The 42,867-nt window shown below is 73.8% G+C and carries 38 protein-coding genes and 1 tRNA gene; 27 read left to right on the top strand and 12 right to left on the bottom strand.

Features of this window, described 5'->3' with window-relative positions:
- Window positions 1-96: 96 nt before the first annotated feature.
- Window positions 97-1,761 (bottom strand): zinc-ribbon domain-containing protein, encoded by a 1,665-nt coding sequence (locus MNZ39_RS12215; RefSeq protein ID WP_242338795.1) that lies wholly within the window; start codon window positions 1,759-1,761, stop codon window positions 97-99.
- A gap of 109 nt (window positions 1,762-1,870) precedes the next feature.
- Between MNZ39_RS12215 and MNZ39_RS12210 the strand changes: the two genes are divergently transcribed.
- Window positions 1,871-2,470, top strand: coding sequence for a polyhydroxyalkanoate synthesis regulator DNA-binding domain-containing protein (locus MNZ39_RS12210; RefSeq protein ID WP_242338792.1), 600 nt, complete (start codon window positions 1,871-1,873; stop codon window positions 2,468-2,470).
- A 3-nt stretch (window positions 2,471-2,473) separates the two neighbouring features.
- Here the strand turns inward: MNZ39_RS12210 and MNZ39_RS12205 are convergent, their stop codons facing one another.
- Together MNZ39_RS12205 and MNZ39_RS12200 are read right to left on the bottom strand one after the other, a co-directional pair.
- The gene (locus MNZ39_RS12205) at window positions 2,474-3,241 is read right to left on the bottom strand and encodes a ParA family protein (protein ID WP_242338791.1); all 768 of its coding nucleotides are present in this window, start codon (window positions 3,239-3,241) and stop codon (window positions 2,474-2,476) included.
- A gap of 1 nt (window position 3,242) precedes the next feature.
- Window positions 3,243-3,557 carry a hypothetical protein gene (locus tag MNZ39_RS12200; protein WP_242338789.1) on the bottom strand — a complete coding sequence of 105 codons (315 nt, stop codon included), beginning with the start codon at window positions 3,555-3,557 and terminating at the stop codon, window positions 3,243-3,245.
- Window positions 3,558-3,598: 41 nt separating this feature from the next.
- On the opposite strand from MNZ39_RS12200, the gene MNZ39_RS12195 reads away from it, so the two are divergent.
- The 4 genes from MNZ39_RS12195 to MNZ39_RS12180 all read left to right on the top strand — a co-directional run bounded on the left by MNZ39_RS12195 (window position 3,599) and on the right by MNZ39_RS12180 (window position 7,314).
- Window positions 3,599-4,540, top strand: a complete 942-nt coding sequence (locus MNZ39_RS12195; protein ID WP_242338787.1) for an ArsA-related P-loop ATPase — start codon at window positions 3,599-3,601, stop codon at window positions 4,538-4,540.
- On the top strand, window positions 4,537-5,664 hold the full coding sequence (locus tag MNZ39_RS12190; protein WP_242338785.1) for an ArsA-related P-loop ATPase: 1,128 nt from the start codon (window positions 4,537-4,539) through the stop codon (window positions 5,662-5,664). The genes MNZ39_RS12195 and MNZ39_RS12190 overlap by 4 nt, the downstream gene beginning before the upstream one ends.
- A gap of 162 nt (window positions 5,665-5,826) precedes the next feature.
- Window positions 5,827-6,237 carry a secondary thiamine-phosphate synthase enzyme YjbQ gene (locus MNZ39_RS12185; RefSeq protein ID WP_242338783.1) on the top strand — a complete coding sequence of 137 codons (411 nt, stop codon included), beginning with the start codon at window positions 5,827-5,829 and terminating at the stop codon, window positions 6,235-6,237.
- A gap of 12 nt (window positions 6,238-6,249) precedes the next feature.
- The gene (locus tag MNZ39_RS12180) at window positions 6,250-7,314 is read left to right on the top strand and encodes a hypothetical protein (RefSeq protein WP_242338781.1); all 1,065 of its coding nucleotides are present in this window, start codon (window positions 6,250-6,252) and stop codon (window positions 7,312-7,314) included.
- Window positions 7,315-7,331: 17 nt separating this feature from the next.
- Here the strand turns inward: MNZ39_RS12180 and MNZ39_RS12175 are convergent, their stop codons facing one another.
- A complete protein-coding gene (locus MNZ39_RS12175) occupies window positions 7,332-9,152 on the bottom strand; it encodes a long-chain fatty acid--CoA ligase (protein WP_242338779.1) in 1,821 nt (606 codons plus the stop codon).
- 161 nt (window positions 9,153-9,313) lie between these two features.
- Here MNZ39_RS12175 and MNZ39_RS12170 point away from each other — a divergent pair, with 161 nt between their 5' ends.
- The 4 genes from MNZ39_RS12170 to MNZ39_RS12155 all read left to right on the top strand — a co-directional run bounded on the left by MNZ39_RS12170 (window position 9,314) and on the right by MNZ39_RS12155 (window position 15,573).
- Window positions 9,314-10,630, top strand: a complete 1,317-nt coding sequence (locus tag MNZ39_RS12170) for an O-acetylhomoserine aminocarboxypropyltransferase/cysteine synthase family protein (protein ID WP_242338777.1) — start codon at window positions 9,314-9,316, stop codon at window positions 10,628-10,630.
- Window positions 10,631-10,774: 144 nt separating this feature from the next.
- Complete coding sequence (locus MNZ39_RS12165) at window positions 10,775-12,499, top strand: nitrogen regulation protein NR(II) (protein ID WP_242338775.1); 1,725 nt, start codon at window positions 10,775-10,777, stop codon at window positions 12,497-12,499.
- Complete coding sequence (locus tag MNZ39_RS24940; protein WP_242338773.1) at window positions 12,496-13,893, top strand: sigma-54 dependent transcriptional regulator; 1,398 nt, start codon at window positions 12,496-12,498, stop codon at window positions 13,891-13,893. Before MNZ39_RS12165 ends, MNZ39_RS24940 begins: the two co-directional genes overlap by 4 nt.
- A gap of 108 nt (window positions 13,894-14,001) precedes the next feature.
- Window positions 14,002-15,573, top strand: coding sequence for an ammonia-forming cytochrome c nitrite reductase subunit c552 (locus tag MNZ39_RS12155; RefSeq protein WP_242338771.1), 1,572 nt, complete (start codon window positions 14,002-14,004; stop codon window positions 15,571-15,573).
- Window positions 15,574-15,651: 78 nt separating this feature from the next.
- Here the strand turns inward: MNZ39_RS12155 and MNZ39_RS12150 are convergent, their stop codons facing one another.
- Window positions 15,652-18,117 carry an OmcA/MtrC family decaheme c-type cytochrome gene (locus MNZ39_RS12150; RefSeq protein ID WP_242338769.1) on the bottom strand — a complete coding sequence of 822 codons (2,466 nt, stop codon included), beginning with the start codon at window positions 18,115-18,117 and terminating at the stop codon, window positions 15,652-15,654.
- A 404-nt stretch (window positions 18,118-18,521) separates the two neighbouring features.
- Here MNZ39_RS12150 and MNZ39_RS12145 point away from each other — a divergent pair, with 404 nt between their 5' ends.
- The 12 genes from MNZ39_RS12145 to MNZ39_RS12090 all read left to right on the top strand — a co-directional run bounded on the left by MNZ39_RS12145 (window position 18,522) and on the right by MNZ39_RS12090 (window position 29,914).
- Window positions 18,522-18,962, top strand: a complete 441-nt coding sequence (locus tag MNZ39_RS12145) for a hypothetical protein (protein WP_242338767.1) — start codon at window positions 18,522-18,524, stop codon at window positions 18,960-18,962.
- A complete protein-coding gene (locus MNZ39_RS12140; RefSeq protein ID WP_242338765.1) occupies window positions 18,955-20,133 on the top strand; it encodes a hypothetical protein in 1,179 nt (392 codons plus the stop codon). The genes MNZ39_RS12145 and MNZ39_RS12140 overlap by 8 nt, the downstream gene beginning before the upstream one ends.
- The gene (locus MNZ39_RS12135) at window positions 20,133-20,465 is read left to right on the top strand and encodes a hypothetical protein (RefSeq protein WP_242338763.1); all 333 of its coding nucleotides are present in this window, start codon (window positions 20,133-20,135) and stop codon (window positions 20,463-20,465) included. The genes MNZ39_RS12140 and MNZ39_RS12135 overlap by 1 nt, the downstream gene beginning before the upstream one ends.
- A 12-nt stretch (window positions 20,466-20,477) precedes the next feature.
- Window positions 20,478-22,382: a PP2C family protein-serine/threonine phosphatase gene (locus tag MNZ39_RS12130; protein ID WP_242338761.1), complete on the top strand. Its 1,905-nt coding sequence runs from the start codon at window positions 20,478-20,480 to the stop codon at window positions 22,380-22,382.
- On the top strand, window positions 22,375-22,899 hold the full coding sequence (locus tag MNZ39_RS12125) for an ATP-binding protein (protein WP_242338759.1): 525 nt from the start codon (window positions 22,375-22,377) through the stop codon (window positions 22,897-22,899). Before MNZ39_RS12130 ends, MNZ39_RS12125 begins: the two co-directional genes overlap by 8 nt.
- On the top strand, window positions 22,892-23,284 hold the full coding sequence (locus MNZ39_RS12120; RefSeq protein WP_242338757.1) for a hypothetical protein: 393 nt from the start codon (window positions 22,892-22,894) through the stop codon (window positions 23,282-23,284). Before MNZ39_RS12125 ends, MNZ39_RS12120 begins: the two co-directional genes overlap by 8 nt.
- A 286-nt stretch (window positions 23,285-23,570) precedes the next feature.
- On the top strand, window positions 23,571-24,023 hold the full coding sequence (gene nrfH / locus MNZ39_RS12115; RefSeq protein WP_242338755.1) for a cytochrome c nitrite reductase small subunit: 453 nt from the start codon (window positions 23,571-23,573) through the stop codon (window positions 24,021-24,023).
- Between the two features lie 31 nt (window positions 24,024-24,054).
- Window positions 24,055-25,527: an ammonia-forming cytochrome c nitrite reductase subunit c552 gene (locus MNZ39_RS12110; RefSeq protein ID WP_242338753.1), complete on the top strand. Its 1,473-nt coding sequence runs from the start codon at window positions 24,055-24,057 to the stop codon at window positions 25,525-25,527.
- 68 nt (window positions 25,528-25,595) lie between these two features.
- A complete protein-coding gene (locus MNZ39_RS12105; RefSeq protein ID WP_242338751.1) occupies window positions 25,596-25,856 on the top strand; it encodes a hypothetical protein in 261 nt (86 codons plus the stop codon).
- Window positions 25,853-26,125 carry a hypothetical protein gene (locus MNZ39_RS12100; protein ID WP_242338749.1) on the top strand — a complete coding sequence of 91 codons (273 nt, stop codon included), beginning with the start codon at window positions 25,853-25,855 and terminating at the stop codon, window positions 26,123-26,125. The genes MNZ39_RS12105 and MNZ39_RS12100 overlap by 4 nt, the downstream gene beginning before the upstream one ends.
- Before the next feature lie 190 nt (window positions 26,126-26,315).
- Window positions 26,316-27,662, top strand: coding sequence for a multiheme c-type cytochrome (locus MNZ39_RS12095; RefSeq protein WP_277957014.1), 1,347 nt, complete (start codon window positions 26,316-26,318; stop codon window positions 27,660-27,662).
- A gap of 137 nt (window positions 27,663-27,799) precedes the next feature.
- Complete coding sequence (locus tag MNZ39_RS12090; RefSeq protein ID WP_242338747.1) at window positions 27,800-29,914, top strand: S9 family peptidase; 2,115 nt, start codon at window positions 27,800-27,802, stop codon at window positions 29,912-29,914.
- A 56-nt stretch (window positions 29,915-29,970) separates the two neighbouring features.
- Here the strand turns inward: MNZ39_RS12090 and MNZ39_RS12085 are convergent, their stop codons facing one another.
- Genes MNZ39_RS12085 through ttcA form a run of 4 tightly spaced genes read right to left on the bottom strand, consistent with a single transcriptional unit; the run spans window position 29,971 to window position 33,672 of the window.
- The gene (locus MNZ39_RS12085) at window positions 29,971-30,912 is read right to left on the bottom strand and encodes an EI24 domain-containing protein (RefSeq protein WP_242338745.1); all 942 of its coding nucleotides are present in this window, start codon (window positions 30,910-30,912) and stop codon (window positions 29,971-29,973) included.
- On the bottom strand, window positions 30,909-32,078 hold the full coding sequence (locus MNZ39_RS12080; RefSeq protein ID WP_242338743.1) for a phosphopentomutase: 1,170 nt from the start codon (window positions 32,076-32,078) through the stop codon (window positions 30,909-30,911). Before MNZ39_RS12080 ends, MNZ39_RS12085 begins: the two co-directional genes overlap by 4 nt.
- A gap of 35 nt (window positions 32,079-32,113) precedes the next feature.
- Window positions 32,114-32,794 (bottom strand): deoxyribose-phosphate aldolase, encoded by a 681-nt coding sequence (deoC, locus tag MNZ39_RS12075; protein WP_242338741.1) that lies wholly within the window; start codon window positions 32,792-32,794, stop codon window positions 32,114-32,116.
- A complete protein-coding gene (gene ttcA / locus MNZ39_RS12070) occupies window positions 32,791-33,672 on the bottom strand; it encodes a tRNA 2-thiocytidine(32) synthetase TtcA (protein WP_242338740.1) in 882 nt (293 codons plus the stop codon). Before ttcA ends, deoC begins: the two co-directional genes overlap by 4 nt.
- Window positions 33,673-33,797: 125 nt before the next feature.
- Here ttcA and MNZ39_RS12065 point away from each other — a divergent pair, with 125 nt between their 5' ends.
- Window positions 33,798-34,073 carry a TIGR02300 family protein gene (locus tag MNZ39_RS12065; RefSeq protein ID WP_242338738.1) on the top strand — a complete coding sequence of 92 codons (276 nt, stop codon included), beginning with the start codon at window positions 33,798-33,800 and terminating at the stop codon, window positions 34,071-34,073.
- Window positions 34,074-34,092: 19 nt separating this feature from the next.
- On the opposite strand, the gene MNZ39_RS12060 is transcribed toward MNZ39_RS12065, so the two are convergent.
- Complete coding sequence (locus MNZ39_RS12060) at window positions 34,093-34,779, bottom strand: carboxypeptidase regulatory-like domain-containing protein (RefSeq protein ID WP_242338736.1); 687 nt, start codon at window positions 34,777-34,779, stop codon at window positions 34,093-34,095.
- A gap of 190 nt (window positions 34,780-34,969) precedes the next feature.
- Here MNZ39_RS12060 and cyoE point away from each other — a divergent pair, with 190 nt between their 5' ends.
- From cyoE to MNZ39_RS12040, 4 genes are read left to right on the top strand one after another with little or no spacing between them, the layout of a single operon-like run.
- The gene (cyoE, locus tag MNZ39_RS12055) at window positions 34,970-35,860 is read left to right on the top strand and encodes a heme o synthase (protein ID WP_242338734.1); all 891 of its coding nucleotides are present in this window, start codon (window positions 34,970-34,972) and stop codon (window positions 35,858-35,860) included.
- Window positions 35,861-35,868: 8 nt separating this feature from the next.
- A complete protein-coding gene (locus tag MNZ39_RS12050; RefSeq protein WP_242338733.1) occupies window positions 35,869-37,764 on the top strand; it encodes an ABC transporter ATP-binding protein/permease in 1,896 nt (631 codons plus the stop codon).
- Window positions 37,761-38,192 carry a DUF420 domain-containing protein gene (locus tag MNZ39_RS12045; protein ID WP_242338731.1) on the top strand — a complete coding sequence of 144 codons (432 nt, stop codon included), beginning with the start codon at window positions 37,761-37,763 and terminating at the stop codon, window positions 38,190-38,192. The genes MNZ39_RS12050 and MNZ39_RS12045 overlap by 4 nt, the downstream gene beginning before the upstream one ends.
- A gap of 45 nt (window positions 38,193-38,237) precedes the next feature.
- Window positions 38,238-38,930: an Ig-like domain-containing protein gene (locus tag MNZ39_RS12040; RefSeq protein WP_242338729.1), complete on the top strand. Its 693-nt coding sequence runs from the start codon at window positions 38,238-38,240 to the stop codon at window positions 38,928-38,930.
- A gap of 227 nt (window positions 38,931-39,157) precedes the next feature.
- On the opposite strand, the gene MNZ39_RS12035 is transcribed toward MNZ39_RS12040, so the two are convergent.
- Window positions 39,158-41,425, bottom strand: coding sequence for a tetratricopeptide repeat protein (locus tag MNZ39_RS12035; RefSeq protein ID WP_242338727.1), 2,268 nt, complete (start codon window positions 41,423-41,425; stop codon window positions 39,158-39,160).
- 109 nt (window positions 41,426-41,534) lie between these two features.
- Here MNZ39_RS12035 and MNZ39_RS12030 point away from each other — a divergent pair.
- Window positions 41,535-41,610: transfer RNA gene (locus MNZ39_RS12030), tRNA-Ala, on the top strand.
- A 51-nt stretch (window positions 41,611-41,661) separates the two neighbouring features.
- Here the strand turns inward: MNZ39_RS12030 and MNZ39_RS12025 are convergent.
- Window positions 41,662-42,867, bottom strand: a 1,206-nt coding sequence (locus MNZ39_RS12025; protein WP_242338725.1) for a mechanosensitive ion channel family protein, incomplete at its 5' end; no start/stop codon positions are given.

The following is a 42,867-nucleotide window of genomic DNA, read 5'->3' as shown; positions in this document are numbered from 1 at the left end:
GGCCCGCGGCGCGGGCGCGGATCTCTCCCTCCTCGAGCGCCCCGAGCCGCCGCGCGAGCCGCCGCGCCGCCAGGACCTCCGGCGCGGTCGCGCCCGTCACCTCCGGCGCGCCTCCTCCGGCGCGGCGGAGATGCGCAGCGCCGCCCCGGCGAGCTGCGGCGGGTACTCGTCGATCGCGACGAGGAAGGGCACCTCGTCCCCGGGCCGGATCTCGTCGGGCGCACGCCGGGCGGCGGCGCGGGACGCCCGGGCGAGCGCCTCCGGAGTGGCCGCGCGCCAGAGATCCTCCGGGCCCGGGACCGCCCCCGCGAGCGCCTCCCCGCGCGCGATCACCGTCCCCTCGCGCACCACCTCCACCGCGACCCGGACCGAGCGGACCCGCGCCGGCGCGTGCGAGACGATGGAGCCGCGGACGAACAGGATGGGGGCGGCGCGCTCCCTATCGTAGAGGCCGCTGCGGACGTCGGACGCGACGAACGGGCCCGCGGGCGTGCCGTGGCGGAGGGCGGCGGCGATGGCCGCCGGCCGGAACGCCGCGGCCTCGATGCGCCCGCCGCGCCACACGACGAGCATCGCGAGCGCGATGGCGAGCACGGCCACGAGCGCGACGGCGTTCACGGCGAGCGCGGTCAGCCGCGCGCCGCGCGCCGAGGAGCCTCGCCGCGCCGAGGCGGGCGGGGCCGTGAACGGCGCCGCGCGCACCGGCGCGTGCGGCTCCGGCACCTCGGCGACGGGGATGAAGTCTAGCGTCGTGGGGACGTGCGCCGGGATCGGCAGGGGCGGCGGGCGGAGCGGGGCGCGCGGAGCGGGCGCAGGCGTCGGCTCCGTGGCGAGGGCGAGCGCGGCGGAGGCGTGGTGCGCGGGTGCGAAGGACGGCTCGGGGTGCGAGGAGAGCTCGGACAGCTCGAGGCCCGGCGCACCGAAGGCGAACGCGGGCTCGGAGTCGAGCGCGAGACCCGGCCCGCCGAACGCCGGCTCCGAGCCGCCGAACGCGCCGCGCGAGCGGTCGCGGCCGCCGCCGGACGCACGGAACGCCGCCGGCGTCTCGCGATCCTCGAGCGTCAGATCGGGCCCGGAGGGCGGGGCCGCCTCGCCGGCGGGCTCGGGCGGCGGCTCGGCGGGCGCCGGCGCGGCGCCGAGCAGGTCGGCGAGGTCCGTGAGCGGCAGCCCGCGCGCGCGGCCCGAGGACTCCGCGGGACCGTCCGCCACCTCCGCGAGCGCCGCGCTGCCGGTCGCGGCCCAGGGGTCGGCCCCGAAGGAGGAGGCCTCTTCCTCGGGCGCGCCGGCGGCGTCGCCGGCGCCGGCGGCGAACGGATCGTCGCTCGCCGTCGAGGAGGCGAACGGATCCGCCGCCTGGAAGGGATCGGCCTCGGTCGCGTGCGGCTCGCGCGCGGCGGGCGCCGGGATGGTCCACGCGAAGGGGTCGGCCTCCGGCCCGGCGGGCGCCGCGGGGGCGAACGGATCGAACGAAGGGGCAGCGGAGGTGTCCGGGCGAGCGAACGACGGCTCCGGCGGCGGGGGGAACGCGAAGGGATCGCCGGACGCCGGTGCGGAGGAGCGCGCGGGCGGCTCGAGCTCGACGTCGAGCGCCGGCGCGCGCGGCGCCGGGGCGGGCACCGCGGCGGGCGGCGTCCCGCCGTGCTCACGCTGCACGGCGAAGACCGTCTTGCACTGCGAGCAGCGCACCTTGGCGCCTCGCGGGCCGATCTTCTCGTCCGCGACGCGGAACCTCGCTTGACAGCTGGTGCAGAGGACGATCATGCGGCCCCACTCGGGATCCGCAGATTACACCGCTGCGGCGCTTGACACAAAGCGTCCGCCCCAGAACAATCCTTTGAGTTCGCGCACTTACTCACCTCGGACGGCCCCCATGAACGAAGAACGCCCCGCAGCCAGCGAGCCCTCCGCGGGTGGGCGCGAGCCCAAGGTCATCAAGCGCTACACCAACCGTAAGCTCTACGACACGGTCGAGTCGCGCTACGTGACCCTCGACGAGATCGCCCAGATGATCAAGGCGGGCGCCGAGGTGAAGATCATCGACAACCGGACGAAGGAGGATCTCACGTCCGTCACGCTCGCGCAGATCATCTTCGAGGAGGAGAAGAAGACCTCGAAGATGAGCCTCGACACGCTGCGCGATCTGATCCGCCACGGCGGCGAGGTGGCGCAGCGGCTCGTCGAGGGGACGCAGGCCGAGCTGCGCGGCCGCGTCGAGGCGGTCCGCGCCGCCGCCGAGCAGCGGGTGCAGACCCTGCTCGTGAAGGGTCAGCAGACGAGCGATCGCGCCCGGGAGATGGTGCAGTCGTCGCAGGAGACGATGACCGCGTTCCAGAAGCGGGTCGACGAGCGGGTGCGCACCGCGGTCGAGCAGATGTCCACCGTCTCGGACGCGCGGAAGCAGCTCGACGACATCTCGCGGCGGATCGAGGCGCTCGAGAAGCGGCTCGACGACCTCGCCCCGAAGCCGTAGCGCTCAGGCCGCGGGCGCGCGCGCCAGGATCTCGTCGGCGATCGCGGCGAGGGCCCGCGCGCCCGACGAGCGCGGCGCGTACTCGAAGATCGTGCGCCCGTGGCTCTGGGCCTCGTCGATCTTGACGGACCAGCCGAGCACGTGGGCGGACAGCTCCGCCGGGAAGCGCGCGCGGAGCCGCGCGAGGATCTCGTCCGCGAGCTGCGTCTTCCGGTAGAGCGTCGGGACGACCAGGGTGAGCGCGGGCGCCCTGCCGCGCGCCGCGCGCATCGCGTCGAGGCTCTGCACCATCTCCGCGCAGCCGTCGAGCGCCAGGTACGTGAGCGCGACCGGGATGACGATCTCGCTCGCCGCGACGAGCACGTTCTCGGTGACGAGCGACACCGAGGGCGGCGCGTCGATGAGCACCGCGTCGTAGCGGCCCGCCGGGATCGCGTCGAGGCGCCGGGCGAGCCGCTCGGCCCGATCGGGCGACGACGCCACCGCGACCGGGAACGCGGCGAGCTCCTTGTTCGCGGGCAGGAGCTCGAGCCCCTGGATGGGCGTCCGGACGGCGATCGCGTCCATGGGCCGATCGCCCGCGAGGAGGTCGTGGATGGTGGGGGAGAGCCCGCGCACGTCGACGCCCAGCGACTTGCCGGCGTGGCCCTGCGTGTCGAGGTCCGCGACCAGGACGCGCAGCCCGCGCGCGGCGAGGTGCGCCGCCACGTTCACGCAGAGCGTGGTCTTGCAGGTGCCGCCCTTCTCGTTGACGAAGGCGATCCGCCGCATGCTACTCGCGGCCGTCGTCGTCCGCGCCGCGCTCCACCTTGGCGGCGAGGCCGTCGATCATCGACTCGAGCTCGGACAGCTTCTGCTTGAGCGAGGCGACCTCGTCCTTGGAGGGCAGGTTCGCCGCGTGCAGCGCCTGGCGCACGCCCTTGTCGAAGGTCTCCTTGGCCTGCACCGCGGAGGAGAAGAGGGTCTGCAGCCCGGTGGTCACGCGCTCGCTCGCGAGGAGCTTGCCGACGAAACGCCCCATCCTTTCCTCGCTCGCCTCCAGGGCGCGCTTCAGCATGGGGTTCCTGAGCATCTCGTCGAACGGCATGTTGGACTTGTCACCCTCCCCTCGCTAGCTTGTCAAGCCTCGTGCCCACCCCGACCCTTCTCGATCGGAGGCTCGTCGTGGTGACGGGCAAGGGCGGCGTGGGGAAGTCGACCGTGTCGGCCGCCCTCGCCGTGCTCGCCGCGCGCGCCGGGAAGCGCGTGCTCGTCTGCGAGGTGAACGCGCGCGAGCGCATCGCGCCGCTCCTCGGCGCGCCGCCGGCCGGGGCGCAGATCCGCGAGGCGCGCCCGGGCCTCTTCACCTTGAACGTCACCCCGCCCGACGCGATGCGCGAGTACGGGATAATGGTCCTCAAGTTCCGGACCATCTACGACGCCGTCTTCGAGAACCGGCTGGTGCGGCACTTCCTCCGGGTGATCCCCTCGCTCGCCGAGCTGGTCATGCTCGGCAAGATCCTCTTCGAGGCGAAGTCCGAGGAGCGCGGCCGGCCGCGCTGGGACGTCGTCATCGTGGACGCGCCCGCGACGGGCCACGCGGTCCAGCTCCTGCGGGTGCCCTCGGCGCTCCTCGACACGGTGCCCGCGGGGCCGCTGCGCGGCGACGCGGAGTGGATGCAGGCCCTGCTGCTCGACCCGGCCCGGACGGCGCTCGCGATCGTCACGCTGCCCGAGGAGATGCCGGTGAACGAGGCGATCGACCTCGACGCCCAGGTGCGCAGCGAGCTCGGCGTCCCGCGCGCCGCCCTGTTCGTGAACGCGATGCCCGAGGCGCGCTTCACGCACGAGGAGGAGGCGCGCCTCGAGTCGCTCGCGGGTGAGCCGCCCCCCCTCGGGCCCGCCGCCGCCGCCGCCCGCCTGCAGGCGCTCCGCGCCGAGCAGGCGCAGCGCTACCTCGCGCGCGCGCGCGCCGCCCTCGACCTCCCCACCACGGTGCTCCCGCTGCTGCCCGTCGCGGAGTGGGGCGCGGCGGCCGTCGAGCGGATCGCCGACGCGATCGCGGCCGCGCCGCCGGAGCCGGCGCCGTGACGCCCGTGCGCGACACGACGGCGGGCCGGCGCATCGTGGTGTGCGTGGGCTCGGGGGGCGTGGGGAAGACCACCGTCGCGGCGGCGATCGCGCTCGACCGCGCGCTCGCCGGCGGGCGCGTGCTCGTCTGCACCATCGATCCCGCGCGCCGCCTCGCGAACGCGCTCGGCCTCACGTCGCTCGGGAACGTCGAGTCGCGCGTCCCCGATCACAAGTTCGCGGAGGCGGGGCTCCGGGCGAAGGGCGAGCTCCACGCCATGATGCTCGACGTGAAGCGCACGTGGGACGACCTCGTCGCGCGCCACGCGCCGGATCCCGCCCGCCGCGAGCGGATCCTGAAGAACCGGCTCTACCAGCAGATGTCCTCCGCGCTCGCCGGCTCGCAGGAGTACATGGCGATGGAGAAGCTGTACGAGCTCGCCACCGACCGCGACTACGACCTCATCGTCCTCGACACGCCGCCGACCGCCCACGCGCTCGACTTCCTCGACGCGCCGGATCGGATCCTCGACTTCCTCGGCAACGACGCGGCGCGCGTGCTGCTCGCGCCGGCGATCGGCGCCGGCAAGCTCGGGCTCCGGCTCGCGCAGCTCGGCGGCGGCTACGTCGCGAAGACGCTCGCGCGCTTCACCGGGCAGGCCGCGCTGTCCGACCTCGGCGACTTCCTGCAGGGCTTCCAGGGCATGTACGAGGGTTTCAAGGACCGCGCCGGCGCCGTGCGGGCCCTGCTCTCGCGCCCGGAGGTCGGCTTCGTGCTCGTCACCTCGCCGAGCCCGATCTCGATCGACGAGGCGATGGCGTTCCACGAGCGGCTCCACGCCGAGTCGATGCCGGTCGCCGGGCTGGTGGCGAACCGGGTCACCCCGGATCTGTGGCCGGGCGCGGCGCCCCTGCCCTCCCCGGAGGACCTCGCGTCGCCGCTCGGCGAGCGCGGGGGAAACGACCGCGGGTTCGCGCGCCGCCTCGCGGAGACGCTCGCCGAGCACCAGATGCTCGCGGCGGCGGAGCGCCGGGCGCTCGAGCGGCTGTTCGAGGCGGTGTCGGCCCCGTACGCGGTGGTCCCGCGCCTGGAGAGCGACGTCCACGACCTGCGCGGTCTCGCCAGGCTCGCCGAGCGGCTCTGAACGGGGACTGCGCCCCGCCCCGCCGACGGCTGACCGCCGTCGCCCGGGACCCCATCCCTGCTCGCCGGGTCCCGTGCGCCGCCGGGAGCGGCGTCCGTCCCGGCGGCCTCGCTCCGCTCGCGCGTTGTCGAATCCCGCGCGGCCGTTTAGCTTCCCGAGGCCATGCTCCTCCCTCCGCTCGAGATCAAGACCCGCGCCTCGAACGAGCTCGTCGACGTCACCGCGGAGGTGCGGGCGGCGCTCCACCGGAGCGGAGTCGAGAGCGGGGTCCTCGTCGCGTTCGTCCCCCACACCACCGCAGGGATCACCATCCAGGAGAACGCGGATCCGGACGTGCGCACGGACCTCCTCCTCGCGCTCGCGAACGCCGTCCCCGAGCGCCCGCCCGGCGGCGCGTACCGGCACGCGGAGGGGAACAGCGACGCGCACGTGAAGGCGTCGCTGGTCGGCAGCTCCGCCACGATCGTCGTCGAGCGCGGGGAGCTCGTGCTCGGCACCTGGCAGGGCGTCTACCTGTGCGAGTTCGACGGGCCACGAACGCGGAAGATGCTCCTCTCGGTCCTCGCGGGTTAGGCTCCTCCCACGATGCGCCGCGCCCTCCTCGTCTCCGCCACGCTCCTCCTCGCCTGCGCCACCGCCCGCCGCCCGCCCGGAGACCCGGGCGTGACGTTCGCTCCCGAGGCCCCCGCCCGCACCGCCCTCGACGCGGAGCTCGCCGGCAAGAACGACGAGGAGCTCCTCGCGATCGGCAACGCCGCCGCTGGCGCAGCCAGCCCGGGCGACGACGCGCGCGCCGCCGCCGCCTTCGCGGCGCTCGCCGACCGGTACCCGCGCTCGCCGCACCTCGCGGAGGCGCTCCTCGGAGCGGGCGCCGCCTACGCGCGGCAGGCGGAGTGGCGGCTCGCGCTCGAGCGGTTCCGCGCGCTCGAGGCGCGCGGCGGACCCGAGGGGCTCGAGGGGGCATTCCGCGCGGCGGAGGCGCACTACCAGCTCGACGACCTCCCCGAGGCACGGGCCGCGCTCGAGCGGATCCTCGCGCGCCCGGAGCTGCCCGCGGCCGCGCGCGTCCGGGCCCTCGCCGAGCGCGGCGTCGTCGAGATGGACGGCGGCGAGCCGGCGCGGTCGGAGGCCACGCTGCGGGAGGCGCTCGCGGCGTATGCGGCGGCGAGCGCGACGGAGCGGCTCGCGCCGGCGGCCGCCGCCCAGGCCCGCTTCTACCTCGGCGAGCTCCGGCGCGCGGCGCTCCTCGCCGCCCCGCTCGATCCGACGCAGGGCGACGACGGCGCCCTCGCCGCCGAGCTCGAGCGCAAGTCGCAGCTGCTCCTGTCCGCCCAGGAGGAGTACCTCGCGGCCATCCGGCTCGGCGACGAGCGGTGGGCGGTGGCCGCGGGATACCGGGTCGGCGAGCTGTACGACGCGCTGCGCGAGCAGCTCCTCGAGGCGCCGCTTCCGCCCGGGCTCCACGACGAGCAGGCGGCGAGCTACCGCGCGGAGCTCCGCCGCGAGGTCCGCGTGCTCGCCGCCAAGGCGATGACCGCGTACGAGGAGACGCTCGCGCTCGCCCGCCGCGTGCGCGTCGAGGACGTGCGGTTCCTCTCGGACGCGGAGTCGTCGCTCGGGCGGCTGCGCGCCACGCTCGCCGCCGAGTAGCGCGGCGCGCCCTCGCGTCAGGGACCGCGCGGCGGCTCGCGGTACATGGCGTCGAGCTCGGCGCGGTAGCGCTGCTCGACCAGCTTTCGCTTCAGCTTCTGGGAGGCGGTGACCTCCCCCGCGGCCTCGCTGAAGTCGCGCGGCAGGATCGTGAAGCGCTTGACGGTCGCGAAGCGCGGCAGCCCCGCGTTGAGCTGATCGACCGCGCGCTGGACGAGCGCCCTCACCTCGGGGGCGCGCGCGAGCGCGTCGGGAGAGAGGTTCCCCAGGCCGTGCTGCCCGGCCCAGCGGGCGGCCGCCTCCGGCTCGAGCGTCACGAGGGCGGTGACGTAGTTGCGGCGATCGCCGTGGACCAGCACATGGGCCAGCACCGGGGAGAGCACCTTGAGGCGCCCCTCGAGCTCGGTCGGCGCCACGTACTTGCCCCCCGAGGTCTTGATGAGGTCCTTCTTGCGGTCGGTGATGGCGAGGAAGCCGTCCGCGTCGAGGTGGCCGACGTCGCCGGTGTGCAGGAAGCCCTCCGCGTCGAGCGCCTCCGCCGTCAGCTCCGGCAGCCCGCGGTAGCCGCGCATGATCCAGGGGCCGCGCATCAGGATCTCGCCGTCCTCGGCGATCTTCACCTCGATGCCGGGCAGCGCCGGGCCCACGGTCCCGAGCCGCCGCGCGCCGGGCAGGTTCACGTGCGTCGCGGCGGACGACTCGGTGAGGCCGTAGCCCTCCAGGATCACGACCCCCATGGCGTCGAAGAACTCGGCGACGTCCTTGGACAGCGGCGCGGAGCCCGACACGAAGAACCGGAGCCGCCCGCCGAACAGCGCGCGGACCTTCTGGAACACGAGCCGGTCCGCGGCCGCGAACTGGGCGGCGAGCACGGCCGACGGCTGCTTCCCCGCCCGCAGCGCGCGCGAGCGCGCGAGGCCCACGTCGAGCGCCCAGCGGAAGATGGCCGCCTTCACGGCGCCGCCCTCGCGAGCGTTCTGGAGCACCTTGGCGTGGACCTTCTCGAAGATGCGGGGCACCGCGCAGACGAAGGTCGGCCGGATGACGCTCAGGTTCTCGACGATCCGCTCGATGCGCCCGTCGATGGCGGTCGGGAACCCGATGCGCAGCTGCGCCGTCCCGATCATCTTCCCGAAGACGTGCGCGAGCGGGAGCCAGAAGAACTGCAGCGGGTCGGGGTGGCCGAGGATGCCGGTGTCCTGGACCGCCTTCGACTGGGTGATCCAGCAGGCGTGCGTCAGCTCGACGCCCTTCGGCTGGCCCGTCGTGCCCGAGGTGTAGATGAGCGTCGCGAGCGCGTCGCCGCGCAGGGCGGCCGCGCGCTCCTCGAACTCGCCCGGATGCGCGGCGTCGTGGGCGCGCCCCCGTTCCTCGAGCTGTGCCAGCGTGATCACCCAGCCGTCAGCGCTGGGCGGGCCGTCGAAGGTCACCACGTGGCGGAGCGCCGGCAGCTCGGCGCGGCGGGAGGCGAGCTTGGCGATCTGCTCGCCGTTCTCCGCGAACGCGACCACCGAGCCCGAGTCGGCGAGGATGAACGCGCTCTCCTCGGGCGTCGACGAGGGGTAGATCGTGCTCGTCGCCGCGCCCGCGCAGAGCACGCCGAGGTCGGAGAGGACCCACTCGATGCGCGTGGACGACAGGATGGCGCAGACCTGCTCGTTCTCGACGCCGAGCGCGCGCAGCCCGCTCGAGATCGCGCGCACTCGCGCCTCGGTGTCCGCCCAGGTGAGGCTCTTCCACCCTCCGTCCACGGGGTAGCGGAACGCCTCCGCGGCCGGCGTCTTGCCGACGCGCTCCAGGAACAGCTCCGGGACGTTGCGAGGGGAGAGTTCGGCCAAGGGTCGGGTCTCCATGGTGAAAAGGGGGCTGGACTGTACCCCCGAGGCTGGGGAGACGCGACCGCGTCAGCAAGCGCGCAAGGCGGGGACGCGGCTTGACGCCGCGCTTGTCCGCCAAATAGGATGCTCGTCTCACTTAACGGATAACCCCGAGGACGCCGATGACCATCCCCTCCGACCGGAAGCTGCGCTTCGAGACGCTCCAGGTCCACGCCGGACAGGAACCGGCGCCCGGCACGAACGCCCGTGCGGTCCCCATCTACCAGACCACCTCCTACACGTTCGACAGCGCGGACCACGGCGCGAACCTGTTCGCGCTGAAGGAGTTCGGGAACATCTACACGCGGATCATGAACCCCACGACGGACGTCTTCGAGAAGCGGGTCGCCGCCCTCGAGGGCGGCGTCGCGGCGCTCGCGACCGCGTCCGGGCAGGCGGCGCAGTTCCTCGCCATCGCCAACATCGCCCAGGCGGGCGACAACGTCGTCTCCACGAGCATGCTGTACGGCGGCACGTACAACCAGTTCAAGGTGACGCTGCCCCGGCTGGGCATCGGCGTGAAGCTGGTCGACGGCGACGACGTGGGCGCGCTCGCGAAGGCCATCGACGGCAACACGAAGGCCCTCTACGTCGAGTCCATCGGCAACCCGGCCGGGAACGTGCCCGACTTCGAGGAGCTCGCGAAGGTCGCTCACGCGAACGGCATCCCGCTCATCGTGGACAACACCTTCGGCGCCGGCGGCTACCTCGTCCGGCCGATCGAGCACGGGGCGGACGTCGTCGTCGAGTCGGCGACGAAGTGGATCGGCGGGCACGGCACCTCGATCGGCGGCGTGATCGTCGACTCCGGCAAGTTCGACTGGGCGGCGAGCGGCAAGTTCCCGGTCTTCACCGAGCCCTCGCCGGGGTACCACGGCCTCGTGTTCAACGACGTGTTCGGGCCGAAGGGGCCGTTCGGCAACATCCAGTTCATCATCCGCGCCCGCGTCGAGGGGCTCCGCGACCTGGGGCCGGCGCTCTCGCCCTTCAACGCGTTCCTCCTGCTCCAGGGCCTCGAGACGCTCTCCCTGCGCGTGCAGCGCCAGGTGGACAACACGCTCGCGCTCGCGAAGTGGCTCGAGACGCACCGCTCGGTCGCGTGGGTGAACTACACCGGGCTCGAGAAGCACCCCCACCACCAGCGGGCCCGCAAGTACCTCCGGAACGGGTTCGGCGGCGTCTTCACCTTCGGGATCAAGGGGGGGTTCGAGGCGGGGAAGGCGTTCATCAACTCGGTGAAGCTCGCCTCGCACCTCGCGAACGTCGGCGACGCGAAGACGCTCGTCATCCACCCCGCGTCGACCACCCACCAGCAGCTCTCGGAGGCGGAGCAGCAGAGCGCCGGGGTCACGCCCGATCAGATCCGGGTCTCGACCGGCATCGAGCACATCGACGACCTCAAGGAGGACTTCGAGGCGGCGTTCGCCGCGGCGCGCTGACGCCCCCTCGTGCGGCGGGTCCCCCGGGGCCCGCCGCCGCGCGCCGTCGCCTGCCCCGGGCGCCGCGGTCGCGCGTCCTCCACCGCGCCCGCGGCGGACGGGCACCTTCCCCGCTCCCGTCCGCCCGCGGTAGGTTCCGGCGCCATGCCCGTCGGGACCTACGCGGCAGCGGGCCGCACCGCCCTCCTCCTCCTGGCCGTCGCGGCCGTGGTCTCCGGCGTCGCGGGCGCGTACCTCCAGACCGAGGAGGCGCACGCGGAGCGCCGGCTCGTGGAGGGTCGCGCTGGCGCGCTCGCCGAGGCGCTCGAGCGGTCCGTCACGGAGGCCATGGACGAGCACCGGCCGGAGAGCATGGGCGCGATCCTCGCGGCGGTGGCGCGCACCCAGGGCGTGGCCGGCGCGGCGCTCGCCGGCCCCGAAGGCCGGATCCGCTTCGCGGCGGGGGAGACGCCCGCGCGCCTCGACCTGGGCGCCGAGGCGCGCTGGACCGAGCGCCGCTTCGTCCTCTCGAAGCCGATCGCGAACGGCCCCGCGTGCCGCGGCTGCCACGGCGCCGCGACCGTGAACGGGGCGCTCCTCGTGGCGCTCGACACGACCGAGCTCGGGCCCAGGCTCGCCGCCTCGGCGCGACGCATCTGGGCGCTCGTGGGGCTCACCTTCCTCGCCATCGGCATCGCGGTCGTCCTCGTACTGCGGGCGGCGCGGCGCGTGGCCGATCGCACCCAGCGGCTCGCCGAGGCGCTGGCGGCGGCGAACGCGGCGCGCGAGGCCCGGGCCGCCGACCTCTCGCGGCTGCAGGCGATCCTCGACTCCATGGCGGACGGCGTCCTCTTCATCGACGCGGACGAGCGCGTCGCGCTCGTGAACAAGGCGGGCCGCGTGCTGCGCAACCTCACCGGCGGGGCGGGCCGGCCGCTCCGCGACTGCCACCCGAAGGCCTCGCACTCCATGCTCGACCGCGTGCTGCGCTACCTCCGCGACGGGGACGACGCCGGCCCGGCGCACTCGATCATCAAGGAGCGCGAGGGGCGGTTCGAGACGACCTACGCGCCGGTGAAGAACGCGGACGGCGCGTACCTCGGCACGGTCATGGTGATCCGCGACATCGCCGAGCGGCGGACGCTCGAGCGGCGGCTCCTCGACGCGGAGCGGCTGTCCGGGCTCGGGCAGATGTCCGCGCAGATCGCCCACGAGCTCCGGAACCCCCTCAACGCGATCGGCGGCGCGGCGCAGTTCCTCAGCCGGCGCTTCGACGGCGACGCCGAGGTCGCCGAGTACGCCGGCCTCATCGACGCGGAGGTCCAGCGGGTGAACCGCTTCGTCTCCGAGCTGCTCCAGGTCGCGCGCCCGGGCGAGCCGGAGCTGGCGCCGGTGTCCGTCAACCGGCTCCTGCGCGAGGCCGCCCGGAAGGCCGCCGTCGCGCGCGGCCTCCCGGCGGACGCGGTGCGGCTCGAGCTCGCCCCGGAGCTGCCCGTGCTCGACGTGGACGCCCCCATGATCACCGAGGCCCTGGTGAACCTCCTCCAGAACGCGTTCGAGGCGGGCGGCGGCGCGCCGGTCGAGCTCGCGAGCCGCTACGAGACCGCCGGCGGCGAGGGGACCATCCTGGTCGAGGTGCGCGACCGCGGCTGCGGGATCCCCGCCGAGGAGCTCGACGAGGTGCTGCGGCCCTTCGTGACCACGAAGCCGACGGGGACCGGGCTCGGCCTCGTCGTCGTCTCGCGCGCCGTCGAGCAGCACCGCGCCCGCTTCGCCCTCTCGCGCCGCGAGGGCGGCGGCACCGTCGCCGCCATCCGGTTCCCCGTCCGCCGCGCCGCCGCGGGGCCCTCCGATCCCGCGGCAGGCTCCGCCGCTCCGGAGGTGGCGTGAGCGCCCCGGTCGCCGCGGAGGGGCTCGTCCTCGTCGTGGACGACGATCCCGGCACGCGCAAGGTCGCGAAGGCGAACCTCTCCCTCGAGGGCTTCGAGGTGCTCGTCGCCTCCTCCGGCGCGGAGGCGCTCGCGCGGCTCGAGGAGTCGGACCCGCTCGCCGTCGTCTCCGATCTCAAGATGCCGGATCTCGACGGCATCGCCCTCATGGATCGCGTGCACGCGCTCCGCCCCGCGCTGCCGGTCGTGCTCGTCACCGCGCACGCGACGGTGGAGACGGCGGTCGAGGCGATGCGCAGGGGCGCGCTCCACTACCTCACGAAGCCCATCCGCTACGACGAGCTCGCGCTCGTGCTCCGCCACGCGGTGGCGCACGAGCGGCAGCGCCGCGACGTGACGCGCCTGCGCGGGGAGCTCGAGCGGGCGTCCGGGTTCGAGGAGATCGTCGGGACCTCGCCGGCGATGCGCGAGGTCTTCTCGATGGTGGAGCAGGTCGCCGACGCCGACGCGACGGTGCTCCTGCGCGGCGAGACCGGCACCGGCAAGGAGCTCGTCGCCCGCGCCATCCACCACCGCTCGGGGCGGCGGGACCGCACCTTCGTGGCGGTGAACTGCACCGCCATCCCGCGCGATCTCATGGAGAGCGAGTTCTTCGGCCACGAGAAGGGCGCGTTCACCGGCGCCGTCGCGCGGCGGATCGGCCGGTTCGAGCAGGCGCACGGCTCGACCCTGTTCCTCGACGAGGTCGGCGACCTCGATCTCGCCATCCAGGCGAAGCTCCTGCGGGTGCTGCAGGAGCAGGAGCTCACGCGCGTCGGCGCCCAGGACGCCATCCGCGTGGACGTCCGCATCGTGGCGGCGACGAACCGCGATCTCGAGGCGCTCGTCCGCGAGGGCCGCTTCCGGGACGACCTCTACTACCGCCTGAACGTCATCCCGCTCCGCCTGCCGCCGCTGCGCGAGCGGACGAGCGACCTGCCCGCGCTCATGGAGCACTTCCTGGGCTCGTTCGCGAAGCGCTACGGCCGCAGGGCGCCGCTGCCCCCGCCCGACGTCATCGCGGCCGCCCGCGCCTACCCGTGGCCCGGCAACGTCCGCGAGCTGCGCAACCTCTGCGAGCGCGCCGTGCTCATGGGGTGGGCGGCGATCGCCCCGATCCTCGGCGCGGGACCGCGCGCCGACGCGTACGGCGCGGCGGCGCTCGTGGACCCGTCCCTGCCGCTCCTCGAGGCGAAGCAGCGGCTCGTCGAGCGGTTCGAGCGCGAGTACCTGACGCGGCTCCTCAAGGAGCACCGCGGGCGGGTCGGCGAGGTCGCGCGCGCCGCGGGGATCGCCGAGCGGAACCTGTACGAGAAGATGAAGGCGTACGGGCTGTCGCGCGACGACTACCGGTGAGCCCGCCGGTTCGCCTCCCCCGCAAGCGGCCGTTTGCACGTCGTCCCTGGCGGGCGTGCCCCGCATTGGCAGTCCTCGCCGCGGGGAGGCGTGCTGCACAACGGGGCCATGACCGACCGGACCCCCAAGAACCGCCGCGCCGCGCTCGCCCTCGGCCTCGTCGCGCTGCTCGGCGCCGCCGCGACGCTCGCGCGGGCGCAGACCCAGGAGAAGCCCGCGAGGCCCGCCCCCGCCGCCAAGGCGCAGAAGCCCGCCGCGAAGGCGAAGAAGCCGGCCGCGAAGGCCGCGCCCGCCGCCGCCGGCCCGCAGATCACCGACGAGACCGTCGATCCCGCCGTGTGGGGCAAGCAGTATCCGCTCGAGTACGAGACCTACAAGAAGACCGTCGACCAGGTCCGCACGAAGTACGGCGGCTCGGAGGCGCTGCCGCGCACGCCGGACGAGGCGGACCCGCGCTCGGTCGTCTCGCAGGAGAAGATCGAGGAGGACCCCCGCCTCAAGACGATGTGGGCGGGCTACGCCTTCAGCGTCGACTTCCGCGAGGAGCGCGGCCACGCGTACATGCTCGAGGACCAGACCTTCACGAAGCGTCAAGCGGTCGTGAAGCAGCCGGGCTCGTGCATGCAGTGCCACGGCTCCGTGTACGTCCCCTACAAGAAGCTCGGGAACGGCGACCTCGAGGCCGGGTTCCGCAAGATGAACGCGATGCCCTACATGGAGACGCGCAAGCTCGTCGAGCACCCGGTCGCCTGCATCGACTGCCACGACCCGGAGACGATGGCCCTGCGGGTCACGCGGCCCGGCTTCATCAACGGCATGCGCGCCCTCAAGGCGAAGCTGGGCGTGAAGGACTACGACGTGAACAAGCAGGCCTCGCAGAAGGAGATGCGCGCGTTCGTCTGCGGGCAGTGCCACGTCGAGTACTACTTCAAGGGCGACGACAAGCAGCTCACCTACCCCTGGTTCAACGGCATCCGGGTGGACGACATCCTGGCGTACTACGACGAGATCAAGTTCAAGGACTGGGTCCACAAGACGACCGGCGCGCCCGCGCTCAAGGCCCAGCACCCCGAGTTCGAGATGTGGAACCAGGGCATCCACGCCCGGTCCGGCGTCACCTGCGTCGACTGCCACATGCCGGAGATCCAGTACAAGGGCGAGAAGATCACCGATCACCAGGTGAACAGCCCGCTCCTCAAGGTCGAGGCGTCCTGCACGAGGTGCCACGCGGGCGTGAAGCCGGACGAGCTCAAGAACCGCGTCCTCACGGAGCAGGACCGCTTCTACAAGCAGCGGAACATCGCGATGGACGCGCTCATGGATCTCATCGGCGACATCCAGAAGGCGCAGGGCGAGGGCAAGGCCACCCCCGAGCAGCTCGACGCGGCGCGGTACCTCCAGCGGCGCGCGCAGTTCTACCTGGACTTCGTCGAGGCGGAGAACTCCACCGGCTTCCACGCCCCGCAGGAGGCGCTGCGGATCCTCGGCGACTCCGTCGACTACGCGCGCCAGGGACAGCTCGTGCTGCGCGACGCGACGTTCAAGCCCGACGTGAAGGTCGTCGTCGTCCCGACGGCGCAGCCCGGCCCGGCCCAGGCGCCGGGGACGCACCCGGCGGCCGCTCCGCCCGCGCCCGCGCCCGCCCCCGCGCCAGGGAAGCCGGCGGAGAAGGCGAAGTAGCGGGGCGCGGGCGAGGGTACGGCGAGGCCCCGCCGCCTCGAGCGGCGAGCGGGGCCCTCTCGCATCCTTCGCGCGGGGCTACAGGGGGACCGGCAGCGGGAGGCGGTGGACCTTGTCCACCGACTGCGGGCCCTTCACGCCGTGACAGGAGACGCACTGCTCCTTGCCGTTGCCCGTCTCGCGCGCCGCGTGGGAGATCGCGTAGGCGGTGGCGTGGCACGCGGTGCACGCCGCGGCGATCGGGGGCGTCGTCGGCTCGTCCGCCCCGTGAGCGGACGATCCGGCGTGACGGATCGTCGGCGTCTCGTTCGCGACGGTGGGCGGCGAGGTCGCGGGGACCGCCTCGACGCGGTAGGTCCCCTCCAGGTGACAGAGCGTGCACCGGGCGAGGTCTCCGGGGAACTCGCCCATGTCGCGGAAGCGGAAGCTCCCGTAGCGACCGTACGAGACGTACGGGCGGAGGGTCGAGAGCTCCGCCGTGCCCGAGCGCCCGCCCGTGTGGATCCGGTGGATCATCACCTTGAAGTGGATCGAGCGCTCCTCGATCCCGTCGTAGGTGCTCGCGAGGTCCGTGTCGCCCGCGGCGGTCTTGGGGCGGGCGTGCCAGTCCGTCCGCTCCGGGGTGTGGCACGCGGAGCAGTACTCGACGCGCATGCGCATCTGGCCGTGATAGGCGATGCGCACGTGACAGGCGTTGCACTTCGCGACGTCGACGATGCGCCGGCGCGGCGTCGGATTTCCCCCGCCCGTGCCGCCCGCGGCGAGATCGATCCACACCGTCGCGGTGTCGGCGGGCTCGTAGAGGGACTCGCCCGTGTACGGCCAGGCGAACGCGTTCGCGACGGGGTCCCATAGCGGGGTGTAGGCGCCGCGCCGCGTGTCCAGGCCGGCGATCCAGGTGCCGCTCGCGTCGGCGGGGAGCGTCGCCTTGAACGTGTAGCTGAAGCGGCCGTTCACGTCCGCCGCCATGTCCACCGGGACGAGCTCGCTGATCGGGAGCGAGGCCGCGCCGAGCGAGCGGAAGTCCGGATCGGCCGGGCCCGCGATGGTGGCCTCGAAGTAGCCGCTGTGCCCCGGGGCCGCGTCGAAGGCGCCCCGCGGCACCGGGCTCGTGGCGTCGAGCGCCGGCGTCGGCGAGAGCAGGGACGTGAGCAGGCCGTCGCGATCCGAGACCGTGAAGACGATCGTCGGCGACATGCCGGGCAGCGCGTTCTTGACCTCGACGATCTCGAGCGTCGGCCTGTTCAGCCGCGGGCTCCGGAGCGGCGCGACGTGCGCCTCCGCGATGTCCACCTGGTCAGCCGGATCCCCCGGGAGCGACACGTGGCACTTCGCGCAGCCCGTGTCGTCGGGCTGCGGCCCGCCCGAGTGGGCGAAGTGGACCGGGTCCGGCGGCGCGCCCGCCCCGAACCAGACGTCCGCGTGGCAGCCCTGGCAGCTCCGCCGCGAGATCTCGGTCGCGAGCGCCGCCTCGCGCGCCGCCCCCGCGTGGCACGTGGTGCAGTTGCGGAGGTCCACGGGGAACGTGACGCCGCGCGCGACCAGCTTCGCCGGCTGTCCGTTGTCGGTGCGCGCGACCACCTGCCCGAAGATCCGCTCGCGGCTCTCCGCGCCGATCACCGAGAACCTCCGGCCGAGGAGCGGCGTGTTGCGCCCCGTGAAGAACGGCTTCGGGCTCGTCGCGCCGATGGGCGGCGCCTCCACGGCGCTGCTCGCCACGTAGAGCGTCGGCAGGTTCTTCCCGCGGTGGATGCGGTGCACGAGGCGCGACAGCTCGAGCGGGTTCGGATCCGTGTCGGCGGTCGCCGCGGCGGGCGCGGCCGGATCCACCGTCTGCCCGTCCGCGTGCTGGTACGTGTGGCAGGTGACGCAGATGCGGGTACCGGTGCGGGACCCGTCGTGCGCGCGCAGCGTGCCGTGGCAGCTCGCGCAGGCGGTGTCGAGAACGAGCTCGCGCCCCCGGAGCGGCCCGTGGTTCGGCACGAAGTCGAACGTCGAGGTGGTGAGCTGGGTCCCGGCGACGCCGGTCAGGAACGCGCCGACGCGCAGCGTCTCCGCGAGGTCCTGGCCGGCGGGGAGCGGGGCCGCGAGCGTGTACGTGAACGCGCCGCCGCCCTGGTCCGTCCAGGTCCCGGCCGTCTCCGCGCCGGGCTGGCGCGTACCGTGGAGCACCGCTCCGTCGGGCGTGCCCGGCCCTGCCACGGGGAGGTTCGCGAGCGTCTCCGCGCCGGTGAGCAAGAGGCTGCGCCACGCGGGCAGGGCGGTGCCGGGGTTCACGGGATCCGGAGAGAGCGCCGCCAGCGTGAAGGCCGGGCCGAGCGACCGCGCTGCCGCGAGGCCGAGGGGCCGCTCGTCGCGCGAGATCTGCAGGGTGACGACGACGTGCTGGGCAGCGTCCAGCGCCGCGCCGATGATCTCGATCCTCGGCCCGGTCGGCGGGGGCGATCCCACGGCGGCGCCGAGCTTCGGCGCCTGCTGGCATCCGCCGAGCAGCGCGAGCGTGACCGCCGCGGCCCAACCGCTGTTCGTGAACCGGCGACTCATCGATCCTCCCGGCGCGCGCGCCGACGCCTTCCCCGGCTCGCGTCTCGTCGCCATAGCACGAAGCAACCGAGAGGCACATTCCGCTTACCGCCACGCAGTCGCGAGGTGCGCGCGCGTCGGTCACCGGCAGCGCACCGGCGCAGAGGTGCGGACTGCGCCGCGTCAAGGCGACAGCCGCGAAGTTGACACCCACAGGATCTCGGCACGTACCATGCGCGCCGGGACCGACTCCGCGACGGACGAGCCGTCGCGGCGGGGAGGATGGACATGCGAATCGGCCGAGGCCCTGCGGGCCGGCCTCGCATCCTGGAGAGCGGAGCGTGCGCGGAGGCCCTCGGGGGCGCCGGGCGGCGCGGTGCGTCCTCCGGCTGGCTCGAGCCGAGCGGAACTTCGAGCGGGCGGCCGTGACGCGCCAGCTCGCCATGGCGCTCGCCGCCGCCTCCTCCCTCTTCGCCGCGTGCGCGCCCGAGCCGGGGATCGGCGTGCCTCAGCCGATCCAGGTCCCCGGCGGACCGGCCGAGCACTTCTCCACGCTCGAGCTGAACATCCTCGTCCCGCGGTGCGCCACCGCCTCGTGCCACGCCGGCGAGTCTCCGCCGGCGTACCCGCCCCTCGACGCGGGCCTGGCCTACGGCGCGCTCGTCGCGTCCCCCTCGCAGCAGGCCTCGCTGAACCTCGTCGAGCCCTTCGATCCCGCGGGCAGCTACCTCGTCATGAAGCTGCGCGGCACCGCCGGCGACGTCGGCGGGGTCGCGAGCGCGATGCCGATCGGCGACGCCGCCCTCGACGAGGCCGACATCCAGGCGATCGAGGCTTGGATCGCGAACGGAGCGCCGAATGACTAGCCGCAGCGCACCCCGGCGGATCGCAGCCGCCGCCGCGCTCGCCCTCGCCGCCACCCTGCTCGCCTGGGCGCCGCCCGCGCGCGCCAGCGGCGACAACGTGATCGTCTCCGGCTCCGTGTACGTGGACTACTGGGGCATCGAGCGGCGGGACATCGCCGCCCGCACGCCGCGGAGCGTCTCGCCGGACGCGTCGCTGAAGGTCCAGGTCGACATCAACGACGACCTCGCCTTCTCCGCCAAGGCGTGCTTCAGCTGCCACGGCATCGACCTCGAGCACGCCCACCTCGACTACACGCCGAAGACCTGGTTCAACGTCCAGGCCGGGCGCATCGCGGTGCCGTTCGGTGAATACGCGAACCGGGTCGATCAGTCCGGACACAAGACCGTGTCCGCGCCGCTCATCTACGACATGGGCCGCATGGCGTACGGCGAGAAGAACGCGATGAACCTCGGCGTCATGCCCCAGCCCTACTCCGACACCGGCGCCCTGCTGTACGGGATCACCTGGCTCGGCGAGAGCCTGCAGGTCTGGTACGGGCTCTACGGCGTCGCCGGCATGCGCGGCTCGAACGACCTCGACTTCACCTCGCTGCGCACCGTCTATTACACCGACAACAACGACCAGCCCGCCGGCGGCGGTCGGCTCGCCGTCACCTGGGCCTCCTCCGGCAAGGGCTTCTTCGGCGACGTGAGCGTCGGCGCCTCGGCCACCGGCGGCCGCTACGATCGCGCGGCGAAGCTCGACTACGCGGCCGTCGGCGCGGACGCGTCCATGAAGCTCGGCCCGGTCACGCTGCGCGGCGAGTACGCGGCGCGGCGCACCGACATCGACACGGCCGCCAAGGGCTACAAGTGGACGATCGTCGACCCCTTCGTCATGAAGGAGGGCTGGTACGCCGAGATCGAGCACCCGCTCGGCAAGCACGTGGACATGGTCTACCGCTACGACGAGCTCCGTCGTAAAGGCGTACCCCTCCCCGGCTCCACGATCACGCCGGACAGCCTCCTCGTGCGCTACACCGCGGGGCTCGTCCTGACGCCGGCACAGTCCACGTACGTGAAGCTCGGGTGGGAGTACTGGAGCGACAAGACGATGATCGGCACGCCGCCCGGCACGACGCCCTTCCAGGACTTCCACTCCATCCACCTCGGATTCGGAGGAGCCTTCTGATGTCCGTCACCTTCGCCGCCGCCGCCGTCCTGGGGCTCGTGCTCCAGGCCGAGCCCGAGAAGGCGCCCCCCGATCCCCGCGACTTCGGGCCGGGCACCATCGACGTCTCGTCGTATCCGGAGGAGCAGCAGCGCCGGTACGAGATCCTCATCGGGAAGTGCAACAAGTGCCACCCGGCCGCGCGGGCGGTGAACTCGCACTTCAGCTCGCAGCAGTGGAAGCGCTACATGAAGAAGATGCTGCGGCGCCCGAACTCCGGCATCAACGAGGAGCAGGCGCAGCGCATCTACGAGTTCCTGAAGTTCCGCGCGACGCAGGAGGGCCTGGGCTAGGCCCGGACCGCCATGTTCGCCAGGTTCGCCGATCGCACGAAGAGCTCGCTTCGCTTGCGCCTCATGGTGGCGACGCTCGTCCTCGTCGCCCTCGCCCTCGCCATCGCCGCGGTCGCGTTCGAGCGCGTCGCGCGCTCGGTCATCGTCGACGCGGTGCACTCGCACCTCTCCGCCCGCGCCGAGGAGGTCCAGGCCGCGGTCGTCCGGTTCCAGCGGGAGCGCGCGCTCGCCATCCGCAACTGGGCCGAGGCGGAGGCGATGCAGATGACGATCGACTCCGGCGATCCCAAGTTCGCCGAGGACTACCTGCGCAGGACGATCCAGGACCAGGGCGGGACGATCTCGGCGGCGGCGCTCCTCGACATGGACGGCGCCGTCATCGCCGCGGTCCGGGAGGGCGCCGCGGGCGAGCGCCGCGGGCTGCCGGTCGTGACGCTGCGCGGCGTGGTGCTCGGCGACGTGCCGGTGAAGGCCGCGCTGGAGGGCTCCGCCGAGCTCGGCGACGGCGTCGCCGCGGGGACGGTGCCGCTCTCGCGGCTCGATCCCACCGAGGGCAGCGCGCTCGGGGTGATGGTCGCCGCGCCCGTGAAGGACTTCGCCGGCGACCTCGTGGGCGTGGTGGTGGGCGTCCTCTCGCCGCACGGGCTCTCCCGGCTCCTCGGCGGGATCGCGGGCGAGGACGGGCTCTACCAGCCCATCGTCGCCGACGAGCGGCTCACGCTCGTCCTGTCGGTCCCGTCCGCCGACGCGCGCAAGGTGCACGCGCTCGCGGAGGCCGCGTCCGCGGCGCCCGGCGCGCTCGAGACCATCGCGCTCGCCGGCTCGGAGCCGGTGCTCGCCGTCCGCACCGCGCCCGACGCGGGCGTCCCCGGCTGGCGCACGTTCATGGCGGTCCACGAGGCGGACGCGTACGGCCGGCTCTACTGGCTGCGCGCCCTCCTCGGCATCCTGTTCGCGATCGTCCTCGCCGTCGCGGGCGTCGCGAGCATCGGCGCGATCCGCCAGGCCTCGCGGCCGCTCACGGACATCACCCAGTCCATGACCCAGGTCGCGAGCGGCGACCTGTCCACCCGCGTCCCCGAGGCCTACAGCGACGAGCTGGGCCACCTCGTCCACTCGTTCAACGTGATGGTGAGCGAGGTCGAGCGGTCTCGCGACGAGCTTCAGCGCACCGAGGCGCTCCGGCGCGAGGTGGAGATCGCGCACCGGATCCAGACCGCGATCCTGCCCGTGGCGCCTTCGCTCGCGGGCTACGACGTCGCGGCGCGCATGAAGCCGGCCGACGACGTCGGCGGCGACCTCTACGACCTGCTCCCGTTCGACGACACGTTCTGGGTGCTCGTCGGGGACGTCTCCGGACACGGCATCAACTCCGGGCTCGTGATGATGATGGCGCAGGCCGCGGCGTACGCGGCGATCGCCGAGAACCCGCGCGGCTCGCCGAAGACCGTCATCGCCGCCGTCAACCGCGTGGTGCACGAGAACGTCCGCCGGAGGATGCGGCGCGACGACTACCTGACGCTCATGGCAGCGCGCCACATCGGCGACGGGCGCTTCGTCGCTGCGGGCGCGCACCAGCCGATCTTCCTCTCCCGCGGGAGCGGCAAGGTCGACGTCATCGAGCCGGCGGGCCCGTGGTGCGGGCTCGGGCCCAGCGTGGCGCCGCGCGAGTACGAGTTCCAGGTCCACCCCGGGGAGATGCTCTGCCTCATCACGGACGGCATGGTCGAGGCGCCGGACGCCGGGGGCGATCTCTTCGGCGAGGACCGCCTCGCCCAGATGCTGTCCGAGCCCTCCGTCAGCTCCGCGACCGCCTCGCAGGCGCTCGCCGCGATCTTCTCCAGGGTCGAGGCGTTCGCCGCCACGCAGGCGGACGACATGACCGCAGTCGTCCTGAGGCGCCAGCCCCATGCCTGAGCAGAAGCCCGAGCCGCGCCAGCCCATCTACCTCATGCTGCGGATGAAGCCGCCCTGGGTCTTCATCGACGAGATCCGGCGCTTCGTCGAGTCGTTCTGCGCCTGCGCCTGCGAGGTCGCGGTGAACCGCGAGTCGCAGCTCGCGCTGGCGGTGCACGAGCTCATGCAGAACGCGGTGCCGTTCTCGCACGAGGAGGAGGTCGACCTCGTCCTCGAGGTGGATCCCGACGCCGATCGCGTCGAGGTGGCGGTGACGAACCGCTGCACCGAGGCGGAGTTCCAGTCGCTGAGGGAGCGCATCGAGCGCATGAACGAGGAGCCCGACGCGCTCCGCCACTACCTCGCCGAGATGAGCACCTCGCCGGCCACCGTGCGCGGCGGGCTCGGCCTCGCGCGCGTCCGCTTCGAGTGCCAGCTCGAGGTCACCTTGAGCCGCTCGGGTGGCCGCGTCACCGTCCACGCCTCCGGCGCGCTGCGCGCGCCGGCCCTGAAGGTTCCCGGAGGAGCCCATGCCTGAGTTGCCCGTCCCGACGAATCCGCTGCAGGTCGCGGACGACAAGTACTCCGCAGTGCTCGCGAGCGACGTGGAGGGTCCACGCGTCGTCTTCCGCGGCACGATCAGCACCGTCAACCCCGCGGTGATCCTGAACCCCTTCGTCGACGCGGTGCACGGCGAGCTCTCGCGGCTCGGGAGGAGGCGGGTCCGGGTGGATCTCCGCGAGCTGGAGTTCTGCAACTCCTCCGGCTTCAAGTCGTTCATCCACTGGATCGAGCGGATCGGCGCGCTGCCGGAGCCGCAGCGCTACTCGCTGCACTTCCTCTCCAACCCGGCGCGCAAGTGGCAGCGCACGAGCCTGCTCGCGCTCTCCTGCTACGGCGTGAACAGCGTCTCGATGGAGTAGGCGCGGCACCGCGCCGCCCCCGCAGGCGGCGCTCCGAGCTCGCGGCCCGTTCGCCTCCCGGCGGGCGGGCCGCGTCACATTGACGCAGCGTGATCGCCGCGCCGCGAGGCCACGCGCCGCTCCGGTCGGATGGGCGCATCCGAACGCCTGGCGCGGTCATCCGAACGCGCCGCGCGCTCTCGTCCTGCGGACCGCGTAACCCCGCGAGACGCCGTCGGCGAGCGGGGACCGCGCCCGTGGCGCGCGGCTTGCGATGTGAGGGGCCAACTCGTTCACGAGGCCCTTCATGCCCATCGGAAGCTCGCTCCTCTCGTGGCCCCTCGTCCTGGTCGCCGGGACCCTCGGCGTCGCCGCGGGCGTCGGCGGCTACGCCTTCGCGTACGCGAAGGGGACGTCGTACCTCGGCAACGACCCGGCCACGTGCGCCAACTGCCACGTGATGTCCGGCCACTACGAGGGCTGGCAGGAGTCGTCGCACCACGCCTTCGCCACCTGCAACGACTGCCACACCCCCGCCGCGCCCGTCGGCAAGTACGTGACCAAGGCCGAGAACGGGTTCCACCACTCGATGGCGTTCACGGTCGGCGGGTTCCCCGACGTGATCCGCGCGCGGGCTGCGAGCCGCGAGGTCGTCGAGGGCCAGTGCCGGCACTGCCACGCCGCCGTGGTCGACGCGATGACCGCGGGCGGCGAGGTCTCCTGCATCCGCTGCCACGCCTCCGTCGGACACCTCCGCTGAACCGCCTCACGTCACTCAAGGAGAAACGCAAATGACCCCCGAAACCGCCCCGAAGAAGCGCGGGCTCCTCCTCGCCCTCGTCGCGGGCGCCTTCGCGCTCGCCGCCGTGCTGGCCGCCGCCCTCCTCGTGAACGTCGCCGAGAAGAAGAGCGAGGCGAAGAACCCGACCGTGCGCGTGGTCGAGCTCACCGACGACACCGAGGATCCGGCCGTGTGGGGCAAGAACTTCCCGGCCGAGTACGACCTCTACAAGAGGACGACGGACATGGTCCGCACGAAGCACGGCGGCTCCGAGGCGATGCCCCACACGCCGACGGCGCAGGATCCGCGCACAGTGACCTCCCAGTCCAAGACGGACGCGGACCCGCGGCTCAAGACGATGTGGGCGGGCTACGCGTTCGCGGCCGACTTCCGCGAGGAGCGCGGCCACGCGTACACGCTCGACGACCAGATCTTCACGCAGCGCCAGGTCGTCGCGAAGCAGCCCGGCACCTGCGGCCAGTGCCACGCCTCCGTCTACGTGCCCATGAAGAAGCTCGGGAACGGGGACATCTTCAAGGGCTTCGAGGCGCTCAACAAGATGCCGTACTCGGAGGCGAAGCAGCACTTCAAGCACCCGGTCGCCTGCATCGACTGCCACGACTCGCAGACCATGGCGCTCCGCGTGACGCGCCCGGCCTTCCTCGAAGGCATCCGCGCCTTCAAGGCGGCCCAGGGCGTGCCGAACTACGACCCGAACACCATGGCGACGCGGCAGGAGATGCGCGCCTACGTCTGCGGCCAGTGCCACGACGAGTACTACTTCAAGGGCCCGGAGAAGCGGCTCACCTTCCCCTGGTCGAAGGGCATGAAGGGCGACCAGATCCTCTCCTACTACGACGAGGTCGGCTTCCGGGACTGGACGCACAAGGAGACGGGCGCGCCGGTGCTGAAGGCGCAGCACCCCGAGTTCGAGATGTGGAACCAGGGCATCCACGCCCGCTCCGGCGTCGCCTGCGCCGACTGCCACATGCCCTACATGCGCGTCGGCGGCACCAAGGTCTCGGATCACTGGGTGCGCAGCCCGGTGCTGAACCTGAACCGCGCCTGCCAGGGCTGCCACAAGTGGCCGGAGGAGGAGCTCAAGGCCCGGGTCGAGGCGATCCAGGACAAGCACCTCGAGCTCCGCGAGCAGGCGTTCGACGCCCTCGTCGCGCTGATCGGCGACGTCAAGGCGGCGAAGGAGGCCGGCAGGACGGACGCGGAGCTCGAGAAGGCGCGGTTCCTCCAGCGCCGCGCGCAGTTCCTGTTCGACTTCGTCGAGGCGGAGAACTCGACCGGCTTCCACGCGCCGCAGGAGGCCGCCCGCGTGCTCTTCGAGTCGATCGACGCCTCCCGCCAGGGCCAGATCGCGCTGCGCGATCCGTCCTTCAAGCCGACCGTCGCGGTGGTGACGATCCCCCCGCCGCCGGCCGCCCCCGGCGCGCCGGCCCCCGCCGTGCAGCCGGCGGCCCTCACGAGGTGATTCCCCGGGGCCTCCGGACGCGCTCCCCTGCCGCGCCGGAGGCCCTCTTCTCTCCACCGGAGGCCGCCGTGCCGAGACCGCTCTCGTTCCACGCCCGCCGCGAGCTGCTCCAGGCCTCCGCCGCCGCGTCGGCCCTCGCCGGGCTCGGCCTCCCCGTCGACGTGCTCGTCGCACGCGGCAAGGGCTGGTCGCGGCGCAGCGGTGCTCGCTCCGGCGCCGAGCCCCGGCCCCCGTCCGACGCCCGCGACGAGGGGGCGAGCCGTCCGGGCACGGAGGAGCGCCGGGCCCGCGAGCCGTCGGACGTCGAGGGCGACCGGGGCCCGCGATGATCGTCGCCGGCCTCGTCATCGAGACGGTCCCGGGCGCGGCGCCGCGCGTGGCCGCGCGGCTCCTGCACGAGCCCGGCCTCGCCCTCCAGGGCGGCGACGGGGATCGCCGCCTCGCGGCCGTGTTCACCGGCGCGGACGGCGCCGCGCTCGAGGCGCTCGCGGAACGGCTCGTGCGCGCGCACGAGGACCTCCTGGGCGTCTTCCCCACCTACGTCGCGGACGCGGGCGACGGGTCCGGAGATCCCGGGCCGGGCGGCGCCCGCTCGTGACGCTCCGTCATTTGCCGCCAGGCCTCGCGGCCCACTCGCCCGGAGCCACGGCGCTCGCCCGCTCCCGGGCACTTGGGGTTCCCCGCGCGAGGACCCGCGCCGCTCCCCCGGCGGTGGCAGCATCCGCACGCCGCCGCCCCGTTGCACCCGCCGTCACCACGCCGGCGGCGACCCTCACCCCGGAGGTACCATGAAGCTGACGACACGCATCACGCTCGCCGCGGCCCTCGCGCTCCTCGCCGGCCCCGCGGCCGCGCAGAAGAAGCCGGCGCCGGCCGGCAAGCCCGCCGCAACGAAGCCGGCCGCCGGCGGCGCGTGCGTCACCTGCCACGCGAAGGTGAACCCGAGCATCGTGAAGGACTGGGAGCTGTCCCGGCACTCGAAGGTCGAGGTCGGCTGCGTCGAGTGCCACGGCTCGGCGCACAAGACGAAGGACGACTTCGCGAACGCGAAGATGCCGACCCCGGACACCTGCGGCCAGTGCCACGACGCCCAGGTCGCCCAGTTCAAGAAGGGGAAGCACGCCTTCGCCTGGGCGGCGGTGAAGGCCATGCCGACCTTCCACTACCAGCCGGTCGCGATCCGCGAGGGGCTGAAGGGCTGCGGCGGATGCCACAAGCTCGGCCTCAAGACCCCCGAGGAGCAGGCCGAGCTGCGCAAGGTGGCCGGGCCCTACGGGAACGCCTCCTGCGACGCGTGCCACACGCGCCACCTGTTCTCCAAGGCTGAGGCACGCCGCCCGGAGGCCTGCCAGACCTGCCACATGGGGTTCGATCACCCGCAGTGGGAGATGTACAGCGGCTCGAAGCACGGCGTGCGCAACGCGCTCAAGCAGACGGGCGCGATCCCGCAGTACTCGGCCGCGCCGACCTGCCAGGACTGCCACATGCAGGAGGGGAACCACGAGGTCCGCACGGCCTGGGGCTTCCTCGCCGTCCGGCTGCCCTTCCCCGAGGATGACCCGCAGTGGAAGGCGGATCGCGTCACCATCCTGCAGGGCCTCGGCGTGCTCGACCCGTCGGGCAACCCCACCGGCCGCCTCGACGTCGTGAAGGCCGCCGACGTGGCGCGGCTCACCCAGGAGGCGTGGGACGCGGAGCGTACGAAGATGCTGAAGACCTGCAACCAGTGCCACTCGGGCGAGTTCGCGAAGGTCCAGCTCCAGCAGTCCGACGGGATGATCCGCGACGCGGATCACGCCATGGCCGAGGCGATCCGCGCCGTGGCCGGGCTGTACCAGGACGGCATCCTGCCCAAGCCGAAGAGCTACGCCTTCCCGTTCCCGGACCTGCTCACGTTCCACGACGCGCCCACGCCGGTCGAGCAGAAGCTGTTCGTGATGTTCCTCGAGCACCGCATGCGCGCGTTCCAGGGCGCGTTCCACGCGAACCCGGACTATGCCAACTGGTACGGCTGGAGCGAGATGGCGCGCGATCTCGTCGACATCAAGGCGGAGGCGGCCACGCTCCGGCGCGAGCACAAGGCCACGCCCGCCCAGGGTCCCGCGCCCGCGGCACAGCCCACGCCGAAGAAGTAGCGTCACGTAGGGTGATGGACGAGGGGAGGCGTCTCGAGGGCGCCTCCCCTCCTCGCGTCCGGGCGTCACCGCCCGTCCGGGTCCCTCGACGGAAGCCGCGGCGGTCGCTAGAACGGGCGCCATCCTAGGGAGGCCCCATGACCCGGCGGCTCGCCTCGAAGCTCCTCCTCGCCGTCACCGTCGCGACCCTCGGCTGTGCAGGGACGCGGCGTGACGGCGCCGCCGCGGCCGCCGCGCCCGGAAAGGCCGGCGCGCCAGCGGCCGCCGCCGCGCGGCGCGAGGGCCTGCCGCCCATCGTCGACCGGGAGCTCATCTTCGGTGATCCGGAGATCTCCGCCGCGCAGCTCTCGCCGGACGGAGCGTGGATCGCGTTCCTGAAGCCGCTCGACGGCACGCGCAACGTCTGGGTGAAGCCGGTCGACGCGCCCTTCGAGCAGGCGAAGCCGGTCACCGCCGACCAGGCGCGTCCCATCCCGGCGTACTTCTGGAGCTGGGACTCGCGGTTCATCCTCTTCGTGCAGGACCACGCGGGCGACGAGAACTACAACGTCTACGCGGTCGATCCGCGGGCGGCGCCCGCGCCCGGCGCGAAGGTGCCGCCGGCCCGCGGGCTCACCGATCTGAAGGGCGTTCGCGCCGAGATCTACGAGGTCCCGAAGGCGCGGCCCGGAGTCGTGTACGTGGGCCTCAACGATCGGGACGCCCGGTGGCACGACCTGTACGAGGTGGAGATCGCGACCGGCAAGCGGACCCTGCTCCGCCGGAACGAGCAGCGCTTCGTCTCGTGGACGTTCGACCTCTCCGGCCGGCTCAGGCTCGGCACGCGCGTGACCGAGCGGGGCGACACCGAGATCCTCCGCGTCGATCCCGCCGGGATGCAGAAGGTCTACGGCTGCACGGTGCTCGAGGACTGCTCCGCCGCTCGCTTCGATCCGGACGGGCGGGTGTACCTCGTCACCAACGGCGGCGCGGGCGACCTCCTCCGGCTCTCCCTGCTCGACGTCCAGACCGGGGTGGAGGAGGTCCTCGCGTCGGACCCCGAGAAGCGCGTGGACCTCAAGGCGCCGGTGTTCTCCGAGGCGACCGACCGCCTCGTCGGAGCCGTCTACGACGACGAGCGGCTGCGCTTCCGCTGGAGCGACCCCGGCTACCAGGCGGACCACGCCGCGCTGCAGGCCCGCTTCCCGGATCGCGACGTGCTCATCCAGTCCACCACCCGCGACGACCGGCGCTGGCTCGTGTCGGTGACGGCCGACGTCGAGCCGGGCGAGGTCTACCTCTTCGACCGCACGACGAAGGCGGTGACGAAGCAGTACCGCCTGCGCGAACGGCTGCCGCGGCAGGACCTCGCGCACATGCAGCCGATCCGCTACCCGTCGTCCGACGGGCTCGAGATCCCCGCCTTCCTGACCCTGCCCGCGGGCGTGCCCGCGAAGGCGCTGCCGCTCGTCGTCTTCCCGCACGGCGGGCCGTGGTGGCGCGACAGCTGGCGGTGCCACCCGTTCGCGCAGTTCCTCGCGAACCGCGGGTACGCCGTCCTCCAGCCGAACTTCCGCGGCTCGACGGGCTACGGGAAGCGGTTCCTCGACGCCGGAAATCTCCAGTGGGGCGACAAGATGCAGGACGACCTCACGTGGGGCGTCCGGTACCTCGTCGCCCAGGGCGTGGTCGATCCCAGGCGCGTCGGGATCATGGGCGGCTCGTACGGCGGCTACGCGACGCTCGCCGGCGTGACGTTCACGCCCGACCTCTACGCCGCGGCGGTGGCGATCGTCGCGCCGTCGAGCCTCATCACCTTGCTCGAGACCATCCCGCCCTACTGGGAGGCGGGCCGCATCGTGTTCCACACGCGGATGGGCAACCCGACCACGCCGGAGGGCCGGGCGCAGCTCGAGCGGCAGTCGCCGCTGAATCACGTGGCCGCCATCCGCACCCCGCTGCAGATCGTGCAGGGGGCGAACGATCCGCGGGTGAAGAGGTCGGAGTCGGACCAGATCGTCGTCGCGCTGCGCGAGCGCGGGTTCCCGGTGGAGTACCTCGTGGCGCCGGACGAGGGGCACGGCTTCCAGCGGCCGGTGAACAACATGGCGGCCTTCGCCTCCGCCGAGAAGTTCCTCGCGAAGCACCTGGGCGGCCGGTTCCAGGAGGACATGCCCCCCGCGGTGGCGCAGCGCCTCCGCGAGATCACCGTCGATCCGGCGAGCGTCGCCGCGCCGCAGCGCGCCGCGCCGGCGGCTGCCCCGCCGAGGTGACCCGCGAGCGCCGCCGCGTCCCCGCGACCCTTGGGCGCGCGGCGCCGCGGACATGGTCAGGATCCGGGCGGCGTCTCCGCGTCGAGCCTGCCGACGGCGGCCGTCGACGCGACGATCGCGATCGCGCGGAAGAACAGCCCGACGACGGGGATGACCAGGACCGCGCCGACCGCGACGCCCAGCCCGAGCGTCTCGAATCGGTGGCGCTCCGTGAACGCCACCTCCTCGCGCCACGGACGCGTCAGGCGGTCCAGGAACCGCGCCAGCGCCGAGAAGGGCCGCAGGACCCACGCCGCGCGCCCGGCGCGGGCGAGCAGGCGGGAATACCAGGGCGAGGGCCCGCCGGTGCGCGGGCCGGAGAGGACCTCGATCGGCAGCTCCAGCGCGTCCACGACGAGCCAGTAGAAGGCCCACGCGCCCGCGAGCAGGGTCGCCTCGAGCGTGCCGAACGGCAGGATCCGCACGAGGATGAGGAGAGGCGCGATGCCGATCGACACCACGATCGCCTGGCGCAGCGCCTTGGCGCTCTCGGCGACCACGAGGCGGACGTAGCCGACGTCGGCGAAGGCGTCCTCGCCGGGCGGGAGCCCGAGCGCGCGGCGCGCCTCGAGGGCGACGCGCAGCCAGAGCCGCTGGAGCAGCGTCGGAGGCATGGAGGCGAGCGCGACGAACGTGACGAGGAACGCGTGGAAGGTGCCCGCCGGATCCGGATCGTCGGCGCGGGCGGTGGCGAGCGTGGCGAGAAGCGCGCACCCCGCGAAGGTGATCGCCGTCGGCACGAGCGCCGCGCGCCGGAGCGCCGGGTCCCCGGCCACGAGCCGCGCCGCGTGGAGCACCTGCGCGACCCCGTAGAGCGCGCGGTCGAGGCGCGAGACGCGCGGGGCGGCGGCGGGGTTCGACGCGTACCAGGCGATGGCGCGAGCCGCCGCGCGGGGACCGTCGAGCGGCGGGGGCGCGAGAGGGTCCTCCGGGGGAAGCGTCGAGCCCGCCCCCGTCACCGCGCGAGCTCCCCGAGGAAGCTCTTGCCCGTCTCGTGCCGCACGCCGAAGAAGTCCGAGACGGTCGCGCCCAGATCGGCGAACGAGCCGCGCGTGCCGAGCGCCCCGCCGCCTCGTCCGGGCGCGTGGACGACGAGCGGCACGTACTCGCGCGAGTGATCGGTGGAGGGGGTGGTGGGATCGCAGCCGTGGTCGGCGGTGATCGCGGCGACCTCGCCGGGGTGGAGCTTTCCGAGGATCCGCGGCAGGGTCCGGTCCAGCTCCTCGAGCGCGCGGGCGTAGCCCACGGGATCGTTCCGGTGCCCGTACAGCATGTCGAAGTCGACGAGGTTCACGAACACGAGCCCGTGGTCCACGCGGTCGAGGAGCGCCTCGGTCTTCGCGAGGCCGTCCGCGTTCCCGGCCGTGTGCACCTCGTCGGTGATGCCCCGGTGGTCGAAGATGTCCGGGATCTTGCCGACCCCGAACACCGGCACGCGCGCGTCGACGAGCTTCTCGAGGACGGTCGGCCCCGGCGTCGCGAGCGCGAAGTCCTTGCGGTTGTAGGTCCGGACGTACCTGCCCGGCGTGCCGACGAACGGGCGGGCGATGACGCGCGCCACCTTGAACGGATCGAGGATGCGTCGCGCCGCGCGGCACCAGGCGTACAGGGTCTCGAGCGGGACCGTCTCCTCGTGCGCCGCGATCTGGAACACCGAGTCCGCGGAGGTGTAGACGATGGGCTTCCCCGTTCGCTGGTGCTCCTCGCCCAGCTGCTGGATGATCTCCGTCCCGCTCGCGGCCACGTTCCCGAGCACCCCCGGCGCGCCCGTCTCCCGCAGGAAGGGCTCCAGGATCTCGGGCGGGAAGCCGTGCGGGTGAAGCGCGAGCGGCTCGGAGAGGACGATCCCCATCATCTCCCAGTGACCCGTGATGGTGTCCTTGCCCTTCGAGCGCTCCGCCATGCGGCCGTGGAAGGCGACCGGCGAGGGCTCCGGCGGCACGCCGAGGATGGAGGTCAGGTGCCCGAGCCCCATGCGGCCCATCACCGGGAGGGCGAGGCCTCCGACGGCGCGGCTCGTGTTGCCGAGGGTGTCGGAGCCCTCGTCGCCGTACTCGCGCGCGTCGGGGAGCGCGCCGCAGCCCACGCTGTCGGCGACCAGGATGACGAAGCGGCGTCGGTCCATGCCCGGATCCTAACCGGCCGGCGCCGGCGCGACGCTCAGAACGTGCCGAGGACGATGTCCACGCAGGCCGAGGCGCCGACGCGGCTCGCCCCCGCGCGGATCATCGCCAGCGCCTGCGCGGCGCTCCGCACCCCGCCCGACGCCTTGACCCCGAGTGCCCCTCCCACGACCGCCCGCAGGAGGGCGACGTCCTCGACGGTGGCGCCGCCGCCGCCGAAGCCGGTGGAGGTCTTCACGTAGGAGGCGCCGGCGCAGCGCGCGAGCGCGGCGGCGACGACCCGCTGGTCGCGCGTGAGCTTCGAGGTCTCGAGGATCACCTTCACCGGGACCCGCGCGGCGGCGACCACGCCGCGGAGATCCTCGAGCGCCGCCTCGTACCGCCCGGCGAGCACCGCCGGCAGCGGGAGCACGACGTCGATCTCCTCGGCTCCGGCCGCCGCCGCCGCGGCGGCCTCCGCCGCGCGGGCCGCCGGAGTCCCCTCCCCCCGCGGGAAGTCGGCGACCGCGATGGGCTGGACGGCGGTGTCGGCGAGGAGGAGCCGCACCTGCGGGATGTGGGCAGCGTGCACGCAGACGCCGGCGAACCCGTAGGCCCGCGCCTCCGCGCAGACGCGCGCGACGTCGACCTCGGTGGCGCCGGGGGCGAGGAGGGTGTGGTCCAGGTACGGCGCGAGGTCGCGCGGCGTCCGGATCGTCGCGGGGTCGACGGTCCTCATCGATCCTCGCTCGCGCCCGCGAGCTTCACGAGCCCGCTCGCCTCGCCGGGCGCCTCGTCCACGCCGCAGCCGTCCTCGTCCTCCTCCGCGTCGAGCCAGGGATCCTTGCCGGTCGCCGCCGCCACCTTCCCGGCCAGGTCGCGATCGAGGAGGTGCGAGGGGACCACGCGCTTGAGGGCGTGGAGGAGGTTGCCCTTCACCGCGGCGTGCTCTGCCGAGAGCTCCGCGATGAGCCCCTTCACGCGCTTGCGGCGCAGGTTCGGCTGCGAGCCACACAGGTCGCACGGGACGATGGGGAACTGCATCGCCGCGGAGAACGCCGCGATGTCCTCCTCGGCGGCGTACGCGAGCGGACGGATGACCACGTTCCTGCCGTCGTCGGAGCGGAGCTTCGGGGGCATGCTCTTCAGCGCGCCGGAGTAGAGCGCGCTCAGGAGGAGGGTCTCGATGAGGTCGTCGCGGTGGTGGCCGAGCGCGATCTTGGTGCAGCCCATCTCGGCGGCGGCGTTGTAGAGAACGCCCCGGCGCAGCCGGGAGCACACCGGGCAGGTGGTCTTGCCCTCCGGGACGAGCCGGCGCACGACCGAGTAGGTGTCGCGGTGGAGCATCCGGTACGGGACGCCCACCGACTGGAAGTGGCGCTCGACGATCTCGGCGGGGTATCCCGGCTGCCCCTGATCGAGGTTCACCGCCACGAGCTCGAAGTCGATGGGCGCGCGCTCACGCATCCGCATGAGCAGGTGCAGCAAGGTGTAGGAGTCCTTGCCGCCGGAGACGGCGACCATGATCTTGTCGCCGTTCTCGATGAGGTCGAAGTCGCGGATCGCCTCGGCGGCCGCGCGCAGGAGCCTCTTCTCGAGCTTCGACAGGTCGTGCATCGGGCGGACTCTATAGCAGCGATGCGCCGGCGTGCGCACCCCGGGGCCCCCGGAGATTTTCGTTTGACGCCACCGTCGGCCCTGCGATAAAGGCGCGGGTTCCGACAGGAAATATCGAGGGGAGCATGCCTGCGAAGGACCTGGGCACCAAGCACATCTGCTTCAAGTGCGGCACGAAGTTCTACGACCTCAAGAAGCCGGAGCCGCTCTGCCCGAAGTGCGGGGCGGACCAGCGGCAGAGCCCGGCCTTGAAGTCGCCTGCGCCCTCCGAGCGCCGCCAGCGGGCGGCTGCCCGTCCGGTCGAGCCGGAGCCGGTGGAGGCGGACACCGAGCTCGACGAGGAGGTCGAGGAGGCGGAGCCCGACGAGGACGTCGCCGCCGAGGACGAGGACGAGCCGTAGTCCGCGGCGGGCCCGGCGACTACGGGTACGCGATCTCCAGCGTCGCCGGCCCGCTCGCCGGGACGACCACGGTCGCGATCTTCTCCCCCAGCACCTCGTGCCACGCGATCGCCGTGTAGCGGCCCGGCGGCACGCCCGCGATCCCGAAGCGCCCCTCTCCGTCGCTCACCGCGTGGTAGGGCGTGTCCACGACGAGGATCCACGCGCTCATCCAGGCGTGAACGTCGCACCCGACCCTCACCGGGCCCGGTCGCGCGAGCGTCCGCTCCACGCGCTGCCCGGGGCCCGGCATCGGCACGTTGAACGTGGTCGCGACGCCCGACCAGCCGTGCACGTTGTGGAGGATGGGGTCTCCGTTCAGGAGCGCGAGCGTGGAGCCGACGGGGGCCGCCTGCACGTGCGGCACGAACCGGCAGCCGCGCTGGTCGAGGGTCACGGCGCGCGGCTCCTCCTTCGCGCCGGGGGCCACGATCCGGACCACCACGTTCGCGAGCCCGCCCTTCCCGACGAGCACCGACTCGTCGGGCGCGGCCTCGCCGCAGGCGGCGCGGTCCTTCGTGACGGGCTGGGCGGGCCGCGGCGGCGGCGTCGCGCCTGCGTAGCGCACCTGCCCGCGGAGCTCGCCCGCACGAGCGAGCGCGGGCACGAGGGAGGCGGCGGCGAGGAGCAGGCTCGCGGCGACGAGGAGCGGACGGGGAGCGGGCATCAGGGCAGGGGTCCCGGGCAGAGGTGCGACGGAGCGAATAGCCGCCCCGGGGCCCGGCGGCAACGGGCGCGTGCTCCCCGGTCCGGTGATCTTCCGCCACGGCGGCCGGCCCCCGAACGCGACGTTGACCCCCGGGCGAGCCGTCGCTAGGTCCCACTCGCCTGCACTCTCGCAGGCCCCCGGGACCCTCGTGACGATCGCCACCGCCCCCGCCCGCGCGCGCCCCTCCCCCCTGCAGGTCGCGAAAGACGTCCTCCTCCTCGCCAAGCCCCGCCTCTCGGGGCTCGTCATCCTCACCAGCGCCGGCGGGCTCGCGCTCGCGCCGGGCGACATCGGCGCCGCCCGCGCCGTCCTGACCGTCCTCGCGACGGCCGCGGTCGTGGGCGCCGCGAACGCCCTCAACTGCTGGATGGAGCGCGACATCGACGCGCGCATGCGTCGCACCCGCGACCGGCCGCTCCCCGCCGGACGCCTCGACCCGTTCACCGCGCTCGGGCTCGGGATCATGGTCCCGGTCTTCGCGCTCCCCGTGCTCGCGCTCGTCGCGAACCCGCTCACCGCCGCGCTCGCGTTCGTCGCGATCGTGACCTACGTCGCGATCTACACGCCGATGAAGCAGCGCTCGACCCTGGCGCTCCTGGTCGGCGCCGTCCCGGGCGCGATCCCGCCGCTCATGGGCTGGACGGCCGTCACCGGAGCGCTCGACGCGGGCGGGCTCGCCCTCTTCGCCCTGCTCTTCGCCTGGCAGCTCCCGCACTTCCTCGCGGTGTCGCTCTACCTGCGCGAGGACTACGCGCGCGGCGGCCTGCGCGTCTTCTCCATCGTGCACGGCGAGCGGGCGACCCGCGGGTGGATCGCGGCGACCTCGGTCGCGCTCGTGCCGGTGTCGCTCGCGCTCGTGCCGCTCCAGGTCGCGGGGCGGCTGTACGGCGCCTTCGCCGCCCTGCTCGGGCTCGCGCTGGCCGGGTACGCGCTCGCGGGGGTCGGGCGCGAGGGCGGCCGCTGGGCGCGGAACTTCTTCCTCGCCACGATCCTCTACCTGACGCTCCTGTTCGTCGCGCTCTTCCTCGGCGCGCGCTAGCGATGCGCGTGCCCGCCGCTCGCCCGGCCACTCCGCCCGCGCGCCTCGCGATCGAGGGCGTCGCCGTGCGGCGCGGCCACCGCGAGGTCCTGCGGGGCGTCTCGCTCGAGGTGCGCCCGGGCGAGATCTTCGGCCTGCTCGGGCCGAACGGCGCCGGGAAGTCCACGCTGTTCGCCATCCTCGCCGGCCTGCTCCGCCCCGACGCGGGGCGGTTCCTCCTCGACGGGCGCGCGATCGCCCCCGGCGCGCGGAGCCTCCGCAGCGCCGCCGGGATCGTGTTCCAGGATCCCGGCCTCGACGGGAAGCTCACCGCCGCGGAGAACCTCCGGCTGGGCGCGGCGCTCCACCGCGTCCCGCGGCGCGAGGTGGGCGCGCGCGTCGCCGCGCTGCTCGAGGAGGCGGCGCTCGCGGACCGCGCCCGGGAGCCCGTCGACCGGCTCTCCGGCGGGATGCGGCGCCGGCTGGAGCTCGCCCGCGCGCGGATCCACGAGCCGCCGCTGCTCGTCATGGACGAGCCGACGAGCGGGCTCGACGCCGCGGCCTTCCGGGCGTTCTGGGCGCGGGTCGCCGCGCTCCGCCGCGAGGCGGGGACGACGGTGGTGCTCACGACGCACCGTCCGGACGAGGCCGAGCGCTGCGACCGCCTCGCGGTGCTCGCGCGCGGCCGGATCGTGGCGTGCGACACGCCCGAGGCGCTCCGCGCCCGCGTATCGGGAGACGTGGTCGTCGTCGAGGCGGACGACCCGGAGGCGATCGCCGCGGACATCGGGCGGCGCCTGGGGCTCCCCGCGCGTGTCCGCGCCGACGGCGTTCACGTCGAGCGGGAGGCGGCCCACGAGCTCGTGCCACGCATCGTGGAGGCGTTCCCGGCGGGGAGGCTGCGCAGCGTCTCGGTCCGGCGCCCGACGCTCGCCGATGCATACCTCGCCATCACGGGCGAGGCGCTCGAGGAGCAGCCCGCGGCAGAGGAGGACGCGGCCGGACGGACGGACCGGAGGAGGGCGGTGCGCGCGGTCCCGGCTGCGACCTCGACCGCGACCTCGACCTCGACCTCGACCCCGACCGCGACCGCGACCGCGACTCCTAGGCCGGTCCCCCGCGCCCCCGGCCTCCCCATCCTCCGCGCCCTCGCCTTCGATCTCGCCACGGTCGCCGTCCTCGCCCGGCGCGACCTCGTCCGGTTCTTCCGCCAGCCGTCGCGCCTCGTGGGGGCGCTCGGGCAGCCCGTGATCTTCTGGCTCGTGATCGGCTCCGGCTTCGGCGAGACGTTCCGGATGCCGGGCTCGAGCGTGCCGTACCTCGCCTACTTCTTCCCGGGCGTCGTCCTCATGGTCGTGCTGTTCGCGTCGATCTTCACGACCGCCTCGGTGATCGAGGACCGGCACCGCGGCTTCCTCCAGTCCGTGCTCGCCGCGCCCGGCTCGCGCGTCGCGCTCGCCGTCGGCAAGACGCTCGGCTCGGCCGCGGTCGCGCTCACGCAGGCCGCGCTCTTCCTGGCGCTCGCGCCGCTCGCCGGCTTCGGGTACGCGAGCGTCCACTGGCCGCTGCTCCTCGGGGCGCTCGCGCTCGCCGCGGTCGCGCTGGCCGCGCTGGGCTTCGCCGTCGCGTGGGGCCTCGACAACGTGCAGGGCTACCACGCGATCCAGATGACGCTGCTCGTGCCGCTCTGGGTGGTGTCGGGCGCGATGTTCCCCGCCCCCTCGGGCACGGGCGCGCTCGCCGCGGTGATGCGCGCGAACCCCCTCGCCTACGCCGTCTCCGCCGCGCGCCGCGCCCTCGGCGGCCCCGCGGCGCCGGGCGCGCTCGCGGGCTCCGGCGCGCGGGACCTCGCGGTCTGCGCGCTCTTCACCGCCGCCGCCCTCGCGCTCGGCGCGCTCGCCACCCGGAGGGCCCCGCGATCATGAGCCTCGGCGAGGTGCTGCCCAGCGTGAACGCCACCCTGAACGGCCTCGCGTTCGTCCTCCTCCTCCTCGGCTACGTCGCCATCCGCCGGGGCCACCGCGAGCGGCACCGGGCGCTCATGCTCTCCGCCTGCGGCGCGTCCGCGCTGTTCCTCGTCGGCTATCTCACCCGCATCGCGCTCACGGGCACCCACAGGTTCCCCGGCGGGGGCCCGCTCCGCGCGGCGTACCTCGCGGTGCTCACGAGCCACACGATCCTCGCGGCCCTCGCGGCGCCCCTCGTCCTGCGCACGCTGTTCCTCGGCCTCCGGGCGCGCTTCCCGAACCACCGCCGGATCGCCCGCTGGACGCTGCCGATCTGGATGTACGTGTCGGTGACCGGCGTGGTCGTGTACGTGATGCTCTACCACCTCGCCCCGCGGGCCGGCTGAGCCGGGAACGCGTCGCGGGGCTCGCGCTGCGCTAGCATCGCAGCCATGCGCGTCCGCTCCCTCCTCGCCCTCCTCGGCCTCCCGCTTCTCCTCGCCGCCTGCGAGAAACCCGCCCGCGTCGACGTGGAGCCCACCTCGCTCCGCTTCGGGCTCCGCGGCCAGACCGCGCCGCTGCACGCGACGCCGCGGCTTCGCGACGGCAAGCCCGTGCCGAAGGAGGCCTGCCGCTGGTCGTCCTCCGACGAGAAGGTGGCGACCGTCACCGGCCCCGCCAACGATGCGATCGTCACCGCGGCCGGACCGGGAACCGCGACGATCCGCTGCACGATCGGCGAGGCGAAGGGCGAGGTCCCGGTGATCGTCCGCGTGGTCTCGCGCATCGCCGTGAAGCCCGCCTCGGTGGAGGTCCGGATGGAGGACGAGCCGCGGCCCGTGGCGCTGCAGGTCGAGGCGTTCGACGACGCCGGCGCGCCGGTGCTGGGCCGCGTCGCCTACACCCGCTGCGCCGACGAGGGCGTCTGCCGCGGCGACGGTCGCGGCCAGCTCTGGGGAGTGAGCGCCGGCAGCTCGACCGCGATCGTCGAGGTCGAGGGAGCGCGCGCGGAGATCCCGGTGAAGGTGGTGGACGCCCGCACGGCGGAGGGAAAGCCGAAGCGCGTGACCGGGAACCCGATGGACGCCATCGAGAAGGAGGTCCGGCAGCGGGAGGCGGAGGAGGCGAAGAAGAAAGGAAAGTGAGGAAGGGCGCGGCGGCGGGGCGACCCCGGCCGCAGCACTGAGTCCGACCCCGACCTCGCCGTCGACAGCGACCTCGACCCCGACCCCGACCTCGACCTCGACCTCGTCGTCGACCCCGACCTCGACCGGCCGGCTCGGTCTCGACCTCGCCGACGCGCCGTCCAGAAAGCAATCGCCCCGCCCGCTTCGCGCGGACGGGGCGAACGGGGCTCCGAAAGCGGAGGAGGCTACCTCGAGAGCGCCGCCGCCTCGCTCGCGTGCGAGCCGCGCGGGCAGAGCTTCGCGTACGCGCCGAGCCGCTGCTTCGCGCGCTCGGTGCGCTGCACGTCCGCCTCGAGCTTGCCCGAGCCCCACAGCGCCTCGCAGCTCGCGGGATCGCGCTCGAGCGCCTTCTCGTAGAGCTCGACGAGCACCTCGCGCTTCGCGCCGCGGGCGCGCTCCGCCTCGGCCATCTCCACGTAGGCGACCGCCGCACCGCCCGCGCCGCCCTGGCCGTACTCGTCGATCGCCTGCGTGAGCTCGACGAGCGCGCCGGGGATGTTGTCCTTCGCGCGGTGGAGCTTCGCGAGCGAGACGCGCGCGTCGGGGAACGGGCGGCCGAGCTGGATCGCCTTCTCGTACTGGCCACGCGCGAGGTCGGCGTCGCCGGCGGCGCGGTAGGCGTCGCCGAGCAGCAGCGCGAGGCGCGGGCTCTCGCCCACGCGCGCGACCGCGCGCTTCAGGGTCTCGAGCGCCTGCTGCGCGCCGCCCTCGCGCGCGAGCTGCGCGCGGACGAGGTCGGCGTAGAGCGACACGCGCTGCGGATCGATCGACACGGCGCGCTGGAGCGCCTCCACCGCGCCGGCGGCGTCGCCCTCGCGGAGCTTCCGCTGGCCGACGAGGTGCGGAATCTCGGGGCTCGAGGGATCGAGCTTCGCCGCCTGCGCCTCGGCCGCGGCGGCGTCCGTCGCCTTGCCGGACGCGGCGAGCACCGCGCCGCGCAGGGCGTACGCGAGCGCCTGCTGCGGCCGCGACGCGGCGGCCTGCGGCGTGAGGACGAGCTCCGCCGCCTTCCCGCCCTCCTCCACCTGGCCACGGGCGACGAGCACCTCCGCCTTCCCGAGGATCGACCAGACGTGGTCCTTCTGGATGCGGAGCGCGTAGTCGTAGAAGCCGGTCGCCGAGAGCTCGTAGCCCTCGCCGCGGCGGCGGAACTGCTCGCCGAGCAGGTACGCGATGCGCACGTCGCCGGGGCTCGCCTTCTGCGCCTTGCCGAGCACGTCGCGGGCGCCGTCGAGGTCGCCCTCGCGCAGCAGGATCGCGCCGAGCACGCCCTGCAGGAACGGGCTCTGGTTGCCCTCGCCGCCCTGGAGCACGGCGTTCACGACCTCCTTCGCGCCGGCGGCGTCCCCGCCGTACAGCTTCAGGTACGCCTCCGCCGCGACGAGGTGCGAGTGGCGCTGCCCGAGCTGGCGCGCCGCGTCGACGTGCTTCACTGCCTCGGCGCGGATCGCGTCGCCGTCGCCGTGCTCGCCCGCGCGGAGCGCGTCGACGTAGGCGAGGAACGCATGGCCGGCGATCGACTTGTCGTCGTGCTCGAGGATCTGCTGGAGCTTGCCCGCGGCCTCGACGTAGCTCGCGTGCGCGTCCTTGTCGAGCAGCGGCAGCGTGTCCTTGAGGAGCCGGTCGATCGCCTCGATCCGCTCCTTCCGCGCGCGGTTGAAGAGCACCCAGCCGCCGAGCGCCACCGCGAGCACCATGAACAGCGCGACGGTGGTCACGAACGTGCCGCGCTTCGCCCGCTTCCGCGGCGCCGCGCCGGGCGAGAGCTGGAACTCCTGCGTCGCGTACTTGTCGGCGAGCTCCTGGGCGTAGACCGCGCCGCGGGCGCGTGTCGCCGGAACCGGCGTCGGGGTGGGGACCGGGACGTCCTCCTCGAGCATGGACGCCGCCGGGCGTGCCGCGGTCACGCGGGCGGTGGTCGCGGCCGGACGGCCCAGGGCGGGCGGCGCGACGCGCGGGGCCACGGGCGGCGCGTCCGGCCCCGTACGGGGCCCGGCCGGGGGCGCGGCGGCGGGAGCGGGTCTGGCGACGGCGCTGATGCCGTACTTCTGGAGCATCTCCCGGATCTCGGGATCGTTGGGCGCGGCCTCGGCGGCACGGCGCAGCGCCGCCTCGCCCGCCTCCCGCTCGCCGAGCCGGAGGTGCAGGCCGCCGGCCATGCGCAGCGCCGCCACGAAGGTCGGGAAGGCGGCCAGGACGCCCTGGAGCTCCTCGAGCGCCTTCCGGTCCTTCCCCTGATCGGCGTAGACCTGCGCGAGCAGCACGCGGGCCGAGGGGTCGTCCGGATGGGCCTTCACGCCCTTCTTGCAGACGACCATCGCCTCCATGTACCGGCCCATGGCGAGGTAGGCCTCGGTCAGCGGGCGGTACGCGTCGGAACCGGGATCCGCGGCGAACGCGTGCTCGAGGGCGGAGAGCTCGGCGGGCGTGAGTTGCTTGGCGGGGTTGGGCATGGGGGCGGGTCGGGTCTAGCAAGGGTACCCGGGCGAGTCAAACGGTGCTTGACACGTCCCGGGCGCAGCCGCTATGAAGCGCGTCCTCGACGGCGACGAAAGTTTTCGTGGGGCTGTAGCTCAGCTGGGAGAGCGCTAGAATCGCACTCTAGAGGTCGTCGGTTCGATCCCGATCAGCTCCACCACTCCGAGAGGGCCCGGCGGAAACGTCGGGCCCTCTCCCTTTTTCACTCACATCATCGGCGCTCTCCCGACCCGCGCGCACGCGCGGGTCCGCCGCCGGCGCCGTCCACGAGGTGGAGCGTGCGCGTCGGGAAGGCGAACGAGGTGCCCGCCCGCTCCACCACCTCCATGAAGCCGAGGAGCAGGTCCTGGCGGATGGCGGTGAACTCGCCGAAGTCCGCGGTCTGGAACCAGGCCACCACCTCGACGTTCAAGGCCGACTCGCCGAGCGCGGTGAAGCGGACCGAGACCGCGTCCGGCCAGATCTTCGGGTGCGCCCGCAGGAGGCCCTCGATCCCGGCGAGCACCTCGCGAAGCTGCGCCGCCGTCGTCGCGTAGGCGAGGCCGAGGTTCGCGAGGAGCCGGATCCGGTCGCGGGGGGCGAACGTCTCGGTGCGCAGATCCGCGAGCTTGCCGTTCGGGATCGTCACGATCGTGCGGTCGAGCGTCCGGATGCGCGTAGAGCGCATCCCGATGTTCTCGACGGTCCCGAGGACGTCCTCGACCTTGATGAAGTCGCCGGTCCGGAACGGCTGGTCCACGCCGATGGAGAGCGAGCCGAAGAGGTTCTCCACCGTCTTCTGCGCCGCGAGCGCGAGCGCGATGCCGCCGATGCCCAGGCCGGCGAGCAGGCTCGCGACCTGGAACCCGAGCTCGTTCATCACGGCGACGACGCCGAGGGCGAGCAGCACCACCTTGGAGACCTTGCGGCCGACCGGCAGCATTCCCGCGAGGCTCGGGCTCGCCCGCGTCCAGGGGGACGCCGCCATGACCGCGAACGCCACGTTCACGGAGCGGAATCCGGCCCAGAAGAACGCGAGGTAGGTCGCGGCGCGGAGCAGGTGGTGCAGGACGAGCTCGGGGCCCTCGGGGAGCGCGAGCCAGGACTGGAGGACCGTCACGACCGCGATCGCCCACAGCGCGGTGAGCGGCGCGGCGACGCGCTCGAGGAGCACGTCGTCCCAGGTCGTGCGCGTGCGCGCCGCGAGGTGGCCGAGGACGAGGCGCGTGAGCCAGCCGAGCAGCGACCCGAGGATGACCGCGAGGAGGAAGAGCGCGGGGAGCGCCAGCCACTGCCACCAGAGCAGGCCGCGAGGACCCTCGGCGAGCAGCGGCGCCGGGAGGTGCTCCTCGAAGAACGGGCGCGCCGCCTCGCGCTCGACCGCGGCGCGGGCGGCCTGCGCGGCCCGCTCCGCGCGGGCGGCGCGCTCCGCGGCGCG

Origin of the sequence: Anaeromyxobacter sp. SG66 (assembly GCF_022690805.1) — a bacterium.
Taxonomy (GTDB): domain Bacteria; phylum Myxococcota; class Myxococcia; order Myxococcales; family Anaeromyxobacteraceae; genus Anaeromyxobacter; species Anaeromyxobacter soli.
The sequence above is the reverse complement of the archived record's forward strand: the minus strand, read 5'-3'. Positions and strand labels throughout refer to the sequence as shown.

Excerpts from the sequence above, each read along its gene's own strand:
- MNZ39_RS12155 (WP_242338771.1), top strand. The coding sequence starts at position 14,002 with ATGACCGACCGGACCCCCAAGAACCGCCGCGCCGCGCTCGCCCTCGGC.
- MNZ39_RS12215 (WP_242338795.1), bottom strand. The coding sequence starts at position 1,761 with ATGATCGTCCTCTGCACCAGCTGTCAAGCGAGGTTCCGCGTCGCGGAC.
- ttcA (WP_242338740.1), bottom strand. The coding sequence starts at position 33,672 with ATGCACGACCTGTCGAAGCTCGAGAAGAGGCTCCTGCGCGCGGCCGCC.
- MNZ39_RS12100 (WP_242338749.1), top strand. The coding sequence starts at position 25,853 with ATGATCGTCGCCGGCCTCGTCATCGAGACGGTCCCGGGCGCGGCGCCG.
- MNZ39_RS12140 (WP_242338765.1), top strand. The coding sequence starts at position 18,955 with ATGACTAGCCGCAGCGCACCCCGGCGGATCGCAGCCGCCGCCGCGCTC.
- deoC (WP_242338741.1), bottom strand. The coding sequence starts at position 32,794 with ATGAGGACCGTCGACCCCGCGACGATCCGGACGCCGCGCGACCTCGCG.
- MNZ39_RS12205 (WP_242338791.1), bottom strand. The coding sequence starts at position 3,241 with ATGCGGCGGATCGCCTTCGTCAACGAGAAGGGCGGCACCTGCAAGACC.
- MNZ39_RS12210 (WP_242338792.1), top strand. The coding sequence starts at position 1,871 with ATGAACGAAGAACGCCCCGCAGCCAGCGAGCCCTCCGCGGGTGGGCGC.
- MNZ39_RS12090 (WP_242338747.1), top strand. The coding sequence starts at position 27,800 with ATGACCCGGCGGCTCGCCTCGAAGCTCCTCCTCGCCGTCACCGTCGCG.
- MNZ39_RS12035 (WP_242338727.1), bottom strand. The coding sequence starts at position 41,425 with ATGCCCAACCCCGCCAAGCAACTCACGCCCGCCGAGCTCTCCGCCCTC.
- MNZ39_RS12065 (WP_242338738.1), top strand. The coding sequence starts at position 33,798 with ATGCCTGCGAAGGACCTGGGCACCAAGCACATCTGCTTCAAGTGCGGC.
- MNZ39_RS12060 (WP_242338736.1), bottom strand. The coding sequence starts at position 34,779 with ATGCCCGCTCCCCGTCCGCTCCTCGTCGCCGCGAGCCTGCTCCTCGCC.
- MNZ39_RS12185 (WP_242338783.1), top strand. The coding sequence starts at position 5,827 with ATGCTCCTCCCTCCGCTCGAGATCAAGACCCGCGCCTCGAACGAGCTC.
- MNZ39_RS12045 (WP_242338731.1), top strand. The coding sequence starts at position 37,761 with ATGAGCCTCGGCGAGGTGCTGCCCAGCGTGAACGCCACCCTGAACGGC.
- MNZ39_RS12135 (WP_242338763.1), top strand. The coding sequence starts at position 20,133 with ATGTCCGTCACCTTCGCCGCCGCCGCCGTCCTGGGGCTCGTGCTCCAG.
- MNZ39_RS12130 (WP_242338761.1), top strand. The coding sequence starts at position 20,478 with ATGTTCGCCAGGTTCGCCGATCGCACGAAGAGCTCGCTTCGCTTGCGC.
- MNZ39_RS12080 (WP_242338743.1), bottom strand. The coding sequence starts at position 32,078 with ATGGACCGACGCCGCTTCGTCATCCTGGTCGCCGACAGCGTGGGCTGC.
- MNZ39_RS12180 (WP_242338781.1), top strand. The coding sequence starts at position 6,250 with ATGCGCCGCGCCCTCCTCGTCTCCGCCACGCTCCTCCTCGCCTGCGCC.
- MNZ39_RS12200 (WP_242338789.1), bottom strand. The coding sequence starts at position 3,557 with ATGCCGTTCGACGAGATGCTCAGGAACCCCATGCTGAAGCGCGCCCTG.
- MNZ39_RS12110 (WP_242338753.1), top strand. The coding sequence starts at position 24,055 with ATGACCCCCGAAACCGCCCCGAAGAAGCGCGGGCTCCTCCTCGCCCTC.
- MNZ39_RS12095 (WP_277957014.1), top strand. The coding sequence starts at position 26,316 with ATGAAGCTGACGACACGCATCACGCTCGCCGCGGCCCTCGCGCTCCTC.
- MNZ39_RS12120 (WP_242338757.1), top strand. The coding sequence starts at position 22,892 with ATGCCTGAGTTGCCCGTCCCGACGAATCCGCTGCAGGTCGCGGACGAC.
- MNZ39_RS12125 (WP_242338759.1), top strand. The coding sequence starts at position 22,375 with ATGCCTGAGCAGAAGCCCGAGCCGCGCCAGCCCATCTACCTCATGCTG.
- nrfH (WP_242338755.1), top strand. The coding sequence starts at position 23,571 with ATGCCCATCGGAAGCTCGCTCCTCTCGTGGCCCCTCGTCCTGGTCGCC.
- MNZ39_RS12170 (WP_242338777.1), top strand. The coding sequence starts at position 9,314 with ATGACCATCCCCTCCGACCGGAAGCTGCGCTTCGAGACGCTCCAGGTC.
- MNZ39_RS12165 (WP_242338775.1), top strand. The coding sequence starts at position 10,775 with ATGCCCGTCGGGACCTACGCGGCAGCGGGCCGCACCGCCCTCCTCCTC.
- MNZ39_RS12040 (WP_242338729.1), top strand. The coding sequence starts at position 38,238 with ATGCGCGTCCGCTCCCTCCTCGCCCTCCTCGGCCTCCCGCTTCTCCTC.
- MNZ39_RS12150 (WP_242338769.1), bottom strand. The coding sequence starts at position 18,117 with ATGAGTCGCCGGTTCACGAACAGCGGTTGGGCCGCGGCGGTCACGCTC.